The sequence below is a fragment of the Jiangella aurantiaca genome (assembly GCF_004349105.1).
Taxonomy (GTDB): Bacteria; Actinomycetota; Actinomycetes; order Jiangellales; family Jiangellaceae; genus Jiangella; species Jiangella aurantiaca.
Genome location: NZ_SMLB01000008.1, coordinates 57672 through 114496 on the forward strand (window position 1 = coordinate 57672; position 56825 = coordinate 114496).

The window sequence follows — 56825 nt, forward strand, 5'->3', positions numbered from 1 at the left end:
CCGGGCTGCGGCTCGGCTTCGTCGTCGTGCCGCCGTCATTGCGCGAAGCCGTCCGGGCCGCCCGCCGGGTGGCCGACGTCCACGGTCCCGTGGCGACGGAGGCGGCGCTGGCCCGGTTCATGGACGAGGGCCTGCTGGCGCGGCACATCCGGCGGACGGCGAAGGTGTACGCGCAGCGGCGCTCGGCTGTGCTGGCCGGGCTGGCCGGCGAGCTGGCGCCGTACCTGGAGACGGTGCCGTCGGCGGCCGGGCTGCACGTGTGCGCGCTGCTGCGTCCGGGCGCCGACGGCGGCGCCGGCGGAGCGGCGACGGCACAGGCAGTGGCCGGACGGGCGCGGGCGGCCGGTGTCGCCGTCGAGACCCTCGCCGGCTACCAGACCGAGCCGGGCGGGCCGGCCGGGCTGGTGCTCGGGTACGGCGCGATCGAGGCGGCCGACGTGCCGGCCGGGCTGGCGGCGCTCGCGGCGGCGTTCCGGACGGTCACGCCGCGCTGAACCCGCCGCCGGCCAGCACCGGGACGACGTCGCTACGGTCCCGCTCGGCCGCGATGGCGACGTCGTCGGGGAAGCCGTACGCGATCAGCTCGCGACCCGACGCGCAGTCGCGGAGCGTGGCCGCGAGATCCCCGGCGGCGTCGACGGCCGCGCAGGCGGCGATCGCCTCGGGGGACGGGTGCGCGCCACCGAGGGCCGCGACGATCGCCCCGGCGCCGAGCAGATCCTCCAACGCCGGCCGCAAGCTGCCGTCCGGCCAGCGCTCGCCCGCCGGGACCATCGCGACCGGCCGGTCCGCGGTGCCGCAGCCGGACTCCGTCAGCCACCGCCCGACGGCCGCGGCGTTGCGCAGGCAGCCTGCGACGACGGCGACGGCGGGGTCGTCGCGCGCCGCGGCGGCGATGGCCGACCCGTTCGGCGACGGCAGCACCAGCCGCGGCGTGAACGGAGCTGCCCGCAGCGCCGCCGGCGACAGCGACCACGGCGACTCCGCGCTCGCAGCCGTCCGCCCGACGGCCAGCCGGGCGCCGACGCTGTCGGCATGGGCCGCGGCCGTCTCGTCGCGCCAGGCGTACGGAAACACCGTCGTGCCGGCGTCGGCCGCCACCGACACCGCCGTCGTGAACGACAGCACGTCGACCACGACCAGGCAGGCGACGTGCGGAGCGAGCCGCCGCGCGCCGGCCGGGCCCCACTCGAGCCGCACGCCGTAGCCGTCCTGATCCCATGCGCTCACCCACCCGATTCTCGCCGACGTTGTCGGTGGCGGGTGGTGGGGTTGGTCCATGGCGGACATCAAGGCGGAGCTGCTCCGCAAACTGCAGGAGGCGCGCGACGGGCTGCTGTCCAGGCTCGACGGGCTGGGGGAGTACGACCTGCGCCGGCCGCTGACGCCCACCGGCACCAACCTGCTCGGGCTTGTCAAGCACTTGGCAGGCGGCGAGTACGTGTATCTCGGCACGTCGTTCGGCCGGCCGCCGCCCGAGACGCTGTCCTGGGAGGAGGACGGCTCGGTGTGGGAGGGCGCCGACATGTGGGCGACGCCCGATCAGTCGACTGAGTACATCGTCGGGCTGTACCGGCGGGCGTGCGCGCACGGCGACCGGACCGTGTCGGAGCTCGACCTGGACGCGCCTGGCCGGGTGCCGCACTGGCCGGCCGAGCGGGCCGACACCACACTTGGTGTGCTGCTCATTCGCATGCTCGCCGAGACCGCCCGGCACGCCGGCCACGCCGACATCGTCCGCGAGCTCATCGACGGCCGGGCCGGCCCCGACCACGACGACTTCGGCGACGCGGAGGTGTGGCGCGCCTACCTGGCCCGTATCCAGGCGGCGGCGGACGCGTTCGCACCGACGGCCTGAGCCGGCCCGGTGCGGCCGGTGCCGCTCAGGTCAGCGCGTCGTACGGCGCGACGGCGACCACGTCGCGCACCGCGTCGGCGAGCCCGGCGTCGAGGGTGACGAAGGCGTCGGCCTGCAGCTGCGTGAGAGCGACGTACTCGGCGTCGTACGTGTCGGGCCAGCCGAGCTGGGCGGCGATCCGCCACGCGACGGCCTGGAGCACGCGGTCGCCGAGCAGCCGCATTCGCAGCGAGCGCACATGGTCGAGCCGGCCGTCGGCCTCCTGCTTCGTCAGCTCGCCGCGCCGGACGGCCTGGTAGAGCTGGGTCAGCAGCTGCGAGCGGAGCAGCGTCGGCGCGACGAGCTGGTGCTGGGCGTCGACGACGGTCCGCTCCGCGGCGAGCCGGAACGCCACGTCCGCCCCAATGACGTACCTGGTCACGGCGTCAGAGTACGCGGCCTCACGTAGAGGCGTACGCGGCTGCGCGTAGCGGAGGTCGGTCCGCTGGACGGACGCGTCGCCGGGCGCGGCCGCGAAGACTGCCGCCATGTCGATGCGCACGCTCACCCAGGCCCTCGTCTCCGCCGCCGTCGTGGCCGGCACACTCGTCGCGTCCGCTGCCGCCGCGGCGCCGCCCGACCCGGGCCTCGTCCGGGTCGACTCCGGCTGGCTGCGCGGCAGCGTCGCCGGCGACCACGTCACCTACTCCGGCATCCCGTACGCCGCGCCGCCGGTCGGCAAGCGGCGATGGCGGCCGCCGGCACGGCCGCAGCCCTGGCCGGGCGTCCGCGACGCCACAGCGCCGAGCCCGTTCTGTCCCCAGGGCGGCGGCCCTGGAGTGATCGTCGGCCAGGAGGACTGCCTGTACCTCGACGTCACCGTGCCGCGCGGCGCCGAGCGCGGCGAGCGGCTGCCGGTGCTGGTGTGGCTGCACGGCGGCGGCTTCAGCGTCGGCGGCGCCCGCGAGTACGACGGTGCCCGGCTCGCGACCGCGGGGGACGTCGTCGTCGTGACGGTCAACTACCGGCTCGGCGCGCTCGGCTTCCTGTCCGCGCCGTCGCTCGACGTCGCCGGCGGCAACTACGGACTGATGGACCAGGCGGCCGCGCTGCGGTGGGTCCGCCGCAACGCGGCCCGGTTCGGCGGCGACCCGAGCAACGTCACGCTCGCCGGCCAGTCGGCGGGCGCCCGCTCAGTATGCGCCCAGCTCGCCTCTCCCGAGACACGCGGCCTGTTCCACCGGGCGATCATGCAGAGCGGCGCCTGCGACAACCCCGTGCCGACCCTGGCCGAAGCGCAGGCGTTCGGCGAGCGGGCGACGGCGGAACTCGGTTGCGCCGACGCCGCGGACGTGGCGGGCTGCCTGCGGGACCTCCCCGCGGCCCGGGTGGTCGACGCGCTCGCGGGTGTCGGCCGGGAGGTCACCGCCCGGGTCGCGGACCGGCCGTGGAACCCCGTCGCCGGGACGCCGCCGCTGCCGCGCCAGCCGGGTGGCGCTCTGAGCGACGGGTCGGCCGCTCGGGTCCCGCTGCTGATCGGCACCACTCGCGACGAGATGCGCGCCTTCATCGCCGGCGAGGCGGTGACGGCGGACGGCTACCGCACGGTGCTCGCCGAGACCTTCGGCGCTGACGCTCCGGCGGTGCTGGCTGAATACCCGGCCGGCGCGTACGAGACCCCGGCGGTCGCGCTGGCGACGGTTCTCGGCGACTGGGGCGGCTTCGTCGGCGTCTGCCCCGTTCTGAGCAGCGCCGACGCTGCGGCCGTCCACCAGCCGGTCTACGCCTACGAGTTCGCGGAGGACAGCGGCGTGGTCGAGCAGGATTTCCCGATGGGTGCCTTCCACGGCCTTGACCTGCCCTACCTCTGGGACCTGCACGCGTCGTGGGACCCGTACCCGCCGCTCACCCCGGCGCAGGAGCGATTGTCGGCGACGATGGTGGGCTTCTGGACGGCGTTCGCCCGCACCGGCGACCCGAACGGCCCCGGCCGGCCGCACTGGCCGGAGTTCGGTGCATCCCGGACGGTGCTCGGTCTGTCGGCCGGCGGCATCGGCCCGACGCCGTCCGCCGCGGAGCACCATTGCGACCTGTGGTCGGCACTGCCGCGATGAGTTTGCCGGGCGTCCGAAGTCGGTACCACCCGAGATGACACGCAGAGGAGGCCCACGATGGGCAAGGTCTTCAGTCACATGACGATGTCGCTGGACGGCTACATCGCCGAACCCGACGACGGCATCGGCGAGCTGTTCGAGTGGTACGGCGCCGGCGATGTGTCCCTGCCGAGCGCGAACGAGGGCATCTCGTTCCAGGTCGACGAGGCGAGCGCCGAGATGTTGCGCGAGCTCATCGACGACACCGGCGCACTGATCTCCGGGCGGCACCTGTTCGACATCACCGACGGCTGGGGCGACCGGCACCCGGTCGGCGCGCCCGTCGTGGTGGTGACGCATCGGCCGCCGGAGAACGCGGCCGAGAAGTGGCCCACCACGACCTTCGTCGACGGCGTCGAGGCGGCGGTCGAGCGGGCGAAGCGGATCGCCGGCGACACGAACGTCACGATCGCCAGCGCGAACATCACCCAGCAGGCGCTCGCGCTCGGCCTGCTCGACGAGGTGTGCGTCAGCCTGGTGCCGGTGCTGTTCGGGGAGGGGATCCCGTACTTCTCGACGCTCGAGGGCGGGCACCAGCTACTCGAGGACCCGGTCGTCGTCCAGGGCCGGCGCGCCCTGCACCTGCGCTACCCCGTCCGCCGCTAGCTCCCCGCGCCGGGACGCTGACCAGGAACCGACTGGTTGGGCGGCGTTGGGCCGGGCGCGGAGCTCGTCCGGCCCGGCCCCTTCCGGATCGTCGGCGGCCTGGCTGACCGCCGTGGGCCGATCAGTTGGAGATGGTCACGGGGACCGTGATGTCCCCCTGTTCGATCTCACACACTGTCTCGGTGTCGCCGCTGCGGTCGACTGCTGTTCCGAGGACGGCGACAGGGCCGACACTGACACCACAGACGTTGGCCGCAACCTGTGCGGCGACGCCCACCGCGACATCTTCGAGGATCGTGACATCCCCGATGTTCACGTTCACCAGCCCGTCCTGTCGGACCTGAGCCGAGGCGGGAGCTGCGGCCCCAACCGCCAGCATGGCGCTCGCGATCACCGCGACGCCGACCTTCCGGATCGTGCCAGACATGGTCTCACCTCCGGGCGAGTTGAGGATTCCAATTACCCGCCACTACCCGTGCGATCGCGGCCCATTCGTACTGATTTGGGCGATATATCCCGACGACCTTGCCCACCATCGCCGATGCTCGGTCCCGACCGCGCACGCGAGACGACGACGACCGCGATGGATGACGCCGGGTTCTCGGCGCGGAAGATCGCTGACCAGCTGGCGTTCCGCGATGTGGTGGACGGCGAAACCATAGGCTGCCGGATGGCGTCTGTTGGCGCTCGCCAGGCCGCCGCCGAGCTGCTGCAGCTCGTGAACGTGGCACAACAGGCAATGTGGACACCGGAGCTGCTGGCCGACGTGCGCGAGCGCTACCTACCCGGAGCCACCGATGCCGAGATCATCGAACGGCTGACCCGGCTGGCCGAACGCGACAGCGGCTTGGAACTGCGCACGTCTGGTCGGCTGTTCCCCCAGGACGGCCAGGCGCTCACGGCTGCGGCCCATCGCGAGAAGGTCGAACGCGTCGCCGTCGCGCTGTCGAATGCCCGGGTGTCGATCACCGATCTTGAGTCCGTGGTCGGTGACCTACGCACGATCCACGCCGCGACGGGGACGACTCGTGAGGCTCGTGTCGATGGAGCGGGCTGACGCCAAAGCTCATTCTCGCGGCCCGGCATCGGGAGCTAGAGGGTCTAGCGCTCCGAGACTGCAGCATGGTTGAATTGCGACCATTGTCCCATCTCCGCTGGAGGAGTGTGCAAATGAGGAGCAGGGTCCGCATTTTACTGGCGGCAATTCTGACATCGGTGGTCACATTAGTTGCGTTTGCCGCGACCTCGCAGGCGTCCGGAAGCTGGCAAAGCTTCTCACGGAACAGCGGCTGGTGGTGTTCGGGATGGTCCCAGCACGCCACGTCACCGACTCTCCGATTTGCGGCGTGCCTAGTCTACTCTTCGGGCGGCGGATCGGCCCGCGCCGCGCTCATAGTGGAAAACACTGGACCCACGACTTGGATCACCCGGGGCGATGTGGCCCTTAGATGGGGTTCGCTCGAACACTATCTCGATACCAATACATGTGGCGGGACTTACCTTAGTCGAGGATATTCGACGGCATGCTTCACCGATTGGCACAACATCTGCAGCTTGGCTGACCTTTACAGCCTGGGAACCCTTTCGGCCGGGGCAAGCAGCCAATGGAGGCAAACTCCGGATATAGATCCGGTATTTTGCGTAGATTGATGACGTGTTCGCGCGTGCTGTCTGACCGCAACGGCTGACCCGTCCCCACTCTGGGCCATCCCCCTCATAATTGCCGCCTCAAGGCCGGAGTGGAGCTAGTCAAGGGTCGAGCTTGCTCGATCGCGTAGCGACGGCCGAAGGCCGCCCTTGACTCGCGGAGTGGAGGCCGGACAATCGCGGCATGAGGGGGACGGCCCGACCTCGCAGCTCGCGTGGACGGATCGACCGACGGGCACGCCGCCGCCGACGCCGTCCGATCTGTGCGAGCACGGCGACTCGTCCGGCTGATCCTTCGCCGGTCGTCGGATCACCAGGCCGGTGACAGGTGAGACACGCTCTCACTTCGTCACCGGCCTGGTCGCGTGTGCGCCGCCCGTACGGTGAGCCCGGAACGGCCGCTAGGCCGCACGCCCGGCGCAGCCGGGAGGGCGGCTGCGGCGAGCGCAGCGAGTCGCCATGACGGAGTAAAGAAAGTTCTCACGGGGATGCTGGTAGCGGTGACCCCGGCTGGCGGGTGCTGACTCGAGTTCTCACCGGCTGCGTGCCTTCAAGTTGGATCTGTCGCCCCGCTGGTTCGGGGTCACCGCCGACCTCGTGGCCGGCGGGTGACCTGATTAGGAGCCTGGGCTCGTCCCTCATCCCCGTGCTGTCCATCGCCTCGCTCACGCGGTCGATCCCCTGTCGGTGAGTGGAGAAGGGATGCGCATGGGCGAGGACGTCGTGGTCACGGTTGGGGTGGACACCCATACCGATGTGCACGTGGCTGCTGTGTTGGACCAGACCGGTCGGTTGCTGGGAACCCGAGACTTTTCGGCGACGACCCGCGGCTATGCCCGGCTGGCGACGTGGGTCGAGTCGTACGGGCAGGTGGGGCAGGTGGGCATGGAAGGTACTGGCCATTTCGGAGCCAACCTACTGCGGTTCCTCACCGAGTACGGCCTCACCGTGATCGAGGTCGACCGGCCAGACCGCTCGGCGCGCCGCCGCAACGGCAAATCCGATCCCCTCGACGCCGAGTCCGCTGCCCGTGCCGTGCTGTCAGGACGGGCCAGTGGGACTCCGAAGACTCGCGACGACCAGGTCGAGATGGTCCGAGCCCTTCGGGTGGCTGGCCGAGGTGCCATGAAAGCCCGGGTCCAGGCCGGCAACCCACCGAGGACTACGTCGCCCGCCGCATCGCCGAAGGCAAGACCAAGACCGAGATCCTTCGCTGCCTCAAGCGCTACATCGCCCGCGAGACCTACCCGCACCTACAGTCCCTCGGCGCAGCCAACCTCATCGGAACTCGTGAACGACCTCGATCTCGCCGATGATGTGGTCGTTGAACTCCTCCAACTGCTCAGCCGGCACCCACAGCTCCAGGATCGTCTGGCCGCCCGCCTGCCGAACCGGGTAGCGAGCAGCGAACCCGGCGTCGATAGCGAACCGCGTCACATAACCAGCTCCCGACGCCGGCACGTTCCAGTCCCTGGCAATCTTGATCGCGTACTCCTCGTTGAGCACTGGATAGAAGATCGGCTGATCAGGAAGACGCGGCGGCCACCGCCGCCAACCCGACGCCCTCACCAGCTCCAGCTCCTCCGGACCAGTCGGACGCCACAAGACCATCACCTGCTGCCCACCCACGAGCTCCGTCACCAGGCAAGTCTCGCAGACCCCACTCAACAGGTCTTGCGAAATATAGGAGCGTCCACGCGCCAGCGTCAGCCAGTATCCTGGCGCGGGTGATTCTTGACAGTGGTGTGTCGGCTGATCATTGACGCTAGTCGCCGCGCGCAAAGCGGCAGATGAGTGTGTTCCTATGCATGGACGGTGCCGGGGGCGGTTGCTGTGCCGCACGGGGGCGGGCATCCTTGAGGCCATAGCGGGGAACCCCTGCACGAACTGATCGGGGGCGTGCGACATGAGCGCCATTGCCCGCGGATTCGCAGCCGCCGCGGTCCCTGGGCTTGTCAGCGCTGGGATCACTAGGGCGCTGATGCGAGCGGTTGCGCTCGTCGCGAACACTGGGACGCGCTTCAGCGCCGGGGCGTTGATCCTGATCGCGGTTCTCTACATAGTCGCTCTTCTCCCGGGCTGCCTGGCTCTGGCTGCAAGTCGAGCGCGCTGGCCATGGGTGCTTTTCGGCGCCGGGGTGGCGTTCCTCGGATTCGAAGCGGTCGTCATCGGACTTCAGGAAACGGAGGCTGCTCACGACCTCACGCCAGCTCGGTGGGTCGTGCTCGTGCTGGTGCTCGTGGCCATGCTCCTCACCTATGCGGCCCAAGCAGTTGTCGCGGCCCGGTGGGCGCGCCGTGGACTCCCCGGATCCGCTTATGCCTCCGCCCGGCAGCGGACAAGTCGGTGACTCCCTTCCGTCCCCAACGCGGAGTGGGTGTCGCCCATCGGCACCGCTCTCCGACTTGGCAGGCCCAACGCGCCTGCAGCGTCCTCAATTCGGCAGATCCGTGTAGTGCCAACGGGGAGCGCCGGTACCGGGCGTGAGCGTCAAACATCAGCTGAGACAGATCCGTCAAGCATCAGGTGATTCAAGACAGCCAGCGTCAGCCAGCGTCACCGGGCCGGGCGGGGTGGGGAGACGCCGCGCGCCGTCCGCTGGCCGCTGCGGGAGCTGGCGCGACGCGTCTCGGTTGGCCGATGTGCGGCCCGCCGCGGCCGAGGCATTGGAGCGTGCACTTGGAGAGGCCGCCACGGAGGAAAACTGTGGGTAAAGTGTGGCCTCGCGCCTGGGGCGTGATAGCCATCTGGCCTGTTACCTTGGGGTTTGGCTCCCGCACCTGGACTCGAACCAGGAACCCTCTGATTAACAGTCAGATGCTCTGCCAATTGAGCTATGCGGGATCGGCGAACCGAACGTTCCGGCCGACGCTGAACCTTACCAGGCGAGGCGCCCCGGATCCCAATCGGTTCCGGTGCCCGGCCGCTTGGCACGGTGGGCCACGTCCTTGGCACGGCTAGGCGTCGCTGGCGTGATCGGATTGTCCGGTTCGGAGCGATGCTCAAGCGTGCCGAGGCACGCCACCCCGGCCCCAGCCTGGCTCAACCCAAGACGTGTTCCTCGTAGCGCTTGCGCATCAGCGCGACCACCTCGTCGGGGTCGGCGGCCCAGAGGTCGGCGTTGAAGATCTCGACCTCGATCGGGCCGTCGTAACCGGCCGCCTCGACCAGCCGGCGGAAGTACCGGAAGTCGATGTGGCCGTCGCCCATCATGCCGCGCGACAGCAACGCGTCCGCCGGGAACGGGGTGATCCAGTCGCATACCTGGAAGCTGGCGATCCGGCCCGCCGCCCGCGCGATGGCAGCCTCGACGTTCGGGTCCCACCAGACGTGGAAGGTGTCGACGACGACTCCCACCGACGACGGGGCGAACGGCGCGGCCATGTCGAGCGCCTGGTCGAGCGTCGACAGCACGCCGCGGTCGGCGCAGTACAGCGGGTGCATGGGCTCCAGCGCCAGCCGGACACCTGCGGCCTCGGCGTGCGGCACCAGCGCGCCCACCCCGTCGGCGACACGGGCGCGGGCGCCGCCGAGGTCGCGCGAGCCGTCGGGCAGCCCGCCGACCACCATCACCAGGCAGTCCGCGCCCAGCGCGGCCGCCTCGTCGATCGCCCGCCGGTTGTCGTCCAGGGCGGCATCCCGCGCGGTCCCCGGGAACGCGGTGATGAACCCGCCCCGGCACAGGGACGACACCCGCAGCCCGGCGTCGGCCACCAGCCGCGCCGCCTCTGCGACGCCGCAGTCGTGCACCGGCTCGCGCCATAGCCCGATCGACCCGATCCCGGCCCGGACGCACCCGTCGACGGCCTCGGCGACGGACCAGCGCTCCGTCGTCCGCTGGTTCAGCGACAGCCGGTCCATCACGCCACCCCGTACGTCGCCAGCAGCGAGGACAGCCGCGCCGCCGCCAAGGACGGATCGGGGAACAGCCCGGCCGCGTCGGCCAGCTCGAACGTGCGCACCAGGTGGGGGAGCGACCGCGCGCTCTGCAGCCCGCCGACCATGACGAACCCCGGCTGCAGGCCGGACAGCCAGGCGAGGAACGCGATGCCGGCCTTGTAGTAATAGGTCGGCTCGCCGAACACCTGGCGGGCCAGCGGCACGGTCGGCGCGAACGCCGCCTCGTACGCCTCCGGGTCGCCGCGGTCCAGCGCCTGCAGCGCGGCCGACGCCGCCGGTGCGATGGCGGCGAAGATCCCCAGCAGCGCGTCCGACGAACCGCGGATCAGCGACGGATAGTTGTAGTCGTCGCCGGTGTACAGCCGCACCCCGGCGGGCAGCCGCGACCGCAGCTCCTCCTCGAACCGGGCGTCCAGCAGCGACACCTTGATGCCGTCGACCTTCGCCGCGTGGTCCGCGATCAGCGCCACCACGTGGTCGGCCGCGACGCTCACATCGTCGGCGCCCCAGTAGCCGGCCAACGCGGGGTCGAACATCGGGCCCAGCCAGTGCAGGATCACCGGGGCGGACGACTGCGGGAGCAGCCGGTCGTAGACCTTCCGGTAGTCGTCGGGACCGGTCGCGACGGCGGCCAGCTGCCGGCTGGCCATGAGGATGACCTGGGCGCCGGCGCCCTCGACGACCTCCAGCTGCTCCTCGTAGGCGGCCGTCACCTCGTCGACGCTCCCGGCGGCGCCGGTGAGCTGGTCGGTCCCCGCCCCGGCCGCGATCCGGCCGCCGGCGGCGCGCGCCTCGGCCGCGCTGCGCCGGATCAGCTCCTGCGTCGCCGCCCAGTCCAGGCCCATGCCGCGCTGCGCGGTGTCCATCGCCTCGGCGACGCCCAGCCCGTACGACCACAGGTGCCGCCGGAACGCCAGCGTGTGCTCCCAGTCGACGACGGCGGGCGCGCCGGGCCGGTTCTCGCCCAGCGGGTCGGCGACGACGTGGGCGGCGGCGAACGCCACCCGCGACCTGATCGGCGACGAAGGCCGCTCCCAGGAGCGCGGCTCGCTCAGCGTGTACGGGCGCAGCGCACCGTCCGCGCCCGGCAGCCGCACGACCGCGCCACCGCCGCCGCTCACAGCGTCAGCTCCGGCAGCTCGACCCGGCCGCCGTCGTTCGACGACTGCAGCCCGGCCTGCGCCAGCCGGACGCCGCGGGCGCCGGCGAGGAAGTCGTACGGGTGCGGCGCGTCCTCCTCGACGTGCCGCACGAACTGCTCCCACTGCGCCTTGAAGCCGTTCTGCGGCGGCGTGTTGTCCGGCACCTCCTGCCACTGGTCGCGGTAGCGCTGCTCGTCGGCGAGGTCGGGGTTCCACGTCGGCCGGGGCGTCGCGGTGCGCGGCTGGATGACGCAGTGGTGCAGCCCGGCGACGGCGCTGCCGAGAGTGCCGTCGACCTGCAGCTCCAGCAGCTCGTCGCGGTGCACGCGGACCGCCCACGACGAGTTGAACTGGGCGATCACCCCGCCGGCCAGCTCGAAGATCGCGTACGCGGCGTCGTCGGCCGTGACGTCGTAGCGGCGGCCGCGCTCGTCCCACCGCTCCGGGATGTGCGTGACCGCCTTCGCCGTCACCGCCTCGACCCGGCCGAACAGGTTCGTCAGCACATAGTCCCAGTGGCAGAACATGTCGACGACGATGCCGCCGCCGTCCTCGGCGCGGTAGTTCCAGCTCGGCCGCTGCGCCTCCTGCCAGTCGCCCTCGAACACCCAGTAGCCGAACTCGCCGCGGACGGACAGGATGCGGCCGAAGAACCCGCTGTCGATCAGCCGGCGCAGCTTGAGCAGCCCGGGCAGGAACAGCTTGTCGTGCACGACGCCGTTCTTCACGCCCGCGGTCTTGGCCTGCTTGGCCAGCGTCAGCGCGCCCTCGACGGTCTCGGACACCGGCTTCTCGGTGTAGATGTGCTTGCCGGCGTCGATCGCCTTGACGATCGACTCCTCGCGCACCGAGGTGAGCTGGGCGTCGAAATAGACGACGTTCGCGGCGTCGCCGAGCGCGGCGTCGAGGTCGGTCGTCCACCGTTCCAGGCCGTGCCGGGTCGCGATGTCGCGCAGCTTCTCCTCGTTGCGGCCCACCAGGACCGGATCGAGCGTGACGCGGGAGCCGTCGGACAGCTCGACCCCGCCTTGCTCGTTGATCGCGAGGACCGACCGCACGAGATGCTGCCGGTACCCCATCCGGCCGGTGACGCCGTTCATCACGACACCGAGCGACTTGACTGCCATGCCACCTCCTGTGGAAAGCGCTTGCCCATCACCGTACGGCGTCGCGGCGCGGGCGCGCAAGCTCTCGTCTGACGGGGATGACACCAGGTGGCGGGCGGTTCGAGGTCGATTCGTCGTCCCACCTGGCCAAATCCGGAAGGCGCTTACCCGCCGACCGTTGAACCGCGACACCACGGTCGCCGCGCCCACCGGACCGTTGATCTTGGAGTTCTTCGGGCATCTATCGGACATTCCACCCGCAATTGCCGAACAACTCCAAGATCAACAAGGGTGGCGTCGCCCGGATGAGGCTCGTCGCCCCGAACGATCAGGCCGGCGAGGGGCGGGTGCTCTGCCGGAGGACGACCTCGCCCTTGATGCGCCGCGTGCTCGGCTTGGTCCGCTCGGCGGCGCTGAGCACCAGCTCGAACGCCGTCGCGCCGACCTTCTCCAGCGGCAGCCGGACGGTCGTCAGCGCCGGGTTGACGTCGCGCAGGGTGCTGATGTCGTCGAAGCCGGCGAGGCCGAGGTCGCGAGGGATCTCCAGGCCGTGCTCGCGGGCGGCGGCCATCGCACCGACCGCCATGACGTCGTTGACGGCGAAGACGCAGTCGAGCTCGCCGATGCGGTCGAGCAGCGTGCTCATGGCCTGGTGGCCGCCGTCGCGGGTGAAGGCGCCGTGGACGACGAACGCGGGGTCGAGGTCGACGCCGGAGCGGCCGAGACCCTCGCGGAACCCGTGGACGCGGTCGCGGGCGGTGAGCAAGGCGTCGGGGCCGGCCAGCACGCCGAACCGCCGGTAGCCGAGGCCGACGAGCTCCGTGGCGAGGTCGCGGGCGCCGAGCCGGTTCTCGATGACGACGGTGTCGACCGGCAGCTGCTTCTGCGAGATCGCGACGACGTTGCCGCCGTCGTTCTCGAAGATGTCGATCTCGCGGCGCAGGGCGTCGGCGACCGGGCTGTCGTCCATGCGGCTGCCGGCCAGGATGACGGCGCGGCTGCGCTGGCCGCGCAGCGCGACGAGGTAGTCGACCTCGCGCTCGGGGCGACGCAGCGTGCTGCCGAGCGTCACCAGAACCTGGTGCCCCTCGGCGGCCTCCATGACGCCTGCGGCGATGGAGGAGAAGTACGGGTCGGCGATGTCGTGCACCACCAGCCCGACGACGTTGGTGCGGCCGCGCGCCATGGCCTGGGCCTGCGCGTTGGCGGCGTAGTTGAGGCTGCGGGCGGCGGCGAGCACCCGCTCGCGGAGGTCGTCGCCGACCCTGCGGGTGCTGCCGTTCAGGGCGCGCGACGCCGTGGCCAGCGAGACGCCCGCCCGGGCCGCGACGTCCATCAGCGTGACCGAACCGCGCGGTTGCTCGGCCATGTGTCTCCCGTCTCCGTAGGAATGCGCTTCCACGATAGACCGCCGAGCCCGGTCCGGATCGCAGGACGACGCCGGGCGTGCTTCGTCAGCATGTTAGTTTGTCTAGACAAACTGGAAGGAGCGGGCATGCGCGTGGGGTTCGTCGGGGTCGGCCGCATCGGGGCGGCGCATGCACAGGTGGTGCGCGACCATCCGGCCGTGACGGCTGTCCTGGTGGCCGACGCCGATCCGGTCCGGGCCCGCAAGGTCGCCGACGAGCTCGGCGTCGAGGCCGTGGCCACGACGGCCGACGCGTTCCGCGACGTCGACGCCGTCGTCATCGCGGCCGCCACGTCCGCGCACGCCGAGCTGATGATCGCCGCCGCGGCGGCCGGGCTGCCGGTCTTCTGCGAGAAGCCGGTCGCCGCCGACGTCGCCGGGACGCGCGCCGTCCTGGCCGCCGTCGAATCAGCGGGCGTGCCGACCCAGATCGGCTTCCAGCGCCGGTTCGACGCCGGCTACGTCGCCGCGAGGCGGGCCGTGCGCGACGGCGCCCTCGGCGAGGTCCGCCGCCTCCACCTCATCACCGCCGACGCCGAGCCGCCGCACCCGTCGTACGTCCCGACGTCCGGCGGCATCTTCCGCGACTGCCACATCCACGACTTCGACATCCTGCGCTGGGTGACCGGCCGCGAGGTGTCGACGGTGTACGCGACCGGCGCGAACCGCGGCGCCGAGGTCTTCGAGGCCAGCGGCGACGTCGACGAGTCGGCCGCCGTTCTGACGCTCGACGACGGCACGCTGGCGACCCTGCAGGGCTCGCGCTACAACGGCGCCGGCTACGACGTGCGGATGGAGGTCGCGGGCACGGCCGGCACGCACGTCGTCGGCCTGGACGACCAGGCCGCGCTGACGTCCGCCGAACCCGGCGTCGTCTTCCCCGAAGGCACGCCGTTCCGCGAGTTCTGGTCCCGCTTCCGGCCCGCCTACGAGGCCGAGATCGCCGCGTTCGTCGACGTCGCGCGCGGCGAGCGGGAGAGCCCGTGCACCGCCGCCGACGCGCTGGAGAGCTTCTACGTCGCCGAGGCCGCCACCCTCTCCCGGCAGGAGGGTCGCGCCGTCACCGTCGAGGAGGTGCGGACCCGATGACGGCACACGAGGTGCTCACCATCGGGCGGGTCGGCGTCGACATCTACCCGAATCAGGCCGGCGTCGGACTGGAGGACGTCACCACGTTCACCAAGTACCTCGGCGGCTCGGCCACCAACGTCGCCGTCGCCGCCGCCCGGCACGGACGCCGGTCCGCCGTCATCACCCGCACCGGCGCCGACCCGCTCGGCCGGTTCGTCCACCGGGCGCTGACGGGGTACGGCGTCGACGACCGCTTCGTGACCGCGGTCGACGGCCTGGCGACGCCGGTGACGCTGTGCGAGATCTTCCCGCCGGACGACTTCCCGATCTACTTCTACGGCCGCACGCCGACCGCGCCGGACCTCCAGATCACCACGGACGAGCTGGACCTCGACGCAGTCCGCGGCGCCGGCATCTTCTGGGCGACGGTGACCGGCCTGTGCCAGGAACCCAGCCGCTCGGCCACCCTGGCGGCGCTGGAGGCCCGCGGCCGGACCGGCATCACCGTCCTCGACCTCGACTACCGGCCGATGTTCTGGGAGTCGCGCGAGACGGCCCGGCCGATCGTCCAGGAGGCGCTGCGGCACGTCACGCACGCCGTCGGCAACCTGGACGAATGCGAGACGGCGGTCGGCACCCGCGACCCGCACGCGGCCGCCCGGAGGCTGCGCGAGGAGCACGGCGTCGCCGTCGCCGTCGTCAAGCAGGGCCCGAAGGGCGTGCTCGCCGTCGACGACACCGGCGAGTACGAGGTGCCGCCGATCCCCGTCGACGTGCTCAACGGGCTGGGAGCTGGCGACGCGTTCGGCGGCGCGCTGTGCGACCAGCTGCTGGCCGGCCGCCCGCTGAGCGAGGCCGTCCGGTTCGCCAACGCCGCCGGCGCGATCGTCGCGACCCGGCTGGCCTGCTCCGACGCCATGCCGACGACGGCCGAGGTGGCCGCGTTCCTGGAGGGTGCCGATGTCCGCTGACCAGTTGCGCGCGATCGTCGAGACGCGCATCCACCGGCCGGAGGCGATCGCCGCGGCCGCCGCCGCGCGCAAACGCCCCGACTCGCTGCTCGGACCGACCGGCAAGCTCATGGTCATTGCGGCCGACCACCCGGCGCGCGGAGCGCTGCGGGCCGGTCGCGACGCGCTGGCGATGGCCGACCGCGGCGAGCTGCTGGACCGCCTGGTGGTCGCGCTCGGCCGGCCCGGGGTCAACGGCGTACTCGCCACGGCGGACGTGCTCGAGGACCTGCTGCTGCTCGGCGCGCTGGACGGCAAGGTCGTGGTCGGCTCGATGAACCGTGGCGGCCTGGCCGGCACGGTGTTCGAGGTCGACGACCGGTTCACCGGCTACGACGCCGCGGGCATCGACACCATGGGCTTCGAGATGGGCAAGATGCTGCTGCGCATCGACCCCGACGACCCGGCGACGGCGCCCACACTGGAGGCGTGCGCGCACGCCGTCGACGGGCTGGCCGCCCGCGGGAAGGTGGCGCTGGTCGAGCCGTTCATCTCGCACCGCGTCGACGGCCGGCTGCGCAACGACCTGTCCACCGAGGCGGTGATCCGCTCGGTGACGGTCGCCGCGGGCCTGGGCAACACGTCGGCCTACACCTGGCTGAAGCTGCCGGTGGTCGACGACGACCCGGCCGGCATGGAGCGAGTGCTGGCGGCGTCGACGCTGCCGGCGGTGCTGCTCGGCGGCGAGGTCCCGGACGACCCGGACGCGGCGTTCCGGCAGTGGGAGAAGGTCCTGCGGCTGCCGACGGCGCTCGGCCTGGTGGTCGGGCGGACGCTGCTCTACCCGCCGGACGGCGACGTCGCGGCGGCGGTCGACACGGCGGTGAGCCTGCTATGAGCCAGTGGTACCACCCGGCCGGCAGCGCCGCTCGCGGCCCGTACGCCGTCGAGCTGACCCCGGCCACCGTCGAGGGCTGGCGGTGGACGTCGCTGCGGGTGCTCGAACTGGGACCGGGGGAGACGCACAGCTTCCAGTCCGGCGCCGAGGAGCTGTTCGTGCTGCCGCTCAGTGGCGGCGGCACGGTGGTCGTCGACGGCGAGCGGTTCGAGCTGACCGGCCGGCCGGACGTGTTCAGCGGCCCGTCCGACACCGTCTACGCACCGCGCGACGCGTCCGTGACCGTCACCGCCGCCGGCCACGACGCCGACGGCGCCCGGTTCGCGCTGCCGGCCGCGCCGTGCACGACCCGGCCGGTCGCCCGTTACATCCCCGCCAGCGACGTCGCCGTCGAGATCCGCGGCGCCGGCAACGCCACCCGGCAGGTGCACAACTTCGGGTCGGCGGACACCTTCGACGCTGACCGGCTGATCGCCGTCGAGGTGATCACGCCGGCCGGCAACTGGTCGTCGTACCCGCCGCACAAGCATGACGAGGACCGGCCCGGCGTGGAGTCGGAGCTGGAGGAGATCTACTATTTCGAGGTCGGCGCCGGCCCGGCCGGTCCCGGTTTCGGCTACCACCGCGTCTACGGCACCGACGACCGGCCGATCGACGTGCTGACCGAGGTGCGCACCGGCGACGTCGTCCTGGTGCCGCACGGCTGGCACGGCCCGTCGGTGGCCGCGCCCGGCTACCACCTGTACTACCTGAACGTCATGGCCGGTCCCGGCACCACGCGCGAGTGGCTGATCAGCGACGATCCCGCGCACGCCTGGGTACGCGACGAGTGGGCGGCGCAGGACGCCGACCCCCGTCTCCCGATGGGACGCATCACGGAGGAGCAGCGATGAGGCTGACGGTCGCGCAGGCCACGGTCCGGTTCCTGGCCGCGCAGTTCACCGAGCGCGACGGCGTCGAACACCGGTTGATCGAGGGCTGCTTCGGCATCTTCGGGCACGGCAACGTGGCCGGCCTCGGGCAGGCGCTGCTGGAGGCCGAGCTGGCCGACCCCGACGGGCTGCCATACCACCAGGCCCGCAACGAGCAGGGCATGGTGCACGCGGCGGTCGGCTACGCCCGCATGCGCAACCGGCTGTCGACGCTGGCCTGCACGTCGTCCATCGGGCCGGGCGCGACGAACATGGTCACCGGCGCGGCGCTGGCGACGATCAACCGGCTGCCGGTGCTCCTGCTGCCGGGGGACGTGTTCGCGACCCGCGTCGCCGACCCCGTCCTGCAGCAGCTCGAGATCCCGCACGCGCCGGACGTCACCGTCAACGACGCGTTCCGGCCGGTGTCGCGGTTCTTCGACCGCGTCTGGCGGCCAGAGCAGCTGCCGGCCGCGCTACTCGGCGCGATGCGGGTGCTCATCGACCCGGCCGAGACCGGCGCCGTCACGCTGGCGATGCCGCAGGACGTGCAGGCCGAGGCGTACGACTGGCCGGCCGAGCTGTTCGCTCGCCGCGTCTGGCACGTGCCGCGCGCCGTCCCGGAGCCGGCCGCGCTGGCCCGCGCCGCTGCCCTCATCAAGGGTGCGCGGCGGCCACTCATCGTCGCCGGCGGCGGCGTCATCTACAGCGAGGCCACCGCCGCGCTGCGGGCGTTCGCCGAGGCCACCGGCATCCCGGTCGCCGAGACCCAGGCCGGCAAGGGCAGCCTGCCGTACGACCACCCGCTCGCGCTCGGCGCCGTCGGCGCGACGGGGACGCCGGGCGCCAACCGGTTCGCCCGGTCGGCGGACGTGGTGATCGGGATCGGCACCCGGTACAGCGACTTCACGACGGCGTCTCGGACGGCGTTCCAGGACCCCGGCGTGCGGTTCGTCAACGTCAACGTCGCTGCGTTCGACGGCGCCAAGCACGCCGGCCTGCCGGTCGTTGCGGATGCGCGCGCGGCCCTCGAGGCCCTGACGGACGCGCTGACCGGCTGGTCGGTGCCTGACGAGCACCGCGAGGCCGCGGCCACCGCGAACGCCGAGTGGGACGCCGTCGTCACCGCCGCCTACACCACGGCACACCAGCCGCTGCCCGCGCAGACCGAGGTGATCGGCGCGGTCAACGAGGTCAGCGCGCCGCGCGACGTCGTGCTCAACGCGGCCGGCTCGATGCCTGGCGAGCTGCACAAGCTCTGGCGCACCCGCGACCCGAAGGGCTACCACGTCGAGTACGGCTACTCGACCATGGGCTACGAGATCGCCGCGGGCGTCGGCGTCCGCATGGCAGCACCGGACCGGGACGTGTTCGTGCTCGTCGGCGACGGCTCGTACCTGATGATGGCGCAGGAGCTGGTGACCGCCGTCCAGGAGCGGATCAAGATCGTGGCGGTGCTGGTGCAGAACCACGGGTTCGCCTCGATCGGCTCACTGTCGGAGTCGCTCGGCTCGCAGCGGTTCGGCACCGCCTACCGCTACCGATCCGGGGAGAGCGGCCGGCTGGACGGCGACGTGCTCCCGGTCGACCTCGCCGCCAACGCGGCCAGCCTGGGCGTGCGGGTCGTGCGCGTGACGTCGGTCGACGAGTTGCGCGCGGCGCTGCGCGACGCCAAGGCGGCACCGGCCGACGGCGGCCCGATCCTGATCCACGTCGAGACGGACCCGCTGGCCGGCGCGCCTGACAGCGACTCGTGGTGGGACGTGCCGGTCAGCGAGACGGCGGCGCTGGACACCACCCGCGCGGCGCGCGCGGAGTACGAGCGGCAGAAGAAGGCACAGCGGCCGCTGGTCGGCCCGCCCGGCAGCACAGAGGAGAACGGCGCATGAGAACCATCGAGCACTGGATCGGCGGCGGTACGACGCGGGCCGACTCGACCCGCACCGCGCCGGTGTGGAACCCGGCGACCGGGCAGCAGCAGGCCGAGGTGCTGCTGGCCGAGCCGGTGGACGTCGATCTCGCGGTGTCGACCGCCGCGAAGGCGTTCGAGAGCTGGTCGCAGACGTCGCTCACCAAGCGGACCAAGGTGCTGTTCGCATTCCGGGAGCTGGTCTCCCGGCACGCCCAGGAGCTGGCCGAGATCATCGCCGACGAGCACGGCAAGGTGGTGTCCGACGCGCTCGGCGAAGTGCAGCGCGGCCTCGAGGTGGTCGAGTTCGCCTGCGGCATCCCGCACCTGCTCAAGGGCGACTACTCCGACCAGGTCTCGACCGGCGTCGACGTGTACGGCTTCCGCGAGCCGTTGGGCGTCGTCGCCGGCATCACGCCGTTCAACTTCCCGGTGATGGTGCCGATGTGGATGCACCCGGTCGCCATCGCCTGCGGCAACGCGTTCGTGCTGAAGCCGAGCGAGCGGGACCCGTCGGCGTCGATGCTGGTGGCGAGGTTGTGGGCGGAGGCGGGTCTGCCCGAGGGCGTGTTCACCGTCGTCCACGGCGACAAGACCGCCGTCGACGCGCTGCTGGACCACCCGGAGGTCGCAGCGGTGTCGTTCGTCGGGTCGACCCCGATCGCGCGGTACATCCACCAGCGCGCCAACGCGAACGGCAAGCGGGTGCAGGCGCTCGGCGGGGCGAAGAACCACGCCGTCGTGCTGCCCGACGCCGACCTCGGCTTCGCCTCCGACCACCTGGTCGCGGCGGCGATGGGCTCGGCCGGGGAGCGGTGTATGGCGATCTCGGCGGCTGTCGCCGTCGGGACCGGCGCCGACCAGCTGGTCGATGTCGTCGCGGCGAAGGCGAGGGCGGTCCGCGTCGGCCCCGGGCGCGAGGAGGCCAGCGAGATGGGGCCGGTCGTCACCGCCGCCGCTCGCGACCGGATCACCGGCTACGTCGACTCCGGTGAGCAGCAGGGCGCGACGGTGGCCGTCGACGGGCGCGGGCTGGTGGTGCCCGGCCACGAGGACGGCTTCTTCGTCGGCCCGACCGTGCTCGACCACGTCACGCCGTCGATGGACGTGTACCGCGACGAGATCTTCGGTCCGGTGCTGTCCGTCGTCCGCGCGTCCGACGTCGACGAGGCGATCGCGCTGATCAACGCGAACCCGTACGGCAACGGCACGGCCATCTTCACCAGCTCCGGCGAGGCGGCGCGGCGGTTCCAGCGCGGCGTGCAGGTCGGCATGATCGGCATCAACGTGCCCATCCCGGTGCCGATGGCGTACTACTCCTTCGGCGGCTGGAAGGACTCGCTGTTCGGCCAGTCGCACGTCCACGGCCCGGAGGGGATCGCCTTCTACACCCGGGCCAAGGTCGTGACGGCCCGCTGGCCACACGTCGACCACCCGATCGCCGCCAGCTACCACTTCCCGACCACGTCCTGACGATTTCGCCGCGTTCGGCGGGCCATCAGGAGGCCTTCTGGTGCATCACCACGCATGCAATCGTGTTGAGGCTCGGGTGATCCTGGGTGACGTCGTCACTCTGGATGCCGGTGCCGTGGCCGCGTGGCGTGGTCGCGAAGGTATTGCGCGGACGTGGAACGGGCCCGGTCCCCTCACGCGAGGGCCGGGCCCGAACGGTGGGCGGAGGACTCAGCTGGCCCAGGCCATCAGCGACTCGTTGCGGCGCGGGTCGCGCAGCAGCATGAGCGCGTGCTTCTCGAGCTGGCGCACCCGCTCGCGGGACACGCCGACCTCGTCGGCGACGTCCTGGAGCGTGTGCTCGTGGCCGTCGACCAGGCCGTAACGCATGCCGATGATCTTCGCCTCGCGCGTGGGCAGCGAGTCGAGGACGGTACGCAGCTGCTCGCTGAGCGCCCGCCGCTCGACCAGGTCGGAGGCCTGGACGGCGTCGTCGTCCTCGATCAGCTCGCCGATGCTGGACTCGCCGTCGTCGCCGATGGGGGTGTCGAGGCTGAGTGGGTCGCGGGCGACCCGGCGCAGCTCGACGACCTTCTCGACCGGCAGCCCGGCCTCCTCGGCGACCTCCTCGACCGTCGGGTCGCGGCCGAGCAGCCGCTGCAGGTCGCGGTCGATGCGGTGCAGCTTGGCGACCGTCTCGGACACGTGCACGGGCAGCCGCACGGTGCGGGTCTGCTCGGCCAGGCCGCGCTGGATGGCCTGGCGGATCCACCACGTGGCGTAGGTGGAGAACTTGAAGCCCTTGGCGTAGTCGAACTTCTCGACCGCTCGGATCAGGCCGAGGTTGCCCTCCTGGATGACGTCGAGGAACGGCAGCCCGCGGCCGGACAGCTTGCGCGCCACCGACACGACCAGCCGCAGGTTGGCGCGGATCATGTGGTCGCGCGCGGCCTGGCCGTCGCGGACCAGCGCCTCGAGCTCGGCCTTGTAGGACGGCGTCAGCTTGCGCTTGGTGGGCAGGGCACCGGCCAGCAGCTGCTCGGCGTACACACCGGTCTCGATGCGCTTGGCCAGCTCGACCTCCTCGGCCGCGGTGAGCAGCGGCGTCGAGCCCAGTTGCGCGAGGTAGCGGCCGACGAGGTCGGGCTCGCCCTCGGAACGCGCCTGACGACGCCGCGGCGTCGCGCTGGTGGCCTTGGGTGCAGCTGCCATGGGTCCCCCTCGAGGTCGACTCAGCGTTCGGACCGTACCCGCACGATCAGCGAACATACGTTCACAACGCACCAGGACCCACAAAGATTCCGCGACCCTCTGGGCAGGAGAGAAATCTCATGATAAAGACGCTCCCGCGCAGGCCCGGCCGCCGCGGCGCCCGAATCGCGGACCCTGCGGGACATGGCAGGCTGACCGTACGTACTGTTGTCAGGACAAAGTCAGCGCCGACGATTGGGGAATGGTGGCGATGAAGGGCATTGCCGGTGCGCCGGTGAGCTTCGGCGTCTTCGAGCTGACGGCGGACCAGCCGCTACCGGACCCGAAGGAGATCCTCGGCCCGCTGCACGACCTCGGGTACGACGGCGTCGACCTCGGCCCGGTCGGCTGGCTGGGCCGCGGCGACGAGCTGCGCCGGCGGCTGCGCGACCACGAGCTGGTGCTCGTGGGCGGCTGGGTCGACCTGCCGTTCACCGACGACGACGCGTTCCGGGCGGCGCTGCCGGCGCTCGACGACGCGCTGGAGATCTTCGTGGCGGCCGCGGAACTGGACCCGTCGCGTCCCCCGCTGCCGACGCTCGCCGACTCGGGCAGCGAACTGCGCCGGGCCAACCCGGGCGGCGCCGCGCCGGGACTCGCGCTCGACGACGCCGGCTGGACGCGGCTGGCGCGCAACGTCGAGACCGCGGCCGCTCGCGTGCGCGCAGCCGGCCTCGAGCCCACGTTCCACCACCATGCCTGCACGTACGTCGAAACGCCCGCCGAGATCGACGAGTTCCTGGCCCGCACCGACGTCGGCCTGACCTTCGACACCGGCCACCTGCTCATCGGCGGCGGCGACCCGGTCGAGGGCTGGCGGCGCTGGGGCTCGCGGATCAACCACCTGCACCTCAAGGACGCCAGCACCGCCGTGCTCGACCAGGTCGTCCGGGAGAAGGCCGGCATGCGCGCGGTCTGGGAGCGGCGCGCGTTCGTCGAGCTCCGCGCCGGCGACCTCGACCTCGACGGCTTCATGGACGCCGTCGTCGAGAGCGGCTTCGGCGGCTGGCTGGTGGTCGAGCAGGACGTCGTGCCATCGCCGTCCGACCCGCCGGGACGGGTGATCGACGACCAGCGCGCCAACCGCGAGGCGCTGCGCAGGTGGCTGCCATGAGCGACCGCGTTCGGCTGGCCGTCGCCGGCCTCGGCGCCATCGCGCAATCCGTGCACCTGCCGCTGATCGCCCGCCGCTGGGACCTGTTCGAGCTGGTCGCCGTCTGTGACCTGGCGCCGTCGCTGCGCGCCGACGTAGGCGAGCAGTACGGCGTCCCGGAGGACCGGCGCTACGCCGACGCCGGCCGGATGGTCGAGGAGAGCGGCGCCGACGGCGTCGTCCTGCTGACCTCCGGCTCGCATGGCGACGTCGCGCTGCGCGCGCTGCGGGCCGGTGTCGCCGTCTTCTGCGAGAAGCCGCTGACCTACACCGTCGCCGAGGCCGACGCGCTGGCCGCCGCCGAGGAGGAGCTGGGCCGGCCGGGGCTGCTGCTGGCGTACATGAAGGAGCACGACGAGGCCGTCTGGCAGCTGGGTGAGCGGCTGGCCGGCATCGACGACGTCCGCGCCGTCGAGGTCGAGGTGCTGCACCCGACCGGCCAGTCGCAGCTGGCCTACGCCAACCTGCGGCCGGCGCCGCTCGACGTCGACCCGGACGCCGTCAGCCGGCTGGCGGTGGAGTCCGGCCGGCTGCTCGACGCCGCCATCGGCGCCGGCACGTCCGACCGGCTGCGGCACCTGTACGCGAACGTCGTGCTCGGCAGCATCGTGCACAACACGTCGCTGCTGCGGGCGGTGTTCGGCGGGCTGGTGAGCGTCGACGGCGCACGGCAGTGGCCGGACGGCGCGCAGCCCGGGCGCGGTCCCGGCTCGGTCGAGGTGACCGGCGAGCTGCCCGGCGCCGTCCGGGCCCGGATGAGCTGGCACTACCTGCCCGACTACCCGGCCTACACCGAGACGCTGACGGTGCACCACGGCAGAGGCTCGCTGCGGGTGACCTTCGGAACGCCGTACGTGCTGAACAACCCGACCCGGCTCGAGGTGGTGGAGGCGCCACCGGCCGGTATGGCCGCGGGCGGCGAGGTGCGCTCGGTGTTCACGTCCACCGGCGAGTCGTTCGAGAACGAGCTGGCCGACTTCCACCGCATGGTGACGGCGGGCGAGCCGCCGCGCGCGGGCGTCGCCGAGGGCCGCGCGGACATCCTGACGAGCCAGCGGATCGTCCGGCTGCTGGCCGGCGACGAGCCGGTGAGCGGCGAGGCGGCCCGCGCATGAGCGCCGACCCGAAGATCGTCCTCGTCCCGCACACCCACTGGGACCGCGAATGGTACGAGCCGTTCCAGGTGTTCCGGCTGAAGCTGGCCGACGTGCTCGACGACGTGCTCGCGCGGGCCGAGGCGGACCCGGACTTCCGGTTCACCCTCGACGGCCAGTTCGCCGCCGTCGACGACTACCTGGAGCTGCGCCCGGAGAACCGGCACCGGGTCGCCGAGCTGGTCCGGCAGGGCCGGCTGTCCGTCGGACCCTGGTACATCCTGCTCGACGAGTTCCTGTGCTCCGGCGAGACGATCGTGCGCAACCTCGAGCTGGGCTGGCAGGGCGCTGAGGCGCTCGGTGGCGCGATGCCTGTGGGCTACCTGCCGGACATGTTCGGCCACACCGCGCAGATGCCGCAGATCCTGGCCCGCGCCGGCATCGAGCACGCCAGCCTGTGGCGCGGTGCGCCCGGCGCGTTGAACCGGCACGCCTTCCGCTGGGAAGCGCCCGACGGCAGCGCGGTGCGGGTGGAGTACCTGTTCGACGGATACGGGAACGCGCTTGACCTGTTCGCGATCCCGGCCCGGCTGGGCGAGGCCGTCGCGGCGTACTGCGACGAGACCCGGTCCTGGTACGGCGACGACCCGGTGCTCGGCATGCTCGGCACCGACCACTCCGCGCCGCGGCCGGACCTCATGGAGCTGGTCAGCGGGCCCGGCGGTGCCGGGCTGACCATCGCCGGGCTGGCGGAGTACGTCACCCGGTTCCGGACCGACGACCCGGGCCTGCCGGTTGTGGTCGGCGAGCTGCGCAGCCACGCTCGCGGCAACATCCTGCCCGGCGTCATCTCGATCCGGATCGGGCTCAAGCAGGCGATGGCCCGGGCCGAGCGCGTGGTCGGTGAGGCCGAGGCGCTCGCGGCGCAGTTCCAGCCCGCGGCCGACTACCGCGAGGCGTTCCTGCTGGCCTGGCGGAAGATCGTCGAGTGCACGGCGCACGACTCCGTCACCGGCTGCGGCGTCGACGAGACCGCCGGCCAGGTCGCGGGCCGGCTGGCCGAGGCCGAACAGGCCGGCCGGGCGGTCCGCTCGGCGGTGCTGCGGTCGATCGCGGCCCGGGTGCCTGCCGACGCGCACGCCGTCGTCAACACCGTCCCGTGGCCGCGCACCGTCCTGGCCGAGCTGGACGTCGCCGCGCCCGCCACCGACCGGCCGGTGACCGCCGAGCTGCCGGACGGGACGCCGCTGCCGGTGCAGGAGCTGAGCCGCTCGGAGACGGTGCTGGGCGACGAGAAGCTGGCCGCCGCCGACCTGGAGAAGGTGATCCGCCGCATCCACGGCCGAGAGCTGTTCGGCCAGCAGATCGAGTCCTACGCCGTCGCGCCGGGCACGCTGGACTTCGAGGTGGCCCGGGTGCCGTCGGCGCCGGAGTTCGACCTCGCGGCGCTGCGCGCGGAGCTGGCGACGGTCGTCGCGTCCGCCGAGGCTTCAGGTGAGTGGCGGGTCCGCACGGTCGCGCAGCAGCGGCGGCGGGTGCTGGTCGCCGTCCCGCTGGACGCGTCCGGGCAGGTCGCGGTGCGGGCCGGCCAGGACGGCGCGCCCGTGGACGCGCCCGACGCGGTGGAGGTGGCCGATCGGTCGCTGTCGTCGTCGCACGTGCGGGTGGACGTGGACGGCGACGGCACGCTGACCGTCCAGGGCGCCGACGGGACCGTCCTCACCGGCGTCGGCCGGCTGGTGTCCGGCGGCGACCGCGGCGACAGCTACAACTACGGCCCGCCGGCCGCCGACGTGCCGGTCGACGCGCCGTCGTCGGTGACGGTGACGGTCGACGAGCACGGCCCGCTGCGAGGCGTGCTGCGGGTGGTGCGGACGTACGACTGGCCGGTGGGGCTGTCGGCTGACGTGGACGTGCGGGCCGCCGAGACGGTGCCGGTCGAGGTGACGATGCTGGTCGAGGTCCGGTCCGGCGAGCCGCTCGTGCGGCTGGACGTGTCGTTCGTCAACCCCGCGCGCGACCACCGGGTCCGGCTGCACGTGCCGCTGCCCGCGCCGGTCACGGAGTCGGCGGCCGACGGGCAGTTCGCGGTGACGGCGCGCGGGCTGACATCCGAGGGCGGCTGGGGCGAGTACCCGCTGCCGACGTTCCCGGCGTCGTCGTTCGTGTCCGCCGGTCCGGCGACCGTGCTGCTGGACCACGTCACTGAGTACGAGCTGGTGGATGACGGCGCGGAGCTGGCGCTGACGCTGCTGCGCGCGGTCGGCTGGATGAGCGTCAACCTCCATCCGCTGCGTGACGAGCCGGCCGGGTCGGAGTTCCCGGTGCCCGGCGCTCAGTACGTCGGCGTCCCGGTGCGGGCGCGGCTGGCGGTCGTGCCGCGCGCCGGCGGGTGGGGTGCGGCGGCGGCGCCTCGGCGCGCCGAGGAGTTCCGGCACGATGCGCTGGTGGCGCCGGGCCTGGCCGCCACGGGCGGTGAGCTGCCGCCGTCGTCATCGGGCCTTGGCGTCAGCGGGCCGGGCGTCGTCGCGTCGTCGATCCGGGCACGCGGCGACGAGGTCGAGGTGCGGCTGGTCGCCATGTCCGCCGCCCCGACGACGGGCACCGTCACGGGGGCGTTCGTCACGGCCTGGCGGACCGACCTGCTCGGGCGCGCGCTGGAGCCGCTACCCGTCGACGGCGACCGCGTCGACGTCGAGCTGGGACCGTGGGAGATCGCGACGATCAGGGTGTCGTGACCGGCTGCGGACCGGTGGCGATGCGAAGGGCCGCGACCAGCTCACGGTAGAGCTCGTCGGCCGCGAGCAGCTCCTGGTGGGTGCCGACGGCGCGGACCCGGCCGGCCTCCAGCAGCAGGATCTGGTCCGCGTCGACGACCGTCGACAGCCGGTGCGCGATCGTGACGACGGCGCCGGTGGTGGCCTGGCGGCGGATGCCCTCGGCGACCGCGGCCTCGCTCAGCCCGTCCAGCTGCGCCGTGGCCTCGTCGAGCAGCAGCAGTTCCGCGTCGGCGGCCAGGGCGCGCGCCAGGGCGACTCGCTGCCGCTCGCCGCCGGACATCGTCGTTGGTGAGAGCAGGGTGTCCAGGCCGTGCTCCAGCTCACGGACCCGCTGGTCCAGCCGGACCGTGGCGAGGGCCGCCCACAGCTCGTCCTCGGTGGCGTCCGGCGCGGCGTAGCCGAGGTTCTCGCGCAGCGTGCCGGGGACGAGCGGGGTGTCCTGCTCGACGTAGGCGATGCGGCTGCGCAGGTCGGCCAACGTCCAGTCGGCGAACGGCCGGCCGTCGAGCACGATCTCGCCGCCCTGCGGCTGCAGGAACTTCAGCAGCAGCGAGAAGATCGTGGTTTTGCCGGCGCCGGACGGCCCGATGATCGCGGTGTGCCCGTGCCGCGGGATGGTGAGGCTGACGCCGGCGAGCGCCGGCGCGGCCTCGGGGGAGTAGCGGAACTCGACGTCGCGCAGCTCCAGGGCGGCGTCCGCTCTGAGCTGGGTCGGCGCCGGGGCTGCCGTCGGTGCGTCCGTCTCCGTCGCCATCGCGTCGATCTCGCCGATGCGGGCGGCCGCGGCGAGGCCGGACTGGACCGATGTCAGGCTCATCGTCAGCAGCATGACGGGCATCATCAGCTGGAACGCGTAGAGCAGGAACGCGACCAGCGTGGTCACCGTCATGTGGCCGGCAGCCACCCGGTAGGCGCCGACGCCGAGGATGAGCATGACGGCGAGGTTGATGCCGCCGCCGGTGATGGTCCACGCCCACGCCTCGAGCTTGACCGCGCGGATGCTCTTCTCCGCCGATCGCTCCGCGTGCCGGGCGATGCGACTGGTCTCGCGGGCCTCGGCCCGGGCCGCCTTGACGGTGCGCAGCGCGCGCAGCACGCCCTCGAGCCGGCCACCGAGCGCGCCGATCTCCTCCTGCGCCTCCTGCTGCGCCTTGGCCAGTTTTGGCATCAGCAGGGCGGCGAGGATGGCGACCACGACGATGACGCCCAGGGTGGTTGCGAGCAGCACGAGGTCGAGGTACGCCATCAGCGCCAGCGCGCCGACCAGCCCGACCAGGCCGTTGACGGCGTTGACCATGCTCGACGTGGTCGCCTCGCGGATCAGCATCGTGTCGGACGTGACCCGGGTGACCATCTCGCCGGCGCTGCGCGAGCCAAGCTCAGTCACCTTGGTGCGCAGCAGGTGGCGGACCATGCCGGTACGGGCGGCCAGGATGATGCGCTCGGCCAGCGTCCCCAGCAGGATCGTCTGCACCAGCCCGATCACGGCGCCGGCGACAAGCAGCACCGCCAGCAGCGTGACCGGCCCGCGCAGCGACGCGTCGACCTCGAGGCCGTCGAGGACGCTCTTCGTCACCAGCGGCGTGACCAGCTCAGCCCCGGTTCCGAGCAGGCCGAGCAGCAGGCCGGCGACCAGGACGCGCTGGTGGGGCCGCGCATACGACCAGAGCAGCCGGACCTTCGCCCTCGTCGGCAGCTCGGGGGTGGGTCGCTCCTCGGCGGGCGGACTGTATGGGACGCTCATGGTCGCACAATGACACGTCGGTGTCCCATTTTCAAGTGTTCATGTTCTATTATGGCGAGCACATGTAATGTAACGAGACGTGACGACGACCGACTCCGGCGTGCGCCAGCGCACGCGGCGGGCCATCCTCGAGGCGGCCGCCGCCGTGTGGGCGCGCGACTTCTCCGCGTCCCTCGGCGACATCGCCGACCGCGCCGAGGTCAGCCGCAGCACCCTGCACCGCTACTTCCCGGAGCGCCAGGCCCTCGTCGACGCGTTGCTGATCGACTCGCAGGCGCGGCTGGAAGAAGCCTGGAACGGGGCGCTCGCGGTGTCCAGCACCGCCATCGAGACGGTCGAGAACATCATGGCCGCCATCGTCGACCTCGCCGACCAGATCCTCTTCCTCTTCAGCGACCCCACCCGCTTCGTCGGCAACCCGCACTGGACCTCCGACGAGGACGACGGCCTGCCCGACCTCCTCCGCGCCGCCCAGAGCGACGGCGAGCTGGACCCGGACATCGATCCGCACTTCGTCATGGGCGTCATGTACTCGCTCATCTACGTCACGGCCGAGTCCGTGGCGTCGGGCACGTTGCCGCGCCACAAGGCCGCGGAGACCGCGGTGCGCATCTTCCGCCACGGCCTCTCGCCGCGCAGCTGAGCCCGCCGGCGAGGCGTTCGGCCCTCGACGAGGCATCCATGCCTGGCGAACCGTGAAGACGCCTGGTGAAGTGCACCCGGCAGGGCCATCACCAGGATTTCTCCAGCGTCGACACGATTACACGCGTAGTGCGACACGAGTTTCCGTGCTGAACGTGATCATTTCGGGCCGGAGGGGGTCAGCGGAGCCCGGGTGAGAGACTGCTGGGCATGGTGACCATGGAGGATGTGAGGGAGTCGGCGCTGCGGTTCCCGGAGGCAGAGGAGTCGACTCACTTCGGCATGGCCGCGTTCAAGGTCGACGGACGGACCTTCGTGGGCCCGGAGCGCGATGAGCGGACGCTAGGCGTGGCCGTCGCTCTAAGGACTGCCGTCGGGCTGATCGCCGAGGAACCGGACATGTTCGAGGAGATCTGGCGTCCGGGCCCGCAGCCGAGCTTCGTCGGCGTGCGCGTCGCCCTCGCGGACATCGACCGCGACCGGCTGGACGAACTCGTCGAGGCCGCCTGGCGGCACAAGGCGCCGAAGCAGACCGTCGCCGCCTACGACGAAACCCGCTGACGCGTTCCGGGACGGCTACGGAGCCACGGCGACGACGGCGGCCATCGGGGTCTCGAGCCGGTGCGGGCCGTCGGCGCCGGGGAACCTCGCCAGCTCGCCACGCACTACCTGCCGCCGACCCCACACATCCGCCAGCAGCAGCCCGTCCGCGCCCAGTGCGACCAGCTCGCCGTCCACCCGCAGCAGCACCGGGTCGTCGACCGACCAGGCGAGCGCCGTCCGGCCGGCCCGCAGCGCCTCCATCACGTCCTCGACCGAAGGTGACGCCGCCGCGACCCAGGTGACCGGGCACCCGACCGGAGCGTCGCCCGGCCGGTGGAAGTCCGAGCCGCCGATCGGCACGGTCGCCGACCCCCACGCGTTCCACCAGGCCAGCGGCCCGGTCCATTCCGGCGCGAGCCAGGACGAGTGGAAGATCTCCGCCAGCGGCGGCCTCTGATCCAGCGGATGCTGCCACGAGCAGTCCCCGCCCAGCGGATGGTTGATCGACAGCAGCCCGCCATGCGCCTCGACGAACGAGACCCACGACGATGGCGGCTCGCGGAAGTCGACCCACGGGATGGGGCCGAACGCGTTCGCGTGGCCGCGGTCGGTCGTCACCTCCTGGCCGGGCAGCAGCGTCACCCCGTACCGATCGCCTACGGACGGCAGCAGAGCGTGGTGGCTCACCGTGTTGTGATCGGTGACGGCGAGCACGTCCAGACCTGCCCCCGCAGCCAAGGACGCCAAACCAGCGACAGGCAGTGAGCCGTCGGAGTGCAGCGTGTGGGCATGGAAGTCGCAGGCCAGCCAGGTCAGCCCGGCATCGGCCGGCAACGAACGACGCGGCCTGCCCGCGGACGCCGGCACCGGCGGCCCGTCCGGCTCCGGGTCCAGCGGCGCCGACGCGTCGTCCAACGACACTGTCACCGAGACCGGCACCCCAGCGGCCGGCACCCGGTACAGCCCGAGCACCACCGACCACTCGCCCGGCTCCAGCGGCCCGGCGACGTACCCCGGCGTCGCCGCGTCGGCGGTCAGCGTGAATCGCCGCCGCGCGCCACCGGACCAGCCGCGCCACCCGGCCGCGCCCTCGCAGCCCAGGTCGATCACCGCGCTTTCACCCGAGTACGACAACGACACGTGCACCGACGACGTCCCGTCCGGCACCTCGAACGGCACGGTCAGGTACGGCGACGCCGCACGATCACCAGGCATCAGGCGCCGCGACAGCAGCACTGATTCCCCTTTCCCTTCTTGGACTCGCCGCCGCCGGGGGACCTCGCGGTCGGCCTGACACCGTCATGCCGCGGCCGCCACCGGCTCCAGCAGTTCCTCGCTCTCCGCGTCGAAGAGCAGCGTCCGCTCCGGCCGGACGGCGACCCAGCCGCTCGTGCCCGGCGCGGGCTCCTCGTCCTCGTCGACGACGACCTGCACCAGCACGCCATCACCGGCTTCGACGGTGACCAGCACGGACGCGCCCAGGTTCTCGACGACGGTGACGGTGCCGCCGATCGCACCCGGCGACGACGGAGCCGCCGCCGACCAGCGCAGGTACTCCGGCCGGCCGCCCCAGATCACCTTGGTCCCGTCCGCGACCGACAGCCCGGGCGGCAGCGGCAACGACGCTCCGGCCACCGACACTCGTTCGCCATCGACCACGCCCGGGTGCAGGTTCATCGGCGTAGACCCGACGAACCCGGCCACGAACGTGTTCGCCGGCCGGCGGAACACGTCGCGCGGCGAACCGACCTGCTGGATCCGCCCCAACCGCATGATCGCGATCCGGTCCGCCAGCGCCAGGGCCTCCGCCTGGTCGTGCGTGACGAACACCGTCGTGACGCCGAGGTCGCGCTGCAGCCGCTTGAGGAACGTCCGCGCCTCCAGCCGGAGCCGCGCGTCGAGGTTGGACAGCGGCTCGTCGAACAGGAACACGTCGGGCTTGCTGGCGACGGCACGCGCCAGGGCCACGCGCTGCTGCTGTCCGCCGGACAGCTGACCCGGCCGCCGCGCCGTCAGCCCCGCCAGCGACAACCCGCCGGCGACATCCTCGGCGGTCGCCAGCCGCGACGACTTGTCCACCTTCTGGATCTTCAGCGGGTAGGAGATGTTGTCGGCGACGGTCATGTGCGGGAACAGCGCGTAGTCCTGGAACACCATCGCGACCCTGCGCTCGCCGGGCGACAGCGTCGTCACGTCCCGCGACCCGATCGACAGCCGCCCGTCCGTCGCCGTCTCCAGACCGGCGATCGTGCGCAGCAGCGTCGTCTTGCCGCAGCCGGACGGGCCGAGCAGCGCGAAGAACTCGCCGTCCTCGATGGTGAGGTCGAGCCCGTCGACGGCCCGGACGCCGCCGGGGTACTCCTTGACCAGCTGGTGGGTGGTGATCGCCGCCATCAGCGCTTGATCCCTCCGTGGAAGCGGAAGCCGTAGCGGCGGTTCACGAACAGGTACATGACCACCACCGGTATCGAGAAGAGCAGGGAGAACGTCGAGATCAGGGCGAGGTTGGGCTGCCCGCCCTCGGTGTAGAAGGTGAACATGACGACGGCAGCCGGCTGCCGGTCGGGGGAGCGGAGCAGGATGAACGGCACCAGGAAGTTGCCCCACACCTGCACCACCGCCCAGACGGCGATCGTGGCCAGCCCCGGACGGGCGATGGGGACGACGACGTGCCGCAGGATCTGCAGCGACGACGCGCCGAACACCCGCGCCGACTCCTCGTACGACCGCGGCGTCGAGTCCATGAAGTCCTTCAGGATGAAGATCGCCGTCGGCAGCAGCCCGCCGGTCAGCACCAGCACGACGCCGAGCTGCCGGTCGATCAGCCCCAGCTCCGTCATCAGCAGGAACGTCGGCACCATGGCCGCCGTCCCGGTCACGATCGACGACAGCAGGAGCAGCAGGTAGAGCAGCGTGTCGCGGCCGGGGATGCGGACCCGGGACAGCGCATACGACGCCAGCGCGGCCAGCACCAGCGTGATCGCCATCGTCCCGGCGGCGATCACCACCGAGTTGCCCAGTGACCGCATCGCGTACGGGTTGTCCCACAGGGTGCGGAAGTTCTCCAGCGTGAAGTCCGGCAGCGACACCTGCACCGTCGGCGCGGCGTCGAACGGCGCCGACAGCAGCCACAGCAGCGGCAGCGCGAAGAACACGAACACGAAGCCGGCGAAGACGTACCGGCCGATGACGCCCAACGAGGCGCGGACGGTCATGACCGGCGCTCCCTCAGCAGTCGCAGGTACACCGACGCCACGATCAGGTTGATGATGATCATGATGAGCGAGAGCGCCGCGCCCTGGCCGAGCGAGCCGTCGCGCAGCGCCACTCGGTAGATGTAGACGCCGAGGATCTCGGTGCGTCCCTGCGGCCCGCCGGCGGTGATCAGGTACGGCGCGAACACGTTGAACGTCCACAACGTGATCAGCAGCGTGTTGGTCAGGATGTGGCCGCGGATGTTCGGCAGCACGACGTCGCGCAGGGTGGCGAACGTGCCGGCGCCGGCCATTCGGGCGGTCTCGAACTGCGACGGCGGCACCGACGCCAGTGCCGAGCTGAACAGCAGCATCGAGAAGGCCGTGCCGTTCCAGATGTTGAAGACGATGATCGACTGCATCGGGTACTCGAGCAGCCACGCCGTGCCGTCGGTCCCGAGCAGCGCATTCAGCGTGCCCTCGCGCCGGTCCAGCAGCGCCAGCCACAGGAACGCCACCACCGACGCCGGGATGATCCACGCCAGCAGGACCACCGTCTCCAGCACCGACCGCACCGCCGGCCGCAACCTCCGCGCCGTCCACGCCAGCGCGAACCCCAGCACCGACTGACCGATGATCGCGGAGAAGAACACGAACACCAGTGTCAGCATCAGCGAGTTGCGGAACGCCGGGTCGCTCAGCGCGTCGGTGTAGTTCTCGGTGCCGACGAACTCCGGCTCGGCCGCCGCCAGCCCGGTCAGCCGCCAGTTGGTCAGGCCCAGGTAGAGCGTCCAGACCGCCGGGAAGACCAGGAAGATGGCGATGACCAGCATCGCCGGCGCGACGAACCCGGTCGCCCGCCAGCGCCCGAGCCCGGCGGCGTCGCCGTCGTCGACATGGGCCCGGCGGGCACCGCCCTCCGGTGCGGAGGGGGCACCCGCCGGGTCGACGTCAGTCGGCGATGGAACCGTCGTCACCGACGATGCCCTCCAGTTCGCTCTGGTACGCGTCCGCCGCCTCCTCCGGTGGCGTACCGGCCGCCACCGCCGCGGTCGCGTTCTGCAGCGCCACCGACACCTGCGGGTAGATGGCGAGCGCGGGCCGGTAGGCGGTGATCGGCAGGACCTCTTCGGCGATGAAGCTCATCAGCGGGTCGCCGGCCAAGGCCTGGGCGTTGACGTCGTCGCGCGGGGTGATCCGCGCGCCGCCGCCTGCGATCAGAGCCTCGAACGCCTCGGGGGAGTTCATGAACGTCAGCAGCTCCCAGGCCTGCTGCGGGAACTCGGTGTTCGGGTTGATGACCCGGCCGGTGCCGCCGGACATGCTGACGAAGTCCTGGCCGTTGATGCCTGCGCCGGGCTCGCGGGCCGGGATCTTCGCCCAGCCGACCACCTGGTCGCGGTTCGTCATCGGCGCGATGCCGCCGTCGGGGTTGATGACCGAGCGCCACAGGTAGTCGCCCTCGATCAGCATGCCGAGCTGACCGCTGGCGAACAGCTGGAACGAGGTGTCGCGTCCCTGGGCTTCCTGCTGCAGCAGCGGGTCGCCGAGCTGCTCCTCGCCGTAGACCTGCGCGTAGAAGTCGAGCACCTGGGTGACACCCTCGGTCGCGCCGGTCCAGGTGTCGTCGGCCCAGATCTCTTCGCCGGTGCCGACCAGCAGCGGCAGGAAGCCCTGCATGGTCGTCGCCTCACCCATGGGGACGCCGGCGTTGATCTGCAGCGGGGTGACACCCTCGATCTGCTTGAGCGCCCGCGCGGCCTCGAGGATCTCGTCCCAGCTGGTCGGCTGCCAGTCCTCGGGCAAGCCGGCCTGGGCGAACAGCTCCTTGTTGAAGTAGATGACGCGCCCGTCGGTGCCGACCGGGATGCCGTAAGCCTGGTCGTCGAACGTCATGGACTGCTGGACGGCCTCGGGGATCTGGTCCCAGCCGTCCCATTCCTCGACGGCGTCGCCGGCGACGTCGCTGAGCGGGGCGATGTAGCCCGCCTCGGCGAACTCGCCGGTCCAGATGCCATCGATACTGATGATGTCGCCGCCCGCACCGGACTGCAGGTCCAGGGCGATCTTCGTCTTGTAGTCCTCGTCGTCGACGCCGTTCTCCTCGAACTCGATCGTGACGTCGACGCCCTTCTCCTCCTGCATGGCGATGAACTCTGGGATCACGTAGTCGGTGATCCACGTCGCGCCCTCGGAGTTCTTGCCGCCGACGATGGAGTTGTCGGTGATGGTGAGCGTGACCTCGGTGGCGTCGGCGTTCTGCAAGGGGTCGCCGCCCGCGGTGCCGCCGCCGTCGTCGTCGCTTCCGCACGCCGCAAGGACGAGCGCCGCTGCGAGCAGGCCGGCCGTGCCGCCGAGCCCGGTGTTGATCCTCATCGATCCTCCAGAGCAGCCGAACCTCGATGTCCGGCTGTCAGATTGTCATGACTTTATGACGAGGTCTAGACCTTCCATGAGCTGTGACCTCACTGGAATCTCGGACGCCGTGTCACACGGGTCGCTCGGCAAATGTCATAACATACTGACGTACGCATCAGCCAAGGTGAAGGGGGTTTCGGCGTGGCCGAGGGGATCCCGGAGCTCGTGGTCGATCGCACCAGCCCCGTGCCGCTGTACTTCCAGGTGGCCCAGCACCTCGAGCAGCTGATCGAGTCCGGTACGTACCCACCCGGCACCCGGCTCGACAACGAGATCCAGCTCGCCGACCAGCTCGGCCTGTCCCGCCCGACCATGCGACGCGCCATCGAGTACCTCGTCGACCGAGGCCTGCTGGTGCGCAAGCGCGGCGTCGGCACCCAGGTGGTGCAGCCCAAGGTGCGCCGCCCGGTCGAGCTGTCCAGCCTCTACGACGACCTCACCGCGGCCGGCAAGAAGCCGCGGACGGAGATCCTCTCCTTCGAGGTGCAGGAGCCCGCCGAGGTGGTGGCCGAGGCGCTCGGACTGGACCACGGCGCCCAGGTGTACGCCATCCGCCGGCTGCGGTTCACCGGCGACGAGCCACTGTCGATCATGAGCAACTACGTGCCCGCCGGCCTCGTCCGGCTGGACCCGGACGCCCTGGAGCGGACCGGCCTGTACTCGTTGATCCGCGCGGCCGGCATCAACCTCAAGATCGCGACGCAGACCATCGGCGGCCGCGCCGCCCGGGCGGCCGAGGCCCGGTTGCTCGGCGAGCACCCCGGCGCGCCGCTGCTCACCATGACCCGGGTCGCCTACGACGAGACCGGCCGCGCCGTCGAGTACGGCTCGCACCTCTACCGGGCGTCGATGTACACCTTCGAGCTGACGCTGACGACGACCTAGCCCCGAGCGCGCCCACCCGGTGTTGATCTTGGAGTTCTTCGGCCATCTATCGGACATTTCGGTCCGGGATTGCCGAACAACTCCAAGATCAACACTGCGGACGTGTCAGCGACGGTCCCGGAGGCGGTCGAGCAGGTCCGGGGCGAGTGCGCCGAAGCCCGTCGACGCCCAGGGCTCGACGCCCGCGTCCATGTAGTGCACCACGGTGTCACCGGTCGGCAGGTCGAGCATCTCCGGCTCGCGCCGCTTGCCGATGTCGCGCCGGCACGCCCCGCAGCAGGGCACGTCGCGGGTACCGGCCGAGGTCCGCCACGTCGCCTTCGTGGTCGCCGGGCCGTGCAGCGGGTTGAAGAAGCAGGACACCGCGGGCGTCCACGACCGGCCGTCGGCGGCGTGGCTCAACGCGTCGTCGCCACGGCGGGCCAGGACCAGCGCGCCGATCGCGTCGGCGGCGTCGTCGGAGCGGTCCAGGATCGCCGTCGCCGCCTGGTAGTGGTCGAGCGCGGCGGCCCACGTCGCGCCGTCGTCGCCGTGCTCGATCTCCAGCTCACGGATCCGCTCGCCCAGCGCCGCGGTCTCGGTCTCGGCGCGGCGGCGCCACTCCCGGGTCTGCGCCGACGAGATCCGGCGCAGCGCCCGCCGCTTGAGCGCGACCTCGCCCCGCGGCCGCCGGCGCCGCAGCAGGATGACGGCGGCGACGACGACGGCCAGCGCGACGCCGACGCCGATCGCGACCGGCGGGTCCATCCCCAGGATCTGCGACGACCCGCCGTCGCCGGTGCTCGTCACGGCCTCCTGCCGCTCGGGGAACTGCTCCTCGTACTCCTGCCGCGCGTTGCCTCCGGTGAACACCTCGACCGTCTCGACCAGCTGGAGACCGAGGTCGCTCGGGTAGCGGTCGCCGGCCACGTACGTCGCCAGCGCGTCCTCGTTGTCCGTCGTCACGTTGTAGCTGGTCGCCTCGACGGACCAGCCGAAGTCGACCGATCCGCGGGAGACGAAGTAGACGCCGTCGCGTTCGTTCTCCGGCAGTTCGCGGTACACGAGCGACACCAGTTGATTGGCCGACACGTCCGCGCCGTGGTTCAACGGCACGGCCAGCACGTGCACCGCCGGGTCGGCGCCGTCGACCAGTGCGGTGATCTCGGCCAGCTGCTCAGCGGCGATGGTCTCCGCCACCGCTTGGTCGACGTGGACGCCGTCGTCGGCCAGGTCGGCCGCGATGGCCGCCGGGTCCGGCTGGTAGGTGACCTCGTCGCCGCTCACGCCGCCGCCTTCCTCCGTCGTGCCAGTGCCCAGCCGACCAGCCCCAGCAGCCCGGCGCCGATACCGCTGAAGCCGCCGATGACCAGGCCGGCCGCGATCGTCTCGCCGGCGCCGCCCCAGTAGTCGCTGCCGGTGTCCTCGCCCAGGGTGTACTCCCGCCCGTCGTTCTCCGCGATCTCCTCCAGCAGCCGGGCGGTCTCCGCCGCGCTGGTCCAGGCGCCGTCGAGGGCGCCGTAGACGGAGAAGTACTCGGCGGTGATGCCGACGTCCGTGCTGTACACGTCGTCGTCCGGACTGACCTCGATGTACAGCCCGGGCCGGTCGGTGAGTGCGCCGATCTGGTGCAGTACGTCGGCGGGCGAGTCGTAGCCGGCCTGACGGCTGTTCGGCCAGACGACGAGGAAGACCTGCGGGTCCGACGCGGCCGCCGCGGCGTCGAGCCGGCCCAGCTCCTGCTCGGTGAACAGGTCCTCGACGCTGGGGTCGACGTAGACGTGCGTGTCGGCGAGCACCGCCGCCGCGGCTCGCGCCCGCTCCGCCAGCGGCGGGTCCGGCGTGACGGTGGGAGCGGCGAGCCACCACGCGACGGCGCCGCCCGCTGCCGCGCAGACGAGCGTGATCAGCAGCCCTACCAGGCGGCGCCTCATCGGCGTGCACTCCGATCGTCGAGGACCTGTGCGGCGAGGTCGCCGACCAGCGCGCCGAAGCCCGTCCGCGCCCAGACGGTGGACGTCTCGGCGTACGGCGCCCAGCCACGCCACCGGCGGTTGACGGCGAGGAACCGGCCCTGCGCGCGGGCGCAGTCGCGGCACACCGGCGCGTCGATGGACGAGCCGTCCACTCGGACCGTCCTCTGCGCTTCGCCGTGCAGCGGGTTGACGAAGCACGGACGGTACGGCGGCCGCTTGGGTGAGCCGGCCCGCTCGACCTCCCGGACGGCGACAGCGGCCAGCACGGTCGCGCCGACGGCGTCCAACGGGTCGCCGGTCTCGAGGACTCGGTCGCCGGCCTCGACGGCGTCTGCCGCAGCCGACCCGGCGGGTGACGTCAGCCGTGCGGCCGGCAATCCGGCCAGCCGCCGCCGCGCCTCGTCCAGCCGCCGCCGAGCGATGTCGGCGATATCGCCGGGCACCGGCGTGTACGCAGGCCGCCGGCGCTTCACCACGCCCCGGCCCACCGGTTCCGCCCGGGCCACGACCAGCGTGATGATCGTGCCGGCGACGAGCACACCGAACACCGTCGCGATCAGCGCCACCCGGCGGCCGGCGGCCGCGTCGGCGCGGTCGTGGTCCGACTCCGGCAGGATCGCCCACGGCTGGGCCGCGTACTCGTCGACGACGTCGTCTGGCAGCGCCTCGGCCGGCGCGGCCGCCCAGCGCAGCGTCAGCACCGCCTCGAACAGCGCCGACGCCCGCGGGTACTCGCCCGGCGCGTTCGACTCCGCCCGTTCGATCGCGTGCGTGACCGGCGCCAGGTAGGCGTCGTCGAGCTCGTCGTCGCCCCAGGACTGGGTGTAGGAGATGCCCTCACGGAACTCGACGTGGTAGAGCCCATCGCCCAGCTCGGCCCGGAACAGCGCGGCCGCCTGCTCCGCGACGGAGTCGGTGCCCGCCATGTCGGCAGGGGTGTCGGCCAGCACGACGTAGACGGGCAGGTCGAGGCCGGCGGCGGCTGCGGTGAGCACGTCGTGCGCACGCTCGGAGTCGCCCATGCCCATCGACGGCTGCACCAGGATCGGGTCGGTCCGCAGCTGCTCGACGATCTCCGCGACGGTGTCCGCGTGCTCGTCGTCGGCGGCGGCCGGTGCCCCCAGCAGCAGCGCGGCGGCGGTCAAGGAGGGGAGGAGGGGCACCGGGACAGCCTACTGACCTCGGCACACGCGCGTGTCAGCGGCCGTGTCAGCGCCATGTCAGCGTCGCCTCACGGCCGCGTCAGCCGGCCCGTCGAGAGTGGTCGCATCACCACCGCGACACACGAAACGAGGAGCCATGACACTCGACCGACCGACGGCCATCGCCGCGACCGGCCTGCGCAAGTCGTACGGCGAGCAGACCGTCCTCGACGGCATCGACATCTCCGTCCCTGAAGGCACGGTCTTCTCCTTGCTCGGCCCGAACGGCGCCGGCAAGACCACCACCGTCCAGATCCTCTCCACGCTGATCGAGGCCGACGGCGGCAGCGTCCGCGTCGCGGGCCACGACCTGGCGACCGACGCCGACGGCATCCGCGGCGCGATCGGCGTCACCGGCCAGTTCTCCGCCGTCGACAACCTGCTGACCGGCGAGGAGAACCTGCTCCTCATGGCCGACCTCAACCACCTGGACCGGCGCGAGGGCCGGCGGCGGACGGCGGAGCTGCTGGAGCGGTTCGACCTGGTGGACGCCGCCAAGAAGACACCGGCACTGTACTCCGGCGGCATGCGCCGCAAGCTCGACCTGGCGATGACGCTGGTCGGCGACCCCAAGGTGATCTTCCTGGACGAGCCGACGACGGGCCTGGACCCGCGAACCCGGCGCATCATGTGGGACGCCATCCGCGGGCTCGTCGCCGGCGGCGTCACGATCTTCCTCACCACGCAGTACCTGGAGGAGGCAGACGAGCTGGCCGACCGGATCGCGCTGCTCGACCACGGAAAGATCGTCGCCGAGGGCACGTCCGACGAGCTGAAGCGGCTCATCCCGGGCGGGCACATCCGGCTGCAGTTCACCGACCCGGCCGAGCTGGACCAGGCCGCCCGCACGTTCGCCGGCTCCACCCGCGACGACGCGGCGCTGGCCCTGCAGGTCCCCAGCGACGGCGACGTTGACTCGCTGCGAGCCGTCCTCGACCACCTCGACGTCGCCTCCATCGAGGTCGCGTCGCTCACCGTGCACACCCCCGACCTCGACGACGTCTTCCTCGCACTGACCGGCCGGCCGGCCGAGTCAGCCGCCGACGCCGACGACACCCAGCAGAAGGAGACCGTCCGATGAGTGCCCTCGCCCTCGCTGCCCGCGACTCGCGCACCATGCTGCGCCGCAACATGCGCCGGTGGGCCCGCTACCCGGCGATGACCGTGCAGCTGATCGCCCTCCCGGTGATCATGCTGCTGATGTTCGCCTTCGTCTTCGGCGAGACGCTCGGCGCCGGGCTCGGAGGTGCGGCCGGCGACCGCGGCGACTACATCGAATACCTCGTCCCCGGCATCCTCCTGATGACGGTGGCCGCCGCGATCCAGGGCACGGCGATCTCCGTCGCCATGGACATGCACGAGGGCATCATCGCCCGGTTCCGCACCATGGCGATCTCGCGTGGCGCGGTGCTCACCGGGCACGTGATCGGCAGCTTCCTGCAGACGCTGGTCGGCCTGGCCATCGTGTTCGGGGTGGCGCTGCTGATCGGCTTCCGGCCCGACGCGAACATGGCGGAGTGGGTCGCCGCCGTAGGCCTGCTCTGCTTGTTCGCCATCGCGCTGACCTGGCTCGCCGTCGCGATGGGCCTGCAGGCGAAGAGCGTCGAGACCGCGAGCAACACGCCGACGCTCCTGGTGTTGCTGCCGTTCCTGGGCAGTGGGTTCGTCCCGACCGACTCGATGCCGGCCGGCCTGCGCTGGTTCGCCGAGTACCAGCCGTTCAGCCCGGTGATCGAGACGCTGCGCGGCCTGCTGCTGGGCACCGAGATCGGCAACAACGGCGTCCTCGCCTTGGGCTGGACCGCGGTGATCGGGGTGCTCGGCTACTTCTGGGCGCTCAAGCTGTTCCGCCGCCCGCCGGTCCGCTGATCGGCCGGCCCTCCTGGGCCAGCACCGAAGCGGCCAGCTCGCGCAGCCAGGAGTAGGCCGCGTCGCCGTCCAGGCCGGCAAGCTCCCGCTCCGTCTCGGCGAGCAGTTCCGAGGCCGCCCCGTCGCCCAGTGCGGCGCGGGCGGCCTCGTCGGCGTGTACGCCCCCGGGAGCGGACCGGTCGAGCCCGCCGGCCAGCACCTCGACGGCGGCCAGCAGCCGGACGGCGTCGGCCGGCCGGCCCCGGCGCAGCGCGTGGTCGGCGATCCCGACCAGCACCGTCCCGACCGTCTCCTCGTCGCTGTCGTCGCTGCCCAGGACGGCCGCCAGCGCTTCCGCTCGGGCTGCGGCCGCGGCGTCCCACCTCCCCTCCTCGGCGTCCAGCCAGGCCTGGAGCTCCAGCATGATGGCCCGGAACACCGGGTGGACCGGGACGTCCCGCAGCAGCGCGCGCGCACGGGCCAGCTGCTGCCGCGCGGTGACGGTATCGCTCGCCCAGATGGCGAGGCCGGCGCGGTGGAGCGCCATGATGGCCAGGCCGTCGGGCCAGGCGACCTGCTCGGCGTCGCGCTCGGCCCGCGCGACCTCGGCGGCGCTGCCGGCCCGGTCGCCGGCCAGCCACCGCAGCTGGGCGAGCCGGCTGCGCATCATGACGATGTCGTCGACGGTGCCGATCTCGCTGATGGCGACGATGGCCTGCTCGTACTGCTCGATGGCCCGCTTCAGCTCGCCGCGCCGGGCGTACAGGTCCGCGAGCGTGGTGAGCGCGTACGAGATGCCCCACCGCTCGCCGACGGCGCGGAACTCGGCGAGCGCCTGGGTGAGGTCGGCCTCCCGCTCCTGGGCCGGCAGCATCTGTGCCCGCGTCAGCCGCGCCTGGGCACGGAACCACGGGTCGGGGTCCTCCAGCAGCGGCGCCAGTGCGTCGGCGAGGCTCGTGAGCGGATCATGCTCGGGGTCGAGGATCACGCTCAACGGGTCCATGAACCGCAGGAACGGCCCGGGCTTCTCGACGCCGGCGGCCAGCTCGCGGGCCTGGCGTACCCAGTCTGCGGCCTCCCTGAGGTCGCCCACCCCGCTGGTGATCAGAAAGGTGACGACGGCGCACGCGGTGGCCCGTGCCTCGAGGTCGGTGGGGCCGGGCACGGCCAGCGCCTGGATCGCCAGCTCGATCCCGTCGTTCTTGTGGCCGCTGAGCCACCAGTACCAGCCGCAGGCCGCCACCAGCCGTACCGCGTTCTCGGCGTCGCCGGCGGCGCTCGCACGGCGCAGTGCCACCGTGATGTCGTCGTGCACCGCGCGCATCCGGCGCAGCCACTCCAGCTGCTCGGCACGATGCAGGTGCGGTTCGGCGGTCTCGGCCAGCTCGATCAGCCAGCCGATGTGCGCCCGCCGGACGGTGTCGAGCTCGCCCACCTCGTCCAGTCGCTCCAGGCCGTACGCCTTGATGGTCTCGAGCAGCCGGTACCGGGGCGCGTCGCCGTCGTCGTCGACCACCACCAGCGACTTGTCGCTGAGGGAGCTCAGCTCGGCGAGGACGTCGGCGCCGTCGCCGCACACCTGCGCCGCGGCCTCCGCCGTCGCGCCGCCGGCGAACACCGCGAGCCGGCGCAGCGCGACGCGTTCGGGCTCGGGCAGCAGGCCCCAGCTCCAGTCGACGACGGCGCGCAGCGTCTGGTGGCGGGGTAGCGCGGTACGGCTGCCGCCGGTGAGCAGCCGGAATCGGTCGTCCAGCCGGGCGGCCAGCTGCTCGGCGGTCATGGTGCGCAGCCGGGCCGCGGCCAGCTCGATGGCCAGCGGCATGCCGTCGAGCGCGCGGCCGATGCGGGCGACGGCGTGCGCGTCGGCGTCGGTGACGGCGAAGCCCGGGCGGACGGCGCGGGCGCGGTCGACGAGCAGCCGGACGGCGTCGAAGCCCAGCAGGTCACCGGCGTCGCCGTCGCGCTCGGGCGGCAGCGCCAGCGGCTCGACCGGCCAGACCGCCTCGCCGGTGATGCCGAGCGGCTCGCGGCTGGTCGCGAGGATGCGCAGGTCAGGGCATTCGCCGAGGAGCCGGTCGGCCAGCGCCGCGGCGGCGTCGATGACGTGCTCGCAGTTGTCCAGCAGCAGCAGGGCGGTCCGGGTCCGCAGCGCCGCGACCAGGCGGCCGGTGGCGTCGTCGGTGCTGACGCCGAACGTCTGGTCGCGCAGGTCGAGGGCGCCGAGCACCGCGGCGGGCAGGTCGGCGTCATTGGCCACCGGGGCCAGCTCGATCAGCCAGACGCCGTCGGGCATCCGGTCCACCAGTCCTCGCGACGCCTCGCCGGCCAGCCGGGTCTTGCCCGACCCGCCCGGCCCGGTGAGCGTCGTCAGCCGGTACTCGCCGATTAGGTCGCGCACCCGGGCGACGTCGGCGTCGCGGCCGATGAAGCTGGTCAGCGCGGTACGCAGGTTGGTCCGCGGCGGGGCCGGGGACGCAGCCGCCGGTGGCGCGGGCCGTGCCGGTTCGGGGGCGTTCTCGTGCAGCTCACCGCGCAGGATGGCCGTGTGCAGGGCGGCGAGCTCGGCGGACGGGTCGGTGCCCAGTTCGTCGGCGAGCGCCTCACGGATCCGCTCGTAGGCCGCGAGCGCCTCCGCCGGGCGGCCGGCCGCGACCAGCGCCCGCATCAGTTGCCCGGCCAGCCGCTCTCGCAGCGGGTACTCGGCGACCAGCGTGGTCAGTTCGGTGGTCAGCCCGGCGCCGCGGCCCAGGCGCATTGCCGCGTCGGCGCGGTCCTCCGTCGCCGTCAGGCGCAGCTCCTCCAGCCGCGCCCGCGGCGCCTCGAAGAACTCCGACTCCGCGACGTCCAGCAGCGCCGGGCCGCGCCACAGCGCCAGCGCTGCCAGCAGCCTGTCCTCCACCGCGGCGTCGCCGGACGCGGACCGGGCGGCCGCGACCTGCCGCTCGAACCGCGCGGCGTCGACGGCGTCGGGGTCCAGCGCCAGCCGGTAGCCGGCCGGATGCGACTCGATCGCCAGTCCCGGCAGCGCCCGCCGCAGCCGCGACACCAGCGCCTGCAGCGCGTTCGCCGCGCCGGCCGGCGGCTCGTCGCCCCAGATGCCGTCGACCAGCTGGGCCGCCGGGACCAGCCGGCCCGGCTCGAGCGCCAGGATGATCAGCAGCGTGCGCAGCCGCGCGCCGGCCACGTAGATCGACGAGCCGGCGTCGTCGAGGACCTCCAGCGGTCCCAGGATCCCGATGCGCACCGGACGCATTCTGCCGCAGCGGCCCCGCGTCTCCGTCTAAGCGCGCAGCTCGGCGATGACGGCGTCGCTGTACGGCGGCCAGGCCTCGGCCGCCCACCGGCCGAAGTCGCGGCCGGCGAGTGCGATGCAGGCGGCGCCCAGGTCGGGGTCGACCCACAGGAACGTGCCGGCCTGGCCGAAGTGGCCGAACGTGCGCGGCGAGTTGGTGGTCCCCGTCCAGTGCGGCGACTTGCCGTCGCGGATCTCGAAGCCGAGGCCCCAGTCGTTGGGACTTTGCATGCCGAACCCGGGCAGGACGCCGACCAGGCCGGGAAACCGCACCGTCGTCGCCTGCTGGACGGTCGACGGGTCCAGCAGCGTCGGCGCCTGCAGTTCGGCGGCGAAGCGGACGAGGTCGGCGACGGTCGAGCTGGCGCCGGCGGCCGGCGACCCCTCGTAGACCGTCTCCGTCATGCCGAGCGGTTCGAGCAGGCCGTCGCGGACGTACTCGGCGAACGGGATGCCGGAGCGCTTCGCGACGTGGTCGGCCAGCTGCTCGAAGCCGGCGTTGGAGTACAGCCGCCGCCTGCCGGGCGCCCAGGCCGCCTTGTGCTCGTCGAAGGCCAGGCCGGACGTGTGCGCCAGCAGGTGCGCGACGGTGGAGCCCTCGGGCCCGGCGGGGTCGTCGAGGTGGACGGCGCCCTCCTCGACGGCGATGAGCGCGGCGTACGCGGTGATCGGCTTGGTCACCGAGGCCAGCCGGAAGAGCCGGTGCTGGTCGCCGTAGGCCCCGGCCACCGTGCCGTCGGCTCGTACCACCGCCGTCGCCGCGTGGTCGACCGGCCACTGCTCCACGATCCGCACGCTCTCCATGCGCCCGACCTTACGCGTCGCACGCACCGCGATCATTGCGCGCGTGGGCGGCCGTCGGCCTAGGCGTGTTCCCGCTTGACCAGGCATGCATGCCTGGTGAAGCGGTATCAACCCTGCTCAACGTGGTCATTTACTGGGTGAGGCCGCGGCGGACGAGCAGGGGCTCGATCTGCGGGTCGCGGCCGCGGAAGGTGCGGAACGCCTCCATCGCGTCCACGCTGCCACCGCGCGACAGCAGCTCGCGCCGGAAGTGGTCGCCGTTCGGGCGGACCAGGCCGCCGTTCTCCTTGAACCACTCGACGGTGTCGGCGTCGAGGACCTCGCTCCAGATGTAGGAGTAGTAGCCCGCGCTGTAGCCGCCGGCGAAGATGTGCGCGAAGTACGACGTGCGGTAACGCGGCGGCACCGACTCCAGCGCCACCCCGGCCTGCGACAACGCCTCGGCCTCGAACGCCAGCGGATCGTCGACGACGGTGCCGGGCGCTATCTCGTGCCAGGCGAGGTCGAGCAGCGTCGCCGCCAGGTACTCCGTCGTCGCGAAGCCCTCGCCCCAGATCTGCGAGTCGAGCAGCCGCTGGACCAGCTCCTGGGGGAGCGGCTCGCCGGTCTCGTGGTGGACGGCGTAGTTGGCCAGCACCTCGGGCCAGACCGCCCACATCTCGTTGACCTGCGACGGGAACTCGACGAAGTCGCGCAGCACGCTGGTGCCGGAGAACGTCGGGTACGTGACGTCGGAGAACAGGCCGTGCAGGGCGTGGCCGAACTCGTGGAACATGGTGTTGACCTCGTCGAACGTCAGCAGCGCGGGCTCGCCGGCCGGCGGCTTGACGATGTTGAGGTTGTTGACGACGACCGGCTTGGTGCCCAGCAGCTTGGACTGGTCGACGAACGAGTTCATCCAGGCCCCGCCGCGTTTGGAGTCGCGGGTGAAGAAGTCGCCGATGAACAGGCCGAGCCCGCTGCCGTCCTCGTCGAACACCTCGAAGACACGGGCGTCGGGATGGTACGCGACGAGGTCGGGCCGCTCGGTGAACGACAGCCCGTACAGCTTCCCGGCCGCGTAGAACACGCCGTCGCGCAGCACGCGGTCCAGCTCGAAGTACGGCCGCAGCTGCGCGGCGTCGATGTCGTAGGTCTGCCGACGCACCTTGTCGGAGTAGTGCGCCCAGTCCCACGCCCGCAGCTCGAACTCGTCGCCGATGGCCTCCTGCAGCTTCGCCGCCTCGGCGTGCGCGTTGGCGACGGCGGCCGGCGTGAGCTTGCCGAGCATGTCGTGGACGGCTGCGGGCGTCTTCGCCGTCCGGTCCTCCAGCACGTAGGTCGCGTGGTCGGGGTGGCCGAACAGCGCCGCCCGCTCGGCCCGCAGCGTCGCGAGGCGCACGGCGGTCGCGCGGGTGTCGTGTTCGTTGCCGTTGGCGCCGCGGCTCACCGACGCGCGGTGGATGCGCTCGCGCAGCGTCCGGTCGGTGAGTGACGTCAGCACCGGCTGGCCGCTGGGCAGCACGAGCGTGATGACGTACTTCCCCTCCAGGCCGCGCTCGCGGGCCGCCTCGGCCGCGGCCGTGACGGCGTCGGCGGACAGCCCGGCGAGCTGGGCGGCGTCGTCGACGACGACGGCGGAGGCGTTGGTGTCGGCGAGCAGGTCGTTCTGGAACTTCGTCTCCAGCGCGGACAGCTCCTCGTTGATCTCCCGCAGCCGCGCCTGCTGTTCCGCGGTCAGCCCGGCGCCGGCCCGGACGAAGTCGAGGTGGTAGCGCTCGAGCAGCCGCCGCGACTCCGGGTCGAGCTCGTCGGCCGACGGCAGCACCGCCTCGATCCGCGCGAACAGCCGGTCGTCGAGGTGGATGGCGTCGGAGTGCGCGGCCAGCTTGGGCGACACCTCGGCCTGGATGGCCTGGATCTCCTCGTCCGCGTCGGACGACGCCTGGTTGAAGAACACCGCCGCCACCCGCTGCAGGAGCTGCCCGGACCGCTCGAGCGCCACGACGGTGTTCTCGAACGTCGGCGGCTCAGGGTTGGTGGCGATCGCCTCGACCTCGGCCAGCTGCTCGGACATGCCGCGCTCGAACGCCGGCCGGTAGTGGGCGGTCTCGATGCGCTCGAACGGCGGCAGCCGGTAAGGCAGCTCGCTGATCGCGAAGAACGGATTCTGGGCTTCCGCGCCGGGGATGTGCATGGACGCACGCTACCCGAGCAGCGGCGACGGTTCGCGGCCCGGCTCGTCGGCCAGCGGGACCGCCGCCGGCCGCGCGGCCGTCTCGGTGACGCCGACGGCGTGGCCCTCGCGCGCCGATGCGAGCACCGACTCCATGACGTCGAGGACGTGCAGGGCGAGAGCGCCGCTCGTCCGGACGTCGGCCGCCGACGGCGCCGTCATGAGCTCGGCGACGCCGAGGCCGCGCCCGCCCGTCGTGTACCCGGCCGCGACCGGCAGTACCTCCCAGTCCGGCCCGCCGAGCCGGTGCAGCAGCACGTCGCCGTCGAAGTGGTTGGGATCGGGGACGACCAGCGAGCCGTCGGAGCCGTGCACCTCGATCCGCTCCGCCCGCGTAGCGACGGCGTCGAAGCTCATCGTGATGGTCGACAGCGCGCCGGACGCGTGCGTGAGCACGCCTGTGACGTGCGTGGCGACGTCGACGGGGATCCGCTCGCCGGCCCGCGGCCCCCGCCCGATCGTCCGGGTGTCGCGCGGCATGTTGCCGGCGCCCAGCACCGACGCGACCGGCCCGAGCAGCGTGACCAGCGCCGTCACGTAGTACGGGCCCATGTCCAGCAGCGGCCCGCCGCCGGCGGTGTAGTAGAAGTCCGGGTTCGGGTGCCAGCGCTCGTGACCCGGGCAGGCGAAGGTCGCCGTCGCCGCCGTCGGCAGTCCGATCAGCCCGGCATCGATCGCGTGCCGCGCCGTCTGGACACCGGTGCCCAGGACGGTGTCGGGCGCGGCGCCGACGCGCACCCCGGCCCGGTCGGCGGCCGCGAGGATGCGCCGTCCCTCGTCCACCGTCACCGCGAGCGGCTTCTCGTTGTAGACGGCCTTGCCGGCTGCGATCGCCGCCAGCGCGACGGGCGTGTGCCCGGCCGGGGGAGTGAGGTTGAGGACGACGTCGACGGCGGGGTCGGCGACCAGCTCGGCCAGGGACGTCGCCGGCACTCCGTCGAGGTCCGCGACCGCCGCCCGAGCCCGCTCCCCGTCCAGGTCGGCGACCGCGGCCACGCGCACGGCCCTGAGCCTGCGCAGCGTGTCGAGGTACTGCCCGAAGATCGCCCCGGCCCCGACGATCCCGACGCCTATCGACTCGCCCACAGAAGCCCCCTCTCGACGATGGTCCGCACGTTCGCGTCGGCCAGGACGTCCGGCTGGTGGCCGGGAGTCGCGACGAACACCCGGCCCGCGCCCCATTCGCGGGTCCAGACCGCCGGGCAGCGGACCGGGCGGTGCCACGGCTGGTCCGGCCGGGCCGGGTGCGTGGTGGTCGCGAGCACGTCGCTGTACCCGTCGGTGAGCACCCAGTACTGCTCGGTCTCCAGCTCGAAGTCGGCGAGGCCGGCGACGATCGGGTGGCCGGCCCGCTCCGGCACGATCTCGATGCGGTGCCGCAGGTAGTGGTTCTCCTGGGCGCCCGGCACGCACTCGCCGGCCGGCCGGCTCGGATGGGTCGCGAACTGGCCGCCGACCAGGTGCAGGTAGTCGGAACTGGCGCGGAACGCGTCGACGATGCCGCCGTGCCAGCCGGCGAACCCGGTGCCGGCCCGCACCGCCGCCGCCAGCCCGGCCAGCTGCTCGGCGCCGATCTCGCCCATGGTCCAGCACTGCACGACGAGGTCGGTGCCGGCCATGGCCGCTGCGTCGGTGTAGGCGTCCAGCGAGTCGGAGACTCGCACGTCGAACCCGGCCTCGCGCAGGAACGGAATGAACAGCTCGGTCGACTCCACCGGCGCGTGTCCGTCCCAGCCGCCTCGGACGACCAGCGCGTTCCTCATCGTGCTCCTCTCTCCTCGATCGTGAGGCGGTAGAACCGCCGCGCCGTGGCCGACCGCAGCTGCTCGGCGACCTCCGGCCCGTAACCGTCGACGACCTCGACCAGGGCCGACCACACCGGGTCGAACCCGCCGGCCAGCTCCGCGATCGGCCAGTCGCTGCCCAGCATCAGCCGCTCCGGCCCGAACGCCTCGACGGCGTGGTCGACCCAGGGCCGCAGGTCGGTGCCCGGCTCGGGGTAGAGGCCGGACACCTTCGCGTACACCCGCGGGTTCGCCGCGACGGCCGCCAGCAGCTCGCGCCACGGTCCGGCGTCGCCGCCGAACGGCGGCTTGGCCAGGTGGTCGACGACGACGCGCAGCTCCGGCAGCCGCTCGCTCAGCTCCAGCAGCACCTCCAGATGCCGGGGCAGCACGGCGACCAGGTCGAACGGTACGTCCGCACGCTCGAGCACCCGCAGCCCGTCGATGACGGCGGGCTGCAGCAGCCAGTCCGGGTCGGGCCGGTCGTGGATGAGGTTGCGGATGCCGACGAAGCCGGGCCGGGCCGCCAGCTCGGCGAGCCGGTCCTCGGCCCGGGCCGGGTCGTCCAGCGGCACGTAGCCGACGATGCCGAGCACGGCGGGGAACTCCGCGGCGACGGCGAACATCGCGTCGGTGTCCTCGTCGCTGTCGGCCGACTGCACCAGCACCGTCCCGTCGATGCCGTGCCGCTCAAGGTGCGGCGCCAGGTGCTCCGGGCCGTAGTGCCGGTGGATGACGGCGTCGGCCGGATCCATCCACGGATAGGCGACCGCTGCCGGGTCCCAGAAGTGCTGGTGCGCGTCGATCAGCGGCATGCGGCTCCTCCATGGCGTCGATGGCGTCGCGGGCAGGCTACCCGCCGCGGGCCCCGCTACAGTGACCACCGCCGGCCGACGGATCGCCGGCGCGAGGAGAGCCTGTGGACCCCACATCCGGCACGGCCCAGCGAGCCACGCACGTGCTCGAGCTCGGCACCACGCGCGCGGTCGTCTCCGAGTACGCCGCCGCGCTGCGGTCGCTGACGGTCGGCGGGACGGAGCTGATCGAGCCGCACGTCACCGACGGGCCGCCGCCGCTGGCCGCCGGCGCCGTCCTCGTGCCCTGGCCCAACCGCGTCGACGGCGGGCGCTGGCCGCTCAACGGCGTCGAGCAGCAGTTGGAGGTCACCGAGCCGGCGGCCGGGCACGCGGTCCACGGCCTGCTCACGCGCACCCGGTACGGCCGCGATTCGCACACCGCGGCGTCGGTCACGCTGGCCGCTCCCATCGCCCCGCAGCCGGGCTACCCGTTCACGCTCGACACCTCGGTCGAGTACGAGCTCACGCCCGACGGCGTCGTCGTGCGGCACCGGCTGCGCAACGCCGGCACCGACCCCGCACCTGGAGCGCTGGGCATCCACCCGTACCTGCGCATCGGCGACGTCCCGGTCCGTGACCTCACGCTCACCATCCCGGGCGGTCGCGCGTTCCGCCTCGACGACCGCAACATCCCCACCGGCACGTTCGACGTCACCGGCACCCACCACGACCTGCGCGGCGGCGTCCGCGTCGGCGACGGCCCCGAACACAGCTGCTTCACCGACCTCGCCGTCAGCGGTGGCGTCGTGACCAGCTCGCTGCGCGCGCCCGACGGCCGCACGCTCGAGCTGTGGCAGGAGCCAGCGTTCGGCTATGTGCAGCTGTGGGTCACCGACTACTTCCCCGGCCCGGACGGCCCCGCCGACGCCGTCGCCGTCGAGCCGATGACGGCACCACCCAACGCGCTGCGCACCGGCGAGGCGCTGCGCTGGCTGCTGCCCGACGAGTCGTGGACGCTGACCTGGGGGTTGCGGCTGCTGCCCTGACGCTCCGCGAGCCCGTAGGGTGGCGGGATGAGCGCTGACGAGGAACGCGACGGCGTCCCGCTGACCCACCTCGACCAGCCGCTGTCCGACGGTGAGGACGCCACCAAGCGCGACCTCGTCGACTACCTCGACGCCGTGCACGAGCGGATCCTGCCCGAGCTGGCGGACCGGCCGCTGTCGGTGGTCCGGGTCCGGCCCGGCCAGCCCGGCTTCATGCAGAAGAACGTGCCCAAGTACGCGCCGTCGTGGATCCCGACGGTCCAGGTGTGGGCGCAGGCGTCCAAGCGCGAGGTGTCGTACGCGCTGTGCAACGACCGCCGCACGCTGCTGTGGTTCGCCAACCAGCGGGCCGTCGAATACCACCCGACGCTGGTGCGGGCCGAGCAGTGGGAGGTGCCGACGCACCTCATCCTCGACATCGACCCGCCCGAGGGCGAGCCGTTCGCCGTCGCCGCGGCCGCCGCGCACCTCGTCCGCCGGGCGCTGGAGAACGACGGCCTCGCCGGCGCGGTGAAGACCAGCGGCTCGAAGGGCATGCACATCTTCGTGCCGCTGGAGCCGCAGACGCACGAGGACGTCGCCGCCGCCACCCGCGCGCTGGCCGCTCGCGCCGAGCGGCTGGACCCGTCGCTGGCCACCACCGCGTACATCAAGGAGGACCGCGGGGGGAAGGTGTTCCTCGACTCCACCCGGTCCGGCGGCGCCACCGTCGTCGCCGCGTACAGCCCGCGGCTGCGGCCGGGCCTGCCGGTGTCGTTCCCGGTCGCCTGGGACGCTCTCGACTCCGTCACGCCGCGGGACTTCACCATCCACACCGTCCCCGGCCTCCTCGGCGACGCCGACCCGTGGGCGGCGGCCATGCCGGAGCCGCAGCGGCTGCCCGCCGACCTCGTCGAGGAAGGCCACACCATTCCCGTCGCCAGGGTCGCCGCCATGCACGAGGGCAAGCGACGCGCCCGGGAGCGGCAGGAGCGGTAGCGGCCGGCCGCGAGCTCTGACGTCAGTCCCTCATGAAAGCGGTAGCGGCCGGCCGCGAGGTCTGACGTCAGTCCCTCATCAAAATTGCGGCCGCTCAGCGGCGTGCTAAGGTCTGCGGCGGCTGTAGACCACCCAGGAAGAGGAGCAACACAGCATGGCGCAGGGCACTGTGAAGTGGTTCAACGGCGAGAAGGGCTTCGGCTTCATCGAGCAGGACGGCGGCGGCGCGGACGTCTTCGTCCACTACAGCGCGATCGCCTCGAGCGGTTTCCGCACGCTCGAGGACAACGCGCGGGTCGAGTTCGACATCACGCAGGGTCAGAAGGGCCCGCAGGCGGAGAACGTCCGCCCCATCTGAGCCTTCAGCAGCGGCGCCGCGCCCGGTCTGGGACCTCAGGCCGGGACGGTGCCGCCCATGATCTCCGCGCGCAGTGGCCAGTGTGACCAGTAGGCGCCCGTGTAACCCAGCTCGGTGAGCCGCAGCAGGAACGGGTTGTCCGCGTAGTTGTTGTCCTCCGGCGACAGGCCGGGTGCCGTCGGCAGCATCACCCGCGGGCGGTCGTGCAGCGGCACCCATTCCCACAGCAGCTCGAGGCTGGTCAGCCAGCGGTCGCCCGGATGGGTGTTCCGGGCGCCCTCGGGCAGCGCGGGGGAGAAGTAGTACACCGGCCGGAACCCGCCCATCGGGTCGAACATGAACTGCCGCTCGTACTCCACCCGGCTGTGGCACTGGCCCAGCGTCGACAGCAGGATCGGCGCCGTCGCCGTGTTCGACTGCACGCCGGGGACGGCGCGCGTGCCGCCGCTGCGGGCGGCGAGGTCGCGGCCGAGCGGGGAGTACGGGAACGCGCGGATGCCCAGTGTGAACCCGACCACGGTGGCGTCCAGAGAGAGCAGCCCGTCGACGCAGTCGCGCATCGTCTCGGCCGTCTCACCGGGCATGCCGAGCAGCGCCTCGACCATCGTCAGCATCCCGTACTGCTTCGCCAGCTCGCACAGGCGCTCGAGGTCGGCGTAGCCGTAGAAGCGGGTGCCGCGCCCGGTCACCTTCCAGCCGTCCAGGACGTCGTCGCGGACGTGGTCCGGCGCGACGTTGATGCCCGCGCAGCCCGCTTCGGCCAGCAGTTGCGCGTACTCCTCGTCGAACGGCGCCGGCTGCACGTAGATCCACAGCCGCAGGTCGTGCAGCGGCGAGTACCGGTCGGCCCGCTTTCGGCGGACGATCTCGCGCAGCACCGCCTTGCTGTGCGCGATGTTGAGGTTGAACTCGCTGTCGGTGGTGTGCAGGTCGTGCACGCCCTGCGCCGTCAGCAGCTCCATCTCGTCGACGACGGCGGTCTCGGCGCGGCGGGCGAACCGGTTGCCCTTGGCATCGGGCTCGACACAGTGGGCGCAGGCGAACGTGCAGCCGTTCTTCGTCAGGATGTTGCCCAGCCCGCCGCGTTGGTAGTAGGCGAGGTTGTCGACCTTGCGCGGCACGCCGGAGCGGCGCGTGTACGGCGTCGCCCGGTTCACCAGGTCGACCCGGCCGTCGGCCGTCAACGGCGTGCGGTGCGGTATCTGCCGGACGTCGCCCTTGCCGAGGTTGATGATGAGCCCCGGCACCTTCGCCGGCGAGTCGCCGTTCGCCAGCATCGTCGCCAGCTCGACCAGCGTCACCTCGCCCGGCCCCTTGACGCCGTAGTCGATGCCGAACCAGTCCACCAGCGCGAACGGCATCGACGAGAACCCCACCCCGCCGCCCACGATCGGCGCCGTCGTCCAGCGCTGGACCTCGCGCACGATGTCTCGGTGCGAGTCGAGGAAGACCCGCTGCTCCTGCGGGTAGATGGTGTCCGTGTTCCGGAACGTCATGCCCACCAGCAGCGGCCGGCGCTCGGCGAAGTAGGTCGCGACGGTGTGCCGCCACCGGTCGCGCAGCAGCGTCAGGTCGACGACGTCCACCTCGAACCCGGCCGCCTCCAGCGACGTGGTGAGGATGTCGAGCGCGTACGGCGTGATGGGCGGGTGCACAAGGTTCGGGTTCACCAACGTGACGAGCGGGCCGTTCACTTACGCCTCCCCGGGGATGGAGTCGATCAACCAGCCTGACACCCGGGCCGGGCCGTGGGGAGGGGGCCGATTTCCGGCCTCCATGAGACGCAGCTCTGACCTGCACGTTTTCGCAAACTGGACAGGACGCTTCGCGTTCCGTCCTGGCATTTGCATGCGCAACTGATCAGGCTCGATGTGTGAAGATGATCGTCCGCACCGCAGGCGTGACGTCCCCCGAACAGACCGTCGGCTCGGTCATCCGGCAGGCCCGCTGCCGGCTCGGCTACAGCCAGTACGGCATCGCCGACGAACTCGCCCGGATCTCCGGCAATGGCTCGCTCACCCGCGACGAGGTCGCCCGCTGGGAACGGGGCAAACGCATCCCCGGCCCGTACTGGCGGCAGTGGATCAGCCAGGTCCTGGACGTGGGCTCGACGGACCTGGAGCGGGCCGCCCGGGCGGCGCGGCAGGCTCGCCGGGCGCGAGTACCGCAGTGAAGTGCCGCAGCGGCCCGGTCTGCTCGACGATCCGGTAATCCGGGATCTCCGCCGCCTTCGCCACCACGGTGCCCGCCGTCTCGGCGACGTACTCGAGATGGCTCTTGGTGTAGACCCTCCTGGGGAGGGCGAACCGGACCAGCTCGCGCGGCGCCGGCAGGTCGTCGCCGCCGTCCGGATGGGGCCGGCCGAACACCAGGGTCCCCAGCTCGGACACCCGCACGGCACCGGCCAGGTACAGCTCGTTGGCCAGCGCCGTCGCCGGAAGCCGGTGCGGCGGCACGTGTGGCAGCAGCGCCGCGGCGTCGACGTACACGGCGTGGCAGCCGGTCGGCTGCAGGACCGGCAGTCCGGCCTCGGCCAGCCGGTCGCCGAACCAGCGCGCGGTCTGCGCGCGGTAGCGCAGGTAGTCCGGGTCGGTCACCTCGAGCAGGCCCTGGGCCAGCACGTCCAGGTCGCGGCCGGCCAGCCCGCCGTACGTCGGGAATCCCTCGACCTCGATCAGCTGGTCGCGGCAGCGGCGCGCCAGCTCGGCGTCGCGCAGCGCTATCAGGCCGCCGATGTTCGCCACGCCGTCCTTCTTCAGACTCGCCCAGCAGCCGTCGGCCAGCGCGAACACCTCGCGCGCGACGTCGCGGGGCGGCCGGCCGGCGTGCGCGGGGTCACGCTCGGTGATGAGGTAGGCGTTCTCCGCGAACCGCGACGCGTCCAGCAGCAGCGTCACGCCGTGCCGGTCGCACAGCCGGCGGACCGCGGTCACGTTGTCCATCGACACCGGCTGCCCGCCACCGGCGTTGTTCGTGACCGTCAATACCACGCAGCGCACGCGGGCGCCGTCGGGACCTGACAGCAGCTCCCGCAGCGCGGGGACGGAGATATCGCCGCCGAACGGCGCGGGGGCGTCGTGCTCCGCCGGGAGGTCGACGGCGACCGCGCCGGCCGCCTCCACGCTGGCCCGCGTCGTGTCGAAGTGGGTGTTGGCGACGGAGACGTCGCCGGGCCGCAGCAGCCGGCCGAGCAGGATCCGCTCGGCCGCCCGGCCCTGGTGCGCCGGGATCACCTCGGGGTACCCGGTGAGCTCGCGCACCACCGTCTCGAACCGCTCGTACGAGCGCGCACCCGCATACGACTCGTCGCCGGTCATCAGGGCCGCCCACTGCGCCGCTGACATCGCGCTCGTCCCGGAGTCGGTGAGCAGGTCGATCGTGATCGCCCGGGCCGGCACCCGGAACAGGTTGAAACCGGCGTCGCTGAGCATGCGGCGGCGTTCGAGCAGGCTGGGGAACGGGATCGGCTCGACGGCCTTGATGCGGAACGGCTCCATGAACGCGGGCACCGGCGCACTCCCTCCGCCGTCCGGACTGTCACGTCCGAGTGTGGGCGTCCGGGGACACGCCTGGCAGGGGCCAGTTTCGCAGATGACCGACACTGTGACACTTTCGGCGCTATTGTGACACTCCATGGGGGTGACGGGTGGAGGAGCAGGGACTAGCCTGCGAATCGATCTTGTCTGATTTTTGCGGATCCACGGTGCGGTGCCGTACGGGGGGAGCGCCCGCGGGGGAGACCACCATGACGACTGTGCCGCTCGACCGATATCCGTTGTTCACGTCACACGATCTGGACCATGCGCGCGACGTGGTCGGGCGGATCTTCACGCCGCACCGGCTCGACCTGCT

Annotated in this window: 50 protein-coding genes, 1 tRNA gene and 1 pseudogene (2 of these 52 cut by a window edge); 25 read left to right on the plus strand and 27 right to left on the minus strand. The window is 72.3% G+C overall.

Features of this window, described 5'->3' with window-relative positions; genetic code table 11:
• Positions 1 to 494, plus strand: the 3' end of a protein-coding gene (pdxR, locus tag E1262_RS08405) for a MocR-like pyridoxine biosynthesis transcription factor PdxR (RefSeq protein ID WP_132102686.1). The gene continues 970 nt to the left of window position 1, outside the view; 494 of the gene's 1464 nt are visible here — the last part of the coding sequence; the start codon falls outside the window, past its left edge; its stop codon occupies positions 492 to 494.
• On the opposite strand, the gene E1262_RS08410 is transcribed toward pdxR, so the two are convergent.
• On the minus strand, positions 481 to 1230 hold the full coding sequence (locus E1262_RS08410) for a 2-phosphosulfolactate phosphatase (RefSeq protein WP_132102687.1): 750 nt from the start codon (positions 1228 to 1230) through the stop codon (positions 481 to 483). The two genes, pdxR and E1262_RS08410, sit on opposite strands and share 14 nt — an antisense overlap.
• Positions 1231 to 1279: 49 nt before the next feature.
• Between E1262_RS08410 and E1262_RS08415 the strand changes: the two genes are divergently transcribed.
• Entirely contained in the window at positions 1280 to 1858 is a 579-nt protein-coding gene (locus E1262_RS08415; RefSeq protein ID WP_132102688.1) for a DinB family protein, read from the plus strand.
• Positions 1859 to 1883: 25 nt separating this feature from the next.
• On the opposite strand, the gene E1262_RS08420 is transcribed toward E1262_RS08415, so the two are convergent.
• Positions 1884 to 2405 carry a type II toxin-antitoxin system VapC family toxin gene (locus tag E1262_RS08420; RefSeq protein ID WP_203453685.1) on the minus strand — a complete coding sequence of 174 codons (522 nt, stop codon included), beginning with the start codon at positions 2403 to 2405 and terminating at the stop codon, positions 1884 to 1886.
• Here E1262_RS08420 and E1262_RS08425 point away from each other — a divergent pair.
• Together E1262_RS08425 and E1262_RS08430 are read left to right on the plus strand one after the other, a co-directional pair.
• A complete protein-coding gene (locus E1262_RS08425) occupies positions 2386 to 3951 on the plus strand; it encodes a carboxylesterase/lipase family protein (protein ID WP_203453686.1) in 1566 nt (521 codons plus the stop codon). The genes E1262_RS08420 and E1262_RS08425 overlap by 20 nt on opposite strands.
• A 57-nt stretch (positions 3952 to 4008) precedes the next feature.
• Positions 4009 to 4596, plus strand: coding sequence for a dihydrofolate reductase family protein (locus E1262_RS08430; protein ID WP_132102689.1), 588 nt, complete (start codon positions 4009 to 4011; stop codon positions 4594 to 4596).
• Between the two features lie 121 nt (positions 4597 to 4717).
• On the opposite strand, the gene E1262_RS08435 is transcribed toward E1262_RS08430, so the two are convergent.
• Positions 4718 to 5023, minus strand: a complete 306-nt coding sequence (locus tag E1262_RS08435; RefSeq protein ID WP_132102690.1) for a hypothetical protein — start codon at positions 5021 to 5023, stop codon at positions 4718 to 4720.
• A 114-nt stretch (positions 5024 to 5137) separates the two neighbouring features.
• Between E1262_RS08435 and E1262_RS08440 the strand changes: the two genes are divergently transcribed.
• Positions 5138 to 5653 (plus strand): hypothetical protein, encoded by a 516-nt coding sequence (locus tag E1262_RS08440; RefSeq protein WP_132102691.1) that lies wholly within the window; start codon positions 5138 to 5140, stop codon positions 5651 to 5653.
• Between the two features lie 1298 nt (positions 5654 to 6951).
• Positions 6952 to 7332 (plus strand): annotated as a pseudogene (locus E1262_RS32020) (IS110 family transposase); the annotation flags it as partial.
• A gap of 189 nt (positions 7333 to 7521) precedes the next feature.
• Here E1262_RS32020 and E1262_RS31275 read toward each other — a convergent pair.
• From E1262_RS31275 to E1262_RS08475, 6 genes are all read right to left on the minus strand, one after another.
• Positions 7522 to 7854 carry a hypothetical protein gene (locus E1262_RS31275; RefSeq protein ID WP_132102796.1) on the minus strand — a complete coding sequence of 111 codons (333 nt, stop codon included), beginning with the start codon at positions 7852 to 7854 and terminating at the stop codon, positions 7522 to 7524.
• Positions 7855 to 9011: 1157 nt separating this feature from the next.
• Positions 9012 to 9087, minus strand: a tRNA-Asn gene (locus E1262_RS08455).
• Positions 9088 to 9285: 198 nt separating this feature from the next.
• A complete protein-coding gene (locus E1262_RS08460; RefSeq protein WP_132102692.1) occupies positions 9286 to 10104 on the minus strand; it encodes a sugar phosphate isomerase/epimerase family protein in 819 nt (272 codons plus the stop codon).
• A complete protein-coding gene (locus E1262_RS08465) occupies positions 10104 to 11264 on the minus strand; it encodes a dihydrodipicolinate synthase family protein (RefSeq protein WP_132102693.1) in 1161 nt (386 codons plus the stop codon). Before E1262_RS08465 ends, E1262_RS08460 begins: the two co-directional genes overlap by 1 nt.
• A complete protein-coding gene (locus E1262_RS08470; RefSeq protein WP_132102694.1) occupies positions 11261 to 12412 on the minus strand; it encodes a Gfo/Idh/MocA family protein in 1152 nt (383 codons plus the stop codon). The genes E1262_RS08465 and E1262_RS08470 overlap by 4 nt, the downstream gene beginning before the upstream one ends.
• Before the next feature lie 307 nt (positions 12413 to 12719).
• Positions 12720 to 13760, minus strand: coding sequence for a LacI family DNA-binding transcriptional regulator (locus E1262_RS08475; protein WP_132102695.1), 1041 nt, complete (start codon positions 13758 to 13760; stop codon positions 12720 to 12722).
• Between the two features lie 126 nt (positions 13761 to 13886).
• On the opposite strand from E1262_RS08475, the gene E1262_RS08480 reads away from it, so the two are divergent.
• The 6 genes from E1262_RS08480 to E1262_RS08505 are packed head-to-tail and all read left to right on the plus strand — an operon-like array spanning position 13887 to position 21011.
• Positions 13887 to 14888 (plus strand): Gfo/Idh/MocA family protein, encoded by a 1002-nt coding sequence (locus tag E1262_RS08480; protein ID WP_132102696.1) that lies wholly within the window; start codon positions 13887 to 13889, stop codon positions 14886 to 14888.
• Positions 14885 to 15841 carry a 5-dehydro-2-deoxygluconokinase gene (gene iolC, locus E1262_RS08485; protein WP_132102697.1) on the plus strand — a complete coding sequence of 319 codons (957 nt, stop codon included), beginning with the start codon at positions 14885 to 14887 and terminating at the stop codon, positions 15839 to 15841. Before E1262_RS08480 ends, iolC begins: the two co-directional genes overlap by 4 nt.
• Positions 15831 to 16718 (plus strand): Cgl0159 family (beta/alpha)8-fold protein, encoded by an 888-nt coding sequence (locus E1262_RS08490; protein WP_132102698.1) that lies wholly within the window; start codon positions 15831 to 15833, stop codon positions 16716 to 16718. The genes iolC and E1262_RS08490 overlap by 11 nt, the downstream gene beginning before the upstream one ends.
• Entirely contained in the window at positions 16715 to 17611 is an 897-nt protein-coding gene (gene iolB / locus E1262_RS08495; protein WP_132102699.1) for a 5-deoxy-glucuronate isomerase, read from the plus strand. Before E1262_RS08490 ends, iolB begins: the two co-directional genes overlap by 4 nt.
• A complete protein-coding gene (gene iolD / locus E1262_RS08500; RefSeq protein ID WP_132102700.1) occupies positions 17608 to 19518 on the plus strand; it encodes a 3D-(3,5/4)-trihydroxycyclohexane-1,2-dione acylhydrolase (decyclizing) in 1911 nt (636 codons plus the stop codon). Before iolB ends, iolD begins: the two co-directional genes overlap by 4 nt.
• Positions 19515 to 21011 carry a CoA-acylating methylmalonate-semialdehyde dehydrogenase gene (locus E1262_RS08505; protein ID WP_132102701.1) on the plus strand — a complete coding sequence of 499 codons (1497 nt, stop codon included), beginning with the start codon at positions 19515 to 19517 and terminating at the stop codon, positions 21009 to 21011. The genes iolD and E1262_RS08505 overlap by 4 nt, the downstream gene beginning before the upstream one ends.
• 210 nt (positions 21012 to 21221) lie before the next feature.
• On the opposite strand, the gene E1262_RS08510 is transcribed toward E1262_RS08505, so the two are convergent.
• On the minus strand, positions 21222 to 22202 hold the full coding sequence (locus E1262_RS08510) for a sigma-70 family RNA polymerase sigma factor (protein WP_132102702.1): 981 nt from the start codon (positions 22200 to 22202) through the stop codon (positions 21222 to 21224).
• Between the two features lie 241 nt (positions 22203 to 22443).
• Between E1262_RS08510 and E1262_RS08515 the strand changes: the two genes are divergently transcribed.
• From E1262_RS08515 to E1262_RS08525, 3 genes are read left to right on the plus strand one after another with little or no spacing between them, the layout of a single operon-like run.
• A complete protein-coding gene (locus tag E1262_RS08515; RefSeq protein ID WP_203453688.1) occupies positions 22444 to 23355 on the plus strand; it encodes a sugar phosphate isomerase/epimerase family protein in 912 nt (303 codons plus the stop codon).
• Positions 23352 to 24509 carry a Gfo/Idh/MocA family protein gene (locus tag E1262_RS08520; protein WP_132102703.1) on the plus strand — a complete coding sequence of 386 codons (1158 nt, stop codon included), beginning with the start codon at positions 23352 to 23354 and terminating at the stop codon, positions 24507 to 24509. The genes E1262_RS08515 and E1262_RS08520 overlap by 4 nt, the downstream gene beginning before the upstream one ends.
• Entirely contained in the window at positions 24506 to 27226 is a 2721-nt protein-coding gene (locus E1262_RS08525) for a glycoside hydrolase family 38 N-terminal domain-containing protein (RefSeq protein WP_132102704.1), read from the plus strand. Before E1262_RS08520 ends, E1262_RS08525 begins: the two co-directional genes overlap by 4 nt.
• Here E1262_RS08525 and E1262_RS08530 read toward each other — a convergent pair.
• Positions 27213 to 29012: an ABC transporter ATP-binding protein gene (locus E1262_RS08530; RefSeq protein WP_132102705.1), complete on the minus strand. Its 1800-nt coding sequence runs from the start codon at positions 29010 to 29012 to the stop codon at positions 27213 to 27215. The genes E1262_RS08525 and E1262_RS08530 overlap by 14 nt on opposite strands.
• 79 nt (positions 29013 to 29091) lie before the next feature.
• Here E1262_RS08530 and E1262_RS08535 point away from each other — a divergent pair, with 79 nt between their 5' ends.
• Positions 29092 to 29655 carry a TetR/AcrR family transcriptional regulator gene (locus tag E1262_RS08535; protein WP_203453689.1) on the plus strand — a complete coding sequence of 188 codons (564 nt, stop codon included), beginning with the start codon at positions 29092 to 29094 and terminating at the stop codon, positions 29653 to 29655.
• A gap of 209 nt (positions 29656 to 29864) precedes the next feature.
• Positions 29865 to 30215 (plus strand): MmcQ/YjbR family DNA-binding protein, encoded by a 351-nt coding sequence (locus E1262_RS08540; protein ID WP_132102706.1) that lies wholly within the window; start codon positions 29865 to 29867, stop codon positions 30213 to 30215.
• A 15-nt stretch (positions 30216 to 30230) separates the two neighbouring features.
• Here the strand turns inward: E1262_RS08540 and E1262_RS08545 are convergent, their stop codons facing one another.
• The 5 genes from E1262_RS08545 to E1262_RS08565 form a co-directional block, all read right to left on the minus strand.
• Positions 30231 to 31433: a CehA/McbA family metallohydrolase gene (locus E1262_RS08545; protein ID WP_203453690.1), complete on the minus strand. Its 1203-nt coding sequence runs from the start codon at positions 31431 to 31433 to the stop codon at positions 30231 to 30233.
• A 63-nt stretch (positions 31434 to 31496) separates the two neighbouring features.
• Positions 31497 to 32591, minus strand: coding sequence for an ABC transporter ATP-binding protein (locus E1262_RS08550; protein WP_132102708.1), 1095 nt, complete (start codon positions 32589 to 32591; stop codon positions 31497 to 31499).
• A complete protein-coding gene (locus tag E1262_RS08555) occupies positions 32591 to 33412 on the minus strand; it encodes a carbohydrate ABC transporter permease (protein ID WP_132102709.1) in 822 nt (273 codons plus the stop codon). The genes E1262_RS08550 and E1262_RS08555 overlap by 1 nt, the downstream gene beginning before the upstream one ends.
• A complete protein-coding gene (locus E1262_RS08560; RefSeq protein ID WP_203453691.1) occupies positions 33409 to 34368 on the minus strand; it encodes a carbohydrate ABC transporter permease in 960 nt (319 codons plus the stop codon). Before E1262_RS08560 ends, E1262_RS08555 begins: the two co-directional genes overlap by 4 nt.
• The gene (locus E1262_RS08565; RefSeq protein ID WP_132102710.1) at positions 34343 to 35767 is read right to left on the minus strand and encodes an extracellular solute-binding protein; all 1425 of its coding nucleotides are present in this window, start codon (positions 35765 to 35767) and stop codon (positions 34343 to 34345) included. The genes E1262_RS08560 and E1262_RS08565 overlap by 26 nt, the downstream gene beginning before the upstream one ends.
• A 183-nt stretch (positions 35768 to 35950) precedes the next feature.
• Here E1262_RS08565 and E1262_RS08570 point away from each other — a divergent pair, with 183 nt between their 5' ends.
• A complete protein-coding gene (locus tag E1262_RS08570) occupies positions 35951 to 36694 on the plus strand; it encodes a GntR family transcriptional regulator (RefSeq protein WP_132102711.1) in 744 nt (247 codons plus the stop codon).
• Between the two features lie 105 nt (positions 36695 to 36799).
• On the opposite strand, the gene E1262_RS08575 is transcribed toward E1262_RS08570, so the two are convergent.
• The 3 genes from E1262_RS08575 to E1262_RS08585 are packed head-to-tail and all read right to left on the minus strand — an operon-like array spanning position 36800 to position 39812.
• On the minus strand, positions 36800 to 37960 hold the full coding sequence (locus E1262_RS08575) for a hypothetical protein (protein ID WP_132102712.1): 1161 nt from the start codon (positions 37958 to 37960) through the stop codon (positions 36800 to 36802).
• Positions 37957 to 38607, minus strand: coding sequence for a hypothetical protein (locus E1262_RS08580; RefSeq protein ID WP_132102713.1), 651 nt, complete (start codon positions 38605 to 38607; stop codon positions 37957 to 37959). Before E1262_RS08580 ends, E1262_RS08575 begins: the two co-directional genes overlap by 4 nt.
• A complete protein-coding gene (locus tag E1262_RS08585; protein WP_132102714.1) occupies positions 38604 to 39812 on the minus strand; it encodes a hypothetical protein in 1209 nt (402 codons plus the stop codon). Before E1262_RS08585 ends, E1262_RS08580 begins: the two co-directional genes overlap by 4 nt.
• Positions 39813 to 39948: 136 nt before the next feature.
• Between E1262_RS08585 and E1262_RS08590 the strand changes: the two genes are divergently transcribed.
• Both E1262_RS08590 and E1262_RS08595 read left to right on the plus strand, forming a co-directional pair.
• Entirely contained in the window at positions 39949 to 40932 is a 984-nt protein-coding gene (locus tag E1262_RS08590) for an ATP-binding cassette domain-containing protein (RefSeq protein WP_132102715.1), read from the plus strand.
• Positions 40929 to 41720: an ABC transporter permease gene (locus E1262_RS08595; protein ID WP_132102716.1), complete on the plus strand. Its 792-nt coding sequence runs from the start codon at positions 40929 to 40931 to the stop codon at positions 41718 to 41720. The genes E1262_RS08590 and E1262_RS08595 overlap by 4 nt, the downstream gene beginning before the upstream one ends.
• On the opposite strand, the gene E1262_RS08600 is transcribed toward E1262_RS08595, so the two are convergent.
• From E1262_RS08600 to E1262_RS08625, 6 genes are all read right to left on the minus strand, one after another.
• Entirely contained in the window at positions 41689 to 44943 is a 3255-nt protein-coding gene (locus E1262_RS08600) for an AfsR/SARP family transcriptional regulator (protein ID WP_132102717.1), read from the minus strand. The two genes, E1262_RS08595 and E1262_RS08600, sit on opposite strands and share 32 nt — an antisense overlap.
• Positions 44944 to 44979: 36 nt before the next feature.
• Complete coding sequence (locus E1262_RS08605; RefSeq protein ID WP_132102718.1) at positions 44980 to 45795, minus strand: serine hydrolase domain-containing protein; 816 nt, start codon at positions 45793 to 45795, stop codon at positions 44980 to 44982.
• Between the two features lie 130 nt (positions 45796 to 45925).
• A complete protein-coding gene (locus E1262_RS08610) occupies positions 45926 to 47971 on the minus strand; it encodes a M3 family metallopeptidase (protein ID WP_132102719.1) in 2046 nt (681 codons plus the stop codon).
• 9 nt (positions 47972 to 47980) lie between these two features.
• Entirely contained in the window at positions 47981 to 49096 is a 1116-nt protein-coding gene (locus E1262_RS08615; RefSeq protein WP_203453692.1) for a Gfo/Idh/MocA family protein, read from the minus strand.
• Positions 49081 to 49773, minus strand: coding sequence for a ThuA domain-containing protein (locus E1262_RS08620; protein ID WP_132102721.1), 693 nt, complete (start codon positions 49771 to 49773; stop codon positions 49081 to 49083). The genes E1262_RS08615 and E1262_RS08620 overlap by 16 nt, the downstream gene beginning before the upstream one ends.
• Complete coding sequence (locus E1262_RS08625; RefSeq protein ID WP_162605822.1) at positions 49770 to 50609, minus strand: amidohydrolase family protein; 840 nt, start codon at positions 50607 to 50609, stop codon at positions 49770 to 49772. Before E1262_RS08625 ends, E1262_RS08620 begins: the two co-directional genes overlap by 4 nt.
• Before the next feature lie 104 nt (positions 50610 to 50713).
• Here E1262_RS08625 and E1262_RS08630 point away from each other — a divergent pair, with 104 nt between their 5' ends.
• From E1262_RS08630 to E1262_RS08640, 3 genes are all read left to right on the plus strand, one after another.
• The gene (locus E1262_RS08630; protein WP_132102723.1) at positions 50714 to 51637 is read left to right on the plus strand and encodes an aldose 1-epimerase family protein; all 924 of its coding nucleotides are present in this window, start codon (positions 50714 to 50716) and stop codon (positions 51635 to 51637) included.
• Positions 51638 to 51664: 27 nt separating this feature from the next.
• A complete protein-coding gene (locus E1262_RS08635) occupies positions 51665 to 52615 on the plus strand; it encodes a DNA polymerase domain-containing protein (protein WP_132102724.1) in 951 nt (316 codons plus the stop codon).
• A 154-nt stretch (positions 52616 to 52769) separates the two neighbouring features.
• The gene (locus E1262_RS08640; protein ID WP_046768089.1) at positions 52770 to 52973 is read left to right on the plus strand and encodes a cold-shock protein; all 204 of its coding nucleotides are present in this window, start codon (positions 52770 to 52772) and stop codon (positions 52971 to 52973) included.
• Between the two features lie 35 nt (positions 52974 to 53008).
• On the opposite strand, the gene tsrT is transcribed toward E1262_RS08640, so the two are convergent.
• Entirely contained in the window at positions 53009 to 54667 is a 1659-nt protein-coding gene (gene tsrT, locus E1262_RS08645; RefSeq protein WP_132102725.1) for a tryptophan 2-C-methyltransferase, read from the minus strand.
• Positions 54668 to 54852: 185 nt separating this feature from the next.
• On the opposite strand from tsrT, the gene E1262_RS08650 reads away from it, so the two are divergent.
• Positions 54853 to 55146: a helix-turn-helix domain-containing protein gene (locus E1262_RS08650; protein ID WP_132102801.1), complete on the plus strand. Its 294-nt coding sequence runs from the start codon at positions 54853 to 54855 to the stop codon at positions 55144 to 55146.
• On the opposite strand, the gene E1262_RS08655 is transcribed toward E1262_RS08650, so the two are convergent.
• Positions 55058 to 56482, minus strand: a complete 1425-nt coding sequence (locus E1262_RS08655) for a tryptophanase (RefSeq protein WP_203453694.1) — start codon at positions 56480 to 56482, stop codon at positions 55058 to 55060. The two genes, E1262_RS08650 and E1262_RS08655, sit on opposite strands and share 89 nt — an antisense overlap.
• Positions 56483 to 56718: 236 nt before the next feature.
• Between E1262_RS08655 and E1262_RS08660 the strand changes: the two genes are divergently transcribed.
• Positions 56719 to 56825: the 5' end (the start) of an AraC family transcriptional regulator gene (locus E1262_RS08660; RefSeq protein ID WP_132102726.1), read on the plus strand. 874 nt of this gene lie beyond the right edge of the window; the window shows 107 of its 981 coding nt (coding positions 1-107); it begins with the start codon at positions 56719 to 56721; the stop codon falls past the right edge of the window.

Excerpts from the sequence above, each read along its gene's own strand:
- E1262_RS08415 (WP_132102688.1), top strand. The coding sequence starts at position 1,280 with ATGGCGGACATCAAGGCGGAGCTGCTCCGCAAACTGCAGGAGGCGCGC.
- E1262_RS08425 (WP_203453686.1), top strand. The coding sequence starts at position 2,386 with ATGTCGATGCGCACGCTCACCCAGGCCCTCGTCTCCGCCGCCGTCGTG.
- E1262_RS08430 (WP_132102689.1), top strand. The coding sequence starts at position 4,009 with ATGGGCAAGGTCTTCAGTCACATGACGATGTCGCTGGACGGCTACATC.
- E1262_RS08435 (WP_132102690.1), bottom strand. The coding sequence starts at position 5,023 with ATGTCTGGCACGATCCGGAAGGTCGGCGTCGCGGTGATCGCGAGCGCC.
- E1262_RS08440 (WP_132102691.1), top strand. The coding sequence starts at position 5,138 with ATGCTCGGTCCCGACCGCGCACGCGAGACGACGACGACCGCGATGGAT.
- E1262_RS31275 (WP_132102796.1), bottom strand. The coding sequence starts at position 7,854 with ATGGTCTTGTGGCGTCCGACTGGTCCGGAGGAGCTGGAGCTGGTGAGG.
- E1262_RS08460 (WP_132102692.1), bottom strand. The coding sequence starts at position 10,104 with ATGGACCGGCTGTCGCTGAACCAGCGGACGACGGAGCGCTGGTCCGTC.
- E1262_RS08470 (WP_132102694.1), bottom strand. The coding sequence starts at position 12,412 with ATGGCAGTCAAGTCGCTCGGTGTCGTGATGAACGGCGTCACCGGCCGG.
- E1262_RS08475 (WP_132102695.1), bottom strand. The coding sequence starts at position 13,760 with ATGGCCGAGCAACCGCGCGGTTCGGTCACGCTGATGGACGTCGCGGCC.
- E1262_RS08480 (WP_132102696.1), top strand. The coding sequence starts at position 13,887 with ATGCGCGTGGGGTTCGTCGGGGTCGGCCGCATCGGGGCGGCGCATGCA.
- iolC (WP_132102697.1), top strand. The coding sequence starts at position 14,885 with ATGACGGCACACGAGGTGCTCACCATCGGGCGGGTCGGCGTCGACATC.
- E1262_RS08490 (WP_132102698.1), top strand. The coding sequence starts at position 15,831 with ATGTCCGCTGACCAGTTGCGCGCGATCGTCGAGACGCGCATCCACCGG.
- iolB (WP_132102699.1), top strand. The coding sequence starts at position 16,715 with ATGAGCCAGTGGTACCACCCGGCCGGCAGCGCCGCTCGCGGCCCGTAC.
- iolD (WP_132102700.1), top strand. The coding sequence starts at position 17,608 with ATGAGGCTGACGGTCGCGCAGGCCACGGTCCGGTTCCTGGCCGCGCAG.
- E1262_RS08505 (WP_132102701.1), top strand. The coding sequence starts at position 19,515 with ATGAGAACCATCGAGCACTGGATCGGCGGCGGTACGACGCGGGCCGAC.
- E1262_RS08510 (WP_132102702.1), bottom strand. The coding sequence starts at position 22,202 with ATGGCAGCTGCACCCAAGGCCACCAGCGCGACGCCGCGGCGTCGTCAG.
- E1262_RS08515 (WP_203453688.1), top strand. The coding sequence starts at position 22,444 with ATGGTGGCGATGAAGGGCATTGCCGGTGCGCCGGTGAGCTTCGGCGTC.
- E1262_RS08520 (WP_132102703.1), top strand. The coding sequence starts at position 23,352 with ATGAGCGACCGCGTTCGGCTGGCCGTCGCCGGCCTCGGCGCCATCGCG.
- E1262_RS08525 (WP_132102704.1), top strand. The coding sequence starts at position 24,506 with ATGAGCGCCGACCCGAAGATCGTCCTCGTCCCGCACACCCACTGGGAC.
- E1262_RS08530 (WP_132102705.1), bottom strand. The coding sequence starts at position 29,012 with ATGAGCGTCCCATACAGTCCGCCCGCCGAGGAGCGACCCACCCCCGAG.
- E1262_RS08540 (WP_132102706.1), top strand. The coding sequence starts at position 29,865 with ATGGTGACCATGGAGGATGTGAGGGAGTCGGCGCTGCGGTTCCCGGAG.
- E1262_RS08550 (WP_132102708.1), bottom strand. The coding sequence starts at position 32,591 with ATGGCGGCGATCACCACCCACCAGCTGGTCAAGGAGTACCCCGGCGGC.
- E1262_RS08555 (WP_132102709.1), bottom strand. The coding sequence starts at position 33,412 with ATGACCGTCCGCGCCTCGTTGGGCGTCATCGGCCGGTACGTCTTCGCC.
- E1262_RS08565 (WP_132102710.1), bottom strand. The coding sequence starts at position 35,767 with ATGAGGATCAACACCGGGCTCGGCGGCACGGCCGGCCTGCTCGCAGCG.
- E1262_RS08580 (WP_132102713.1), bottom strand. The coding sequence starts at position 38,607 with ATGAGGCGCCGCCTGGTAGGGCTGCTGATCACGCTCGTCTGCGCGGCA.
- E1262_RS08590 (WP_132102715.1), top strand. The coding sequence starts at position 39,949 with ATGACACTCGACCGACCGACGGCCATCGCCGCGACCGGCCTGCGCAAG.
- E1262_RS08595 (WP_132102716.1), top strand. The coding sequence starts at position 40,929 with ATGAGTGCCCTCGCCCTCGCTGCCCGCGACTCGCGCACCATGCTGCGC.
- E1262_RS08605 (WP_132102718.1), bottom strand. The coding sequence starts at position 45,795 with ATGGAGAGCGTGCGGATCGTGGAGCAGTGGCCGGTCGACCACGCGGCG.
- E1262_RS08610 (WP_132102719.1), bottom strand. The coding sequence starts at position 47,971 with ATGCACATCCCCGGCGCGGAAGCCCAGAATCCGTTCTTCGCGATCAGC.
- E1262_RS08620 (WP_132102721.1), bottom strand. The coding sequence starts at position 49,773 with ATGAGGAACGCGCTGGTCGTCCGAGGCGGCTGGGACGGACACGCGCCG.
- E1262_RS08625 (WP_162605822.1), bottom strand. The coding sequence starts at position 50,609 with ATGCCGCTGATCGACGCGCACCAGCACTTCTGGGACCCGGCAGCGGTC.
- E1262_RS08635 (WP_132102724.1), top strand. The coding sequence starts at position 51,665 with ATGAGCGCTGACGAGGAACGCGACGGCGTCCCGCTGACCCACCTCGAC.
- E1262_RS08640 (WP_046768089.1), top strand. The coding sequence starts at position 52,770 with ATGGCGCAGGGCACTGTGAAGTGGTTCAACGGCGAGAAGGGCTTCGGC.
- E1262_RS08650 (WP_132102801.1), top strand. The coding sequence starts at position 54,853 with ATGATCGTCCGCACCGCAGGCGTGACGTCCCCCGAACAGACCGTCGGC.